At 33.3% G+C, this 57,671-nt stretch carries 57 protein-coding genes (2 of these 57 running past the window's edge); 35 read left to right on the plus strand and 22 right to left on the minus strand.

Features of this window, described 5'->3' with window-relative positions; all coding sequences use genetic code 11:
• A protein-coding gene (locus IR010_RS07385) for an NAD(P)/FAD-dependent oxidoreductase (RefSeq protein ID WP_194567681.1) crosses the window boundary here: on the minus strand, positions 1 to 519 show its start. 732 nt of this gene lie to the left of the window's left edge; only the first 519 of its 1,251 coding nucleotides appear in the window; its start codon is at positions 517 to 519; its stop codon lies off the left edge, out of view.
• Positions 520 to 620: 101 nt separating this feature from the next.
• Here IR010_RS07385 and hutH point away from each other — a divergent pair, with 101 nt between their 5' ends.
• The 35 genes from hutH (at position 621) to dusB (ending at position 35,740) form a co-directional block, all read left to right on the plus strand.
• Positions 621 to 2,141, plus strand: a complete 1,521-nt coding sequence (gene hutH, locus IR010_RS07390) for a histidine ammonia-lyase (RefSeq protein ID WP_029271440.1) — start codon at positions 621 to 623, stop codon at positions 2,139 to 2,141.
• 31 nt (positions 2,142 to 2,172) lie between these two features.
• Positions 2,173 to 3,387: a WG repeat-containing protein gene (locus IR010_RS07395; protein ID WP_194567679.1), complete on the plus strand. Its 1,215-nt coding sequence runs from the start codon at positions 2,173 to 2,175 to the stop codon at positions 3,385 to 3,387.
• 36 nt (positions 3,388 to 3,423) lie between these two features.
• A complete protein-coding gene (gene fabG / locus IR010_RS07400) occupies positions 3,424 to 4,155 on the plus strand; it encodes a 3-oxoacyl-ACP reductase FabG (RefSeq protein WP_029271438.1) in 732 nt (243 codons plus the stop codon).
• Positions 4,156 to 4,339: 184 nt separating this feature from the next.
• Positions 4,340 to 5,575 (plus strand): beta-ketoacyl-[acyl-carrier-protein] synthase family protein, encoded by a 1,236-nt coding sequence (locus IR010_RS07405; RefSeq protein ID WP_029271437.1) that lies wholly within the window; start codon positions 4,340 to 4,342, stop codon positions 5,573 to 5,575.
• Positions 5,568 to 5,822 carry an acyl carrier protein gene (locus IR010_RS07410; RefSeq protein ID WP_029271436.1) on the plus strand — a complete coding sequence of 85 codons (255 nt, stop codon included), beginning with the start codon at positions 5,568 to 5,570 and terminating at the stop codon, positions 5,820 to 5,822. The genes IR010_RS07405 and IR010_RS07410 overlap by 8 nt, the downstream gene beginning before the upstream one ends.
• Positions 5,822 to 6,706, plus strand: coding sequence for a lipid A biosynthesis acyltransferase (locus IR010_RS07415; protein ID WP_194567675.1), 885 nt, complete (start codon positions 5,822 to 5,824; stop codon positions 6,704 to 6,706). Before IR010_RS07410 ends, IR010_RS07415 begins: the two co-directional genes overlap by 1 nt.
• A gap of 54 nt (positions 6,707 to 6,760) precedes the next feature.
• Positions 6,761 to 8,401, plus strand: coding sequence for a phytoene desaturase family protein (locus IR010_RS07420; protein ID WP_194602838.1), 1,641 nt, complete (start codon positions 6,761 to 6,763; stop codon positions 8,399 to 8,401).
• Positions 8,402 to 8,445: 44 nt separating this feature from the next.
• Positions 8,446 to 9,348, plus strand: coding sequence for a dialkylrecorsinol condensing enzyme DarA (locus IR010_RS07425; protein ID WP_194567671.1), 903 nt, complete (start codon positions 8,446 to 8,448; stop codon positions 9,346 to 9,348).
• Positions 9,349 to 9,363: 15 nt separating this feature from the next.
• Positions 9,364 to 10,500 carry a beta-ketoacyl-ACP synthase III gene (locus IR010_RS07430; protein WP_194567668.1) on the plus strand — a complete coding sequence of 379 codons (1,137 nt, stop codon included), beginning with the start codon at positions 9,364 to 9,366 and terminating at the stop codon, positions 10,498 to 10,500.
• Positions 10,500 to 10,934 (plus strand): hypothetical protein, encoded by a 435-nt coding sequence (locus IR010_RS07435; RefSeq protein ID WP_029271431.1) that lies wholly within the window; start codon positions 10,500 to 10,502, stop codon positions 10,932 to 10,934. Before IR010_RS07430 ends, IR010_RS07435 begins: the two co-directional genes overlap by 1 nt.
• 5 nt (positions 10,935 to 10,939) lie before the next feature.
• Positions 10,940 to 11,404 (plus strand): ABC transporter permease, encoded by a 465-nt coding sequence (locus IR010_RS07440; RefSeq protein WP_029271430.1) that lies wholly within the window; start codon positions 10,940 to 10,942, stop codon positions 11,402 to 11,404.
• 23 nt (positions 11,405 to 11,427) lie between these two features.
• Positions 11,428 to 11,832 (plus strand): hypothetical protein, encoded by a 405-nt coding sequence (locus IR010_RS07445; protein WP_194602841.1) that lies wholly within the window; start codon positions 11,428 to 11,430, stop codon positions 11,830 to 11,832.
• Positions 11,832 to 12,830: a BtrH N-terminal domain-containing protein gene (locus IR010_RS07450; RefSeq protein ID WP_029271428.1), complete on the plus strand. Its 999-nt coding sequence runs from the start codon at positions 11,832 to 11,834 to the stop codon at positions 12,828 to 12,830. Before IR010_RS07445 ends, IR010_RS07450 begins: the two co-directional genes overlap by 1 nt.
• 61 nt (positions 12,831 to 12,891) lie before the next feature.
• On the plus strand, positions 12,892 to 13,590 hold the full coding sequence (locus tag IR010_RS07455; RefSeq protein ID WP_194602844.1) for an ABC transporter ATP-binding protein: 699 nt from the start codon (positions 12,892 to 12,894) through the stop codon (positions 13,588 to 13,590).
• The gene (locus IR010_RS07460) at positions 13,580 to 14,863 is read left to right on the plus strand and encodes an ABC transporter permease (RefSeq protein ID WP_029271426.1); all 1,284 of its coding nucleotides are present in this window, start codon (positions 13,580 to 13,582) and stop codon (positions 14,861 to 14,863) included. Before IR010_RS07455 ends, IR010_RS07460 begins: the two co-directional genes overlap by 11 nt.
• On the plus strand, positions 14,838 to 15,287 hold the full coding sequence (locus IR010_RS07465; RefSeq protein ID WP_029271425.1) for an acyl-CoA thioesterase: 450 nt from the start codon (positions 14,838 to 14,840) through the stop codon (positions 15,285 to 15,287). The genes IR010_RS07460 and IR010_RS07465 overlap by 26 nt, the downstream gene beginning before the upstream one ends.
• A gap of 198 nt (positions 15,288 to 15,485) precedes the next feature.
• Positions 15,486 to 16,625, plus strand: a complete 1,140-nt coding sequence (locus IR010_RS07470; protein ID WP_194602847.1) for a beta-ketoacyl synthase N-terminal-like domain-containing protein — start codon at positions 15,486 to 15,488, stop codon at positions 16,623 to 16,625.
• A gap of 1 nt (position 16,626) precedes the next feature.
• The gene (locus IR010_RS07475; protein ID WP_029271423.1) at positions 16,627 to 17,631 is read left to right on the plus strand and encodes a virulence RhuM family protein; all 1,005 of its coding nucleotides are present in this window, start codon (positions 16,627 to 16,629) and stop codon (positions 17,629 to 17,631) included.
• A gap of 26 nt (positions 17,632 to 17,657) precedes the next feature.
• The gene (locus IR010_RS07480; protein WP_194602850.1) at positions 17,658 to 18,275 is read left to right on the plus strand and encodes a 3-oxoacyl-ACP synthase; all 618 of its coding nucleotides are present in this window, start codon (positions 17,658 to 17,660) and stop codon (positions 18,273 to 18,275) included.
• A 2-nt stretch (positions 18,276 to 18,277) separates the two neighbouring features.
• Positions 18,278 to 18,535, plus strand: a complete 258-nt coding sequence (locus IR010_RS07485) for a phosphopantetheine-binding protein (protein WP_017496902.1) — start codon at positions 18,278 to 18,280, stop codon at positions 18,533 to 18,535.
• 137 nt (positions 18,536 to 18,672) lie between these two features.
• Entirely contained in the window at positions 18,673 to 19,869 is a 1,197-nt protein-coding gene (locus tag IR010_RS07490) for a beta-ketoacyl-[acyl-carrier-protein] synthase family protein (RefSeq protein ID WP_029271421.1), read from the plus strand.
• A gap of 83 nt (positions 19,870 to 19,952) precedes the next feature.
• A complete protein-coding gene (locus IR010_RS07495) occupies positions 19,953 to 21,017 on the plus strand; it encodes a beta-ketoacyl synthase N-terminal-like domain-containing protein (RefSeq protein WP_194602853.1) in 1,065 nt (354 codons plus the stop codon).
• Positions 21,014 to 21,790: a polysaccharide deacetylase family protein gene (locus IR010_RS07500; RefSeq protein ID WP_194602856.1), complete on the plus strand. Its 777-nt coding sequence runs from the start codon at positions 21,014 to 21,016 to the stop codon at positions 21,788 to 21,790. Before IR010_RS07495 ends, IR010_RS07500 begins: the two co-directional genes overlap by 4 nt.
• Positions 21,780 to 22,415: an outer membrane lipoprotein carrier protein LolA gene (locus IR010_RS07505; protein WP_029271418.1), complete on the plus strand. Its 636-nt coding sequence runs from the start codon at positions 21,780 to 21,782 to the stop codon at positions 22,413 to 22,415. Before IR010_RS07500 ends, IR010_RS07505 begins: the two co-directional genes overlap by 11 nt.
• Positions 22,381 to 23,016: a hypothetical protein gene (locus IR010_RS07510; protein WP_194567648.1), complete on the plus strand. Its 636-nt coding sequence runs from the start codon at positions 22,381 to 22,383 to the stop codon at positions 23,014 to 23,016. Before IR010_RS07505 ends, IR010_RS07510 begins: the two co-directional genes overlap by 35 nt.
• A gap of 33 nt (positions 23,017 to 23,049) precedes the next feature.
• Positions 23,050 to 23,673 (plus strand): porin family protein, encoded by a 624-nt coding sequence (locus IR010_RS07515; protein ID WP_194567646.1) that lies wholly within the window; start codon positions 23,050 to 23,052, stop codon positions 23,671 to 23,673.
• Positions 23,674 to 23,675: 2 nt separating this feature from the next.
• Positions 23,676 to 24,290 carry an outer membrane beta-barrel protein gene (locus tag IR010_RS07520; protein WP_228515121.1) on the plus strand — a complete coding sequence of 205 codons (615 nt, stop codon included), beginning with the start codon at positions 23,676 to 23,678 and terminating at the stop codon, positions 24,288 to 24,290.
• 3 nt (positions 24,291 to 24,293) lie between these two features.
• Positions 24,294 to 24,665, plus strand: a complete 372-nt coding sequence (locus tag IR010_RS07525) for a 3-hydroxyacyl-ACP dehydratase (protein WP_029271414.1) — start codon at positions 24,294 to 24,296, stop codon at positions 24,663 to 24,665.
• 2 nt (positions 24,666 to 24,667) lie between these two features.
• Positions 24,668 to 25,153, plus strand: a complete 486-nt coding sequence (locus tag IR010_RS07530; protein ID WP_194567644.1) for a hypothetical protein — start codon at positions 24,668 to 24,670, stop codon at positions 25,151 to 25,153.
• Between the two features lie 18 nt (positions 25,154 to 25,171).
• Positions 25,172 to 26,356 (plus strand): DUF2062 domain-containing protein, encoded by a 1,185-nt coding sequence (locus tag IR010_RS07535; RefSeq protein ID WP_194602859.1) that lies wholly within the window; start codon positions 25,172 to 25,174, stop codon positions 26,354 to 26,356.
• Between the two features lie 87 nt (positions 26,357 to 26,443).
• Positions 26,444 to 30,124, plus strand: coding sequence for a 1-acyl-sn-glycerol-3-phosphate acyltransferase (locus IR010_RS07540; protein ID WP_194602862.1), 3,681 nt, complete (start codon positions 26,444 to 26,446; stop codon positions 30,122 to 30,124).
• Position 30,125: 1 nt separating this feature from the next.
• The gene (locus IR010_RS07545) at positions 30,126 to 31,643 is read left to right on the plus strand and encodes a phytoene desaturase family protein (RefSeq protein ID WP_194602865.1); all 1,518 of its coding nucleotides are present in this window, start codon (positions 30,126 to 30,128) and stop codon (positions 31,641 to 31,643) included.
• 9 nt (positions 31,644 to 31,652) lie between these two features.
• Positions 31,653 to 33,320, plus strand: coding sequence for a C45 family autoproteolytic acyltransferase/hydolase (locus IR010_RS07550; RefSeq protein WP_194602869.1), 1,668 nt, complete (start codon positions 31,653 to 31,655; stop codon positions 33,318 to 33,320).
• Positions 33,317 to 34,603: a phenylacetate--CoA ligase family protein gene (locus tag IR010_RS07555; RefSeq protein WP_194602872.1), complete on the plus strand. Its 1,287-nt coding sequence runs from the start codon at positions 33,317 to 33,319 to the stop codon at positions 34,601 to 34,603. The genes IR010_RS07550 and IR010_RS07555 overlap by 4 nt, the downstream gene beginning before the upstream one ends.
• 144 nt (positions 34,604 to 34,747) lie before the next feature.
• Positions 34,748 to 35,740 (plus strand): tRNA dihydrouridine synthase DusB, encoded by a 993-nt coding sequence (gene dusB / locus IR010_RS07560; RefSeq protein ID WP_194602875.1) that lies wholly within the window; start codon positions 34,748 to 34,750, stop codon positions 35,738 to 35,740.
• A gap of 59 nt (positions 35,741 to 35,799) precedes the next feature.
• Here dusB and IR010_RS07565 read toward each other — a convergent pair whose 3' ends face one another.
• The 21 genes from IR010_RS07565 to IR010_RS07665 form a co-directional block, all read right to left on the minus strand.
• Positions 35,800 to 37,227, minus strand: a complete 1,428-nt coding sequence (locus IR010_RS07565; RefSeq protein ID WP_194602877.1) for an MATE family efflux transporter — start codon at positions 37,225 to 37,227, stop codon at positions 35,800 to 35,802.
• A gap of 166 nt (positions 37,228 to 37,393) precedes the next feature.
• Entirely contained in the window at positions 37,394 to 38,593 is a 1,200-nt protein-coding gene (locus tag IR010_RS07570) for an ABC transporter permease (protein ID WP_194602880.1), read from the minus strand.
• A 1-nt stretch (position 38,594) separates the two neighbouring features.
• Complete coding sequence (gene rbfA / locus IR010_RS07575; protein WP_029271403.1) at positions 38,595 to 38,987, minus strand: 30S ribosome-binding factor RbfA; 393 nt, start codon at positions 38,985 to 38,987, stop codon at positions 38,595 to 38,597.
• Positions 38,988 to 39,084: 97 nt separating this feature from the next.
• Positions 39,085 to 40,338: a murein hydrolase activator EnvC family protein gene (locus tag IR010_RS07580; RefSeq protein ID WP_194567625.1), complete on the minus strand. Its 1,254-nt coding sequence runs from the start codon at positions 40,336 to 40,338 to the stop codon at positions 39,085 to 39,087.
• 23 nt (positions 40,339 to 40,361) lie between these two features.
• Complete coding sequence (locus tag IR010_RS07585) at positions 40,362 to 41,141, minus strand: DUF4292 domain-containing protein (RefSeq protein WP_194567623.1); 780 nt, start codon at positions 41,139 to 41,141, stop codon at positions 40,362 to 40,364.
• Positions 41,142 to 41,156: 15 nt separating this feature from the next.
• Positions 41,157 to 42,506 carry a tetratricopeptide repeat protein gene (locus IR010_RS07590; RefSeq protein ID WP_194602882.1) on the minus strand — a complete coding sequence of 450 codons (1,350 nt, stop codon included), beginning with the start codon at positions 42,504 to 42,506 and terminating at the stop codon, positions 41,157 to 41,159.
• Positions 42,507 to 42,556: 50 nt separating this feature from the next.
• Positions 42,557 to 43,573 carry a sugar phosphate nucleotidyltransferase gene (locus IR010_RS07595; RefSeq protein WP_029271399.1) on the minus strand — a complete coding sequence of 339 codons (1,017 nt, stop codon included), beginning with the start codon at positions 43,571 to 43,573 and terminating at the stop codon, positions 42,557 to 42,559.
• 101 nt (positions 43,574 to 43,674) lie between these two features.
• A complete protein-coding gene (dut, locus tag IR010_RS07600; protein ID WP_194567619.1) occupies positions 43,675 to 44,109 on the minus strand; it encodes a dUTP diphosphatase in 435 nt (144 codons plus the stop codon).
• A 28-nt stretch (positions 44,110 to 44,137) separates the two neighbouring features.
• Positions 44,138 to 45,598 (minus strand): lipopolysaccharide biosynthesis protein, encoded by a 1,461-nt coding sequence (locus tag IR010_RS07605; protein ID WP_029271397.1) that lies wholly within the window; start codon positions 45,596 to 45,598, stop codon positions 44,138 to 44,140.
• A 96-nt stretch (positions 45,599 to 45,694) separates the two neighbouring features.
• A complete protein-coding gene (locus IR010_RS07610) occupies positions 45,695 to 46,141 on the minus strand; it encodes a GNAT family N-acetyltransferase (RefSeq protein ID WP_194602884.1) in 447 nt (148 codons plus the stop codon).
• Between the two features lie 581 nt (positions 46,142 to 46,722).
• Positions 46,723 to 47,583 carry an ATP synthase F1 subunit gamma gene (gene atpG / locus IR010_RS07615; protein ID WP_029271395.1) on the minus strand — a complete coding sequence of 287 codons (861 nt, stop codon included), beginning with the start codon at positions 47,581 to 47,583 and terminating at the stop codon, positions 46,723 to 46,725.
• Positions 47,584 to 47,674: 91 nt separating this feature from the next.
• Complete coding sequence (gene atpA / locus IR010_RS07620; RefSeq protein ID WP_029271394.1) at positions 47,675 to 49,252, minus strand: F0F1 ATP synthase subunit alpha; 1,578 nt, start codon at positions 49,250 to 49,252, stop codon at positions 47,675 to 47,677.
• Between the two features lie 38 nt (positions 49,253 to 49,290).
• Positions 49,291 to 49,824, minus strand: a complete 534-nt coding sequence (atpH, locus tag IR010_RS07625; protein ID WP_194602887.1) for an ATP synthase F1 subunit delta — start codon at positions 49,822 to 49,824, stop codon at positions 49,291 to 49,293.
• Between the two features lie 4 nt (positions 49,825 to 49,828).
• Complete coding sequence (locus IR010_RS07630; protein ID WP_029271392.1) at positions 49,829 to 50,329, minus strand: F0F1 ATP synthase subunit B; 501 nt, start codon at positions 50,327 to 50,329, stop codon at positions 49,829 to 49,831.
• Positions 50,330 to 50,418: 89 nt separating this feature from the next.
• Positions 50,419 to 50,616 carry an ATP synthase F0 subunit C gene (atpE, locus tag IR010_RS07635; protein ID WP_008465835.1) on the minus strand — a complete coding sequence of 66 codons (198 nt, stop codon included), beginning with the start codon at positions 50,614 to 50,616 and terminating at the stop codon, positions 50,419 to 50,421.
• A gap of 32 nt (positions 50,617 to 50,648) precedes the next feature.
• Entirely contained in the window at positions 50,649 to 51,824 is a 1,176-nt protein-coding gene (gene atpB, locus IR010_RS07640) for a F0F1 ATP synthase subunit A (protein ID WP_029271391.1), read from the minus strand.
• 571 nt (positions 51,825 to 52,395) lie between these two features.
• Entirely contained in the window at positions 52,396 to 52,620 is a 225-nt protein-coding gene (locus IR010_RS07645; RefSeq protein WP_029271389.1) for an AtpZ/AtpI family protein, read from the minus strand.
• Positions 52,586 to 52,996 (minus strand): polymer-forming cytoskeletal protein, encoded by a 411-nt coding sequence (locus IR010_RS07650; protein WP_029271388.1) that lies wholly within the window; start codon positions 52,994 to 52,996, stop codon positions 52,586 to 52,588. Before IR010_RS07650 ends, IR010_RS07645 begins: the two co-directional genes overlap by 35 nt.
• A gap of 3 nt (positions 52,997 to 52,999) precedes the next feature.
• On the minus strand, positions 53,000 to 55,615 hold the full coding sequence (locus IR010_RS07655; protein ID WP_194602890.1) for a tetratricopeptide repeat protein: 2,616 nt from the start codon (positions 55,613 to 55,615) through the stop codon (positions 53,000 to 53,002).
• 90 nt (positions 55,616 to 55,705) lie between these two features.
• Positions 55,706 to 56,401, minus strand: a complete 696-nt coding sequence (locus IR010_RS07660) for an ABC transporter ATP-binding protein (protein ID WP_029271386.1) — start codon at positions 56,399 to 56,401, stop codon at positions 55,706 to 55,708.
• Positions 56,402 to 56,491: 90 nt separating this feature from the next.
• Positions 56,492 to 57,671 carry the 3' portion of a DUF5687 family protein gene (locus tag IR010_RS07665; protein ID WP_194602893.1) on the minus strand. The gene runs 281 nt beyond the window's last position, so the window shows 1,180 of its 1,461 coding nt (coding positions 282–1,461); the start codon falls outside the window, past its right edge; it ends in the stop codon at positions 56,492 to 56,494.

Genomic DNA, 57,671 nt, shown 5'->3' on the forward strand with positions numbered 1-57,671 from the left:
GTCTAAAAGTCTCGGCAAAACGCGTCCGTATCCGCTAGAATCAATAATAAATTTAGCGTGAATTTCTTTTAAATTTCCGGCTGCATCTTTTACAATGGTTTTAGAATTTTTTCCTTCAAAAGAAACTTCCAAAACTTCTGTTTCAAATTCTAAATCAATTCCTTTTCTAATTACTTCTTCCGCCATCGTGTTATCAAAATCAGCACGCGGTACTTGCCAAGTCCAATCCCAGCCTTCGCCAAATTTCTGACTGAAATCGAAAACACAAATTTCTTCTCCCCTAATAAAACGAGCACCTAATTTTTTCTCGAAATTCATCGCATCGAGGCTTTCAAAAAGTTCAGCTTCGGCAAAATGATCCATCACTCGCGGAATTAGGCTTTCGCCTACCACAAGCCGTGGAAATCTAGCTTTTTCTACTACTTTTATCTTAATGTTATTTTTATGAAGATAAGATGCCGAAACGCATCCCGAAGGTCCTGCACCGATCACCAAAACATCAACAAACTCCTTTGTCATAATAAAAATGTTATCGATTATTAACTTACATTTGCGCTTATCAAAATAACTACATTTATTTTGATAAATAAAATTAAATTAGCACAACCAAAAACAATTTAATGAATACAATTAATGAATATCTAAGTTTAGCAGAATTCGAGTCTATAATTTTTGGCAATAACAAAGTTACCATCAGCGATGTAGTTCTAAATCGAGTAAACGAAAGCTTTAATTTTCTGAAAGAATTTTCAGGAAATAAAATAATATACGGTGTAAATACTGGTTTTGGACCAATGGCTCAATATCGAATTAAAGAGTCAGACCAAATTCAGCTGCAATATAATTTAATTAGAAGCCACTCTTCGGGAACCGGAAAACCTTTAAGTCCGGTTTGTGCAAAAGCGGCCATTTTGGCTCGTTTGAATACGCTTTCATTAGGAAATTCTGGAGTTCATCCTTCTGTAATTCATTTGATGGCAGAATTAATCAACAGAGATATTACGCCTTTAATCTTTGAACATGGCGGTGTTGGTGCCAGCGGTGACTTAGTTCAATTATCTCATTTAGCTTTAGTTTTAATTGGCGAAGGCGAAGTTTTTTATAAAGGCGACAGAAGACCAACTCCTGAAGTTTTTGAAATTGAAGGATTAAAACCAATTCAGGTAGAAATCAGAGAAGGATTGGCTTTAATCAACGGAACTTCTGTAATGACCGGAATTGGCGTTGTAAATGTGCATCACGCTAACAAATTATTAGATTGGTCTCTAAAATGTTCTTGTGCTATAAACGAATTGGTGCAGGCTTATGATGATCATTTTTCTGAAGAATTAAATCAAACCAAAAGACATAAAGGACAACAGGAAGTAGCTTTAAGAATGAGACAAAATCTTTCTGACAGTACTTTGATCCGCAAAAGAGAAGATCATTTATATTCTGGAGAAAATACAGAAGAAATTTTTAAAGAAAAAGTTCAGGAATATTATTCATTAAGATGTGTGCCCCAAATTCTTGGACCGGTTTTAGAAACGATTAATAATGTTGCTTCGATTTTAGAAGACGAATTTAACTCAGCAAACGACAACCCAATTATCGACGTAAAAAACAAACATGTTTACCACGGAGGAAATTTCCACGGTGATTATATTTCACTTGAAATGGATAAACTGAAAATTGTTATTACGAAATTAACGATGCTGGCAGAACGTCAATTGAATTATTTATTGAATTCAAAAATCAACGAAATTCTTCCTCCATTCGTGAATTTAGGAACTTTAGGATTTAATTTCGGAATGCAGGGTGTTCAGTTCACCGCAACCTCAACAACTGCAGAAAGCCAGATGCTCTCGAACCCAATGTATGTTCATTCAATTCCAAATAACAATGACAATCAAGACATTGTAAGTATGGGAACAAATGCCGCAGTGATTACATCAAAAGTTATCGAAAATGCTTTTGAAGTATTAGCAATTGAAATGATTACGATTGTTCAGGCAATTGACTATTTAGCTCAAAAAAATAAAATTTCATCGGTTACTAAAAAATGGTACGGCGATGTTCGAAATATAATTCCAGAATTTAAGGAAGATCAGGTAATGTATCCGTTTGTTCAACAAGTAAAAGATTACCTTATAAATAGTTAAACCGATTATATTAATTTTGAATCTTAAATCCATGAAAAAATCACTACTTTTTTTATTGTTATTACTCATTCAATTCGTTAATAGTCAAGAACTGGCCTTAGTTAAAAAGAATTCAAAATTTGGATATCTTGCTAAAGACGGCTCTTTTAAAATTGAACCTCAATATAAAGCTGCCAGAAGTTTTTCTGAAGGTTTGGCTGCTGTTGAAAATGGCGGAAAATGGGGATTTATAGATGCTAAAGGAACTTGGATAATTCCGGCTGATTTTAAAGATGCCAAAGATTTTAACAGCGGTATTGCAATTGTACAAAAAGACAAAGAGTGGGTTTATATTAATACAAAAGGTGAGATTCAAAAAGCACCGGCTTCTGATAAATTATTTGATTTTAATGATGGTGTTGCTTTCTTTAGACAAAACAATAAAGTAGGATTGATCAACAACAAAATGACCGTTGTTTTAGAGCCAAAATACGATCAGATCAAGTCTTTTGAAAATGGATATGCAAGAGTGGAAAGCAATAAAAAATGGGGAATTATTAATACTGCCGGCAAAGAATTAGTAGAACCTGTTTATGATGAAATTGGAGGCTATTTTAAAAATACAACTTGGGCCAGAAAAGATAAAACTTTCGGACTTGTAAATGCAGGGAAATTTATTCCTGTAGACGGTGCAGAAAAAATCTGGGATTTTGAAACTCAAGATTTGACATTTGCCAAGAAAAACGGAAAAATTGGCTACATTGATATAAAAGGAAATTGGGTAATTCTTCCTATTTACGATAAAGGAAAAGCTTTCTCTAAAAATTTAGCACCAGTACAAGTGGGTTCAAAATGGGGGTATATAAATCCAAAAGCAGAATTTGTTATTCCGCCAACTTATAATGATGCAGAAGTTTTCAGTACAAACGGTTTGGCTCCGATAAAAGAAAGCAATTGGGGATTTATAAATGAATCTGGAAAATTAGTAATCCCTACACAATACGGTATTACTGCAAATGCACTAATTGCTATGTTTACGCAACAAGATAAAGGATTTATTGATGGCGTTGCAAGAGTAAAAAATGAAGGAAAATGGGGGTTTCTTAAACCAGACGGAACCGTATTAAGCAACCAATGGTTTGACAATGCTGAACTATTTTCAAAAACAGAAAAAAGAGAAATAGCTGAAACTCCTGCTGAAAAACCAAAACCAGAAACAAAACCGGCAAAAACAGCAACCAAAACAACAGCTAAAAAGAAGAAATAGCTTTTATTTCCAATAAAAATAAATTCCATATATATAATGAAATGTGTATTAGTAACAGGCGGTTCAAGAGGAATTGGAAGTGCTATTTGTAAAAAATTAGCCGTTGATGCCGACTATCATATTCTGATTAACTACCACTCCAATAAAACTGCTGCTGAAGAAACACTTCTTGAAGTACAGAGATTAGGCGGAAAAGGAGAAATTTTAGGTTTTGATGTTTCTAATTTTGAAGAAGTTCAAACTGTTTTAAATAAATGGCAGGAAGAAAATCCTAGTGCCATTGTAGAAGCAATTGTAAACAATGCCGGAATTACAAAAGATGGTCTTTTTATGTGGATGACTCCCGAAGACTGGAACGGCGTTGTGAACACAAGTTTAAACGGGTTTTTTAATGTAACGCAGTTTTTTATTCAAAAAATGCTTCGAAATAAATATGGCCGAATTGTAAACATGGTTTCGGTTTCTGGAGTAAAAGGAACTGCAGGACAAACCAATTATTCTGCGGCAAAAGGCGCGATTGTTGCTGCTACAAAAGCATTGGCGCAAGAAGTTGCCAAAAGAAATATTACAGTTAATGCCGTTGCACCAGGTTTTATTAGAACGGATATGACGAGCCAATTAGACGAAAAAGAATTATTAAAACTTATTCCGGTAAATCGTTTTGGCGAAGCCGAAGAAGTAGCAGATTTGGTAAGCTTTTTGATTTCTAAAAAATCGAGTTATATTACCGGAGAAATTATTAATATAAACGGAGGAATATATTCTTAAAATTCTAACACATAGAGACCTAGATTTTCTATGGAATAAAGAATACAAAAAAGAAATACATTTCTTTTCACATAGAAAACTATCTTAATTTAAAATAAGTGAAATGCCTTTTTTGAGTTACAAAAGCTGTGTTTCTATGTGTTTAAAAATTACACGTAACGGATAAAAAATTACTTGAAAGACGATGAATAAAAGAGTTGTAATTACTGGAATGGGAATTTATTCTTGTATCGGAACTTCTTTAGATGAAGTAAAGGAATCTTTATACAACGGAAAATCTGGTATTCAGTTTGATTCTGATAGAAAAGAATTTGGTTTTCAATCTGCCTTAACAGGAGTGGTTCCGAAACCAGATCTTAAAAATTTATTGACGCGAAGACAGCGTATGAGCATTGGTGAAGAAACCGAGTATGCTTATATGGCTACAATCGAAGCTTTGAAAAATGCCAATATCGATGATGCCTTTTTTGACAATCGCGAAGTGGGTATTATGTACGGAAATGACAGTGTTTCTAAAGCAATTATTGATGCCACAGATATTGTTCGTGAGAAAAAAGACACCGCTTTAATTGGTTCTGGAGCGATTTTTAAATCGATGAATTCTACCGTTACGATGAATCTTTCAACGATTTTTAAACTTCGAGGCATCAATCTTACGATAAGTGCGGCCTGCGCGAGCGGTTCACATTCTATTGGATTGGCTTATTTCTTAATAAAAAGTGGTTTTCAGGATATTATTATCTGCGGAGGCGCACAAGAAATCAACAAATATGCAATGAGCAGTTTTGATGGTTTGGGTGTTTTTTCTTCTAGAGAAAATGATCCGGAAAAAGCTTCTCGACCTTTTGATGCTGATCGTGACGGATTGATTCCGAGTGGCGGCGGTGCCACTTTAATTCTCGAAAGTTACGAATCTGCCATTGCAAGAGGCGCAAATATTATTGCTGAAGTTGTGGGTTACGGATTCTCATCAAACGGCGGTCATATTTCAACACCAAACGTTGAAGGCCCGTCTATAGCCATGCAACGAGCGCTTGATGATGCTCAATTAAAAGCAAATGACATCGAATATATTAATGCACACGCTACTTCAACTCCGGTTGGAGACGGTAATGAAGCAAAAGCAATTTTTGAAGTTTTTGGAGAAAAAAATCCGTACGTAAGTTCTACAAAATCAATGACTGGCCACGAATGTTGGATGGCTGGAGCCAGCGAAGTGATCTATTCTATCCTCATGATGCAAAACGATTTTATAGCGCCAAACATCAATTTGGAAAATCCAGATGAAGATGCTTCTAAATTAAATTTGGTCAAAACTACTTTAAACAAAAAATTTGACATATTTTTGTCCAATTCCTTCGGATTCGGAGGAACCAACTCTGCGTTGGTTGTTAAAAAGTTTAAACTGAATGATGAATAAAGAAGAGATAATAGCAAAAATTAATGGTTTTTTGGTTGATGAATTTGAAGTTGACAATGATGACATTGAACCGGATGCTAATTTGAAAGACACACTTGGATTAGATAGCTTAGACTATGTAGATTTGGTAGTTTCTATTGAAGCTAACTTTGGTGTAAAGCTGGTTGAAGTTGATTTCGTTGGAATTGCTTCTTTTCAAAACTTTTACGATCTCATTGAAAACAAATTAAAAGCTAAAGCTGCTTAATGAGTCAATGGGATGGCAAATCAAAAGGAACTGTTTTAGGGTATAGAATATTTGTTTTTTTAATACAAAAAGCAGGTATAAGGGCTGCCTATGTTTTACTTTATTTTGTTGCTTCTTATTATTTTTTATTTCTAAAGAAAAGCAACAAAGCCATTTCTTATTATTTTAAAGAAAGACTGCAGTACTCCAATTTCAAAGCTAAAAAAATGGTTTTCAAAAGTTACTTTACTTTTGGGCAAACCATTATTGATAAAATTTCCATTTCTGCAGGAATGCGGAATAAATTCACCTATGAATTTGACGGAATTGATATCCTGAAAAGACTTTTGGCAGAGAAAAAAGGCGGTGTCCTGATTAGTGCCCACATTGGAAATTTTGAAATCGCCGAGCATTTTTTTGGCGAAATTGATCTTGATTTTCAGATCAATTTAGTCACTACAGATTTAGAGCATTCTGCTATTAAAAATTATTTAGAAAGCGTCACCAAAAAATCAAGCGTAAAATTTATTATTATCAGAGACGATTTATCGCATATTTTTGAGATCAACGCCGCTTTGGCAAACAACGAGTTGGTTTGTTTCACTGGCGACCGTTATTTTGAAGGCACAAAATCTCTATCTGATAAAATTCTAGGTCAGGAAGCCCACTTTCCTGCCGGTCCATTTTTAATTGCTTCCAGATTAAAAGTTCCTGTAGTTTTTGTTTATGTAATGAAAGAACCCAACTTACACTATCACTTATACGCACGCGAAGCTGTAGTCAAACACCGTGATGAAAAAGGTTTACTAAAAGCCTATATCGAAAGTTTAGAATCGATGCTGGAAAAATATCCGCTGCAATGGTTTAATTATTTTGATTTTTGGAATCAATTAAAAATAAAGTAAAATAATATCATTTAAAATCGTTCTTTTATACTTTAGCAATTCTTAAAGCAAAGTATGCAGGAGTTTGATACGATTATTATAGGTTCAGGAGTAGGTGGATTGGCAACTGCAATATGTCTGGCAAGAGCAGGACAAAAAGTTTTGGTACTCGAACAACATTATGTTCCTGGAGGCTGGAGTCATAGTTTTACCTTAAAAGGACAACGTTTTAGTCCCGGCGTTCATTATGTAGGACTTCTGGAAGAAGGACAATCAACTAACGAATTGTATCGCGGTTTGGGAATTGCCAATGACATGGTTTTTTTCCGAATGAATAAAAATGCCTATGAGCATTGTCTCATTGGAAACGAAACTTTCGATCTTCCGGCAGGCCTCGATAATCTTAAAAAAATACTTTCTGCTCATTTTCCGCACGAAGAAAAAAACATAAAAGAATATCTTTCACTTGTTCAGAAAGTGAGTTATGAACTGCAGCTTATTCCTAAATTAAAAGGTTTCTGGCAAAATATTACCGTTCCGTTTCGAACGAAGCATTTTGGAAAATTTGCCTTATTCCCTTTAAAAAAAGTAATTGGATGGCATGTTAAAGATCCAATGCTAAAAGCTGTTCTGAATATTCAGTGCGGCGATCACGGACTTTCTCCAAGCCGAGCCTGTTTTCCGGTACATTGTTCCGTAATGAACCATTATTTTGACGGTGGTTTTTACCCAATGGGAGGTGGTGGCGGTATCGTAAAAGCCATGACTAACAGCATAAAGAGAAATGGCGGTGAAATAAGAATCAAACAAAATGTAAGCAAAATCATTGTCGATCATAACAAAGCTATTGGCATAAGGCTTGAAAATGGAGAAGAAATATTGGCCAAAAATATTGTTTCAAATGCAGATCCTTCCATTACTTATTTAAATTTAATAGATAAGAAACATTTAAGTAAATCGCTTCTTAAAAAACTGGACAAAACGAAATATTCTGTTACTTCTCTCATTTTATTTTTGACTCTAGATATAGATGTAACACTCTACGGAATTGATTCCGGAAATATCTGGATGATGAAAGATGAAAACGACGATGCTAATTTTGAACATTTAATGAGCGATACAATTGCCACTGGAGATTCATTCCCTTCTATTTTTATGAGCTGTACCACGCTCAAAGATCCAGCAAGTTTTAACGGACGATATCATAATTTTGAAATTGTAACGTATGTGAATTACGATCATCTAAAAGATTTTAATGGTTTAGAAGATTATCATAATGAAGACTATAAAAAGTTTAAAGAAAAGATTATAGATAAACTGATGAACAATCTCGAAAAGATAATTCCGAATGCCAAACAGCACGTCATTCAAGCCGAATTAGGAACTCCAAAAACCAACGAGTTTTATATAAATTCGACAAAAGGAAATGTCTACGGAACTGAAAAAACACTAAATCAAGTTGGTCCCTTTTCCTATAAAAACAAAACCGAAATTGAAAATCTATTTCTCTGTGGCGCTTGTACGCTGTCTCACGGTGTTGCCGGCGCTACATATTCTGGCGTTGCGGCAGCTGCAATGATTTTAGGATGTACCTCTGACGATTTATTAATTGAAGATAAAAATCAAAAAATCCGAATTTATGATGCTGAAGATGCTTCAACTTGGCCAGATTGGATTCACACAAAACGAACAGACAAATTAAGAAAATTCATTTAAATAAAAATACTTATTTTTGCTAGCAACCAAAGACTTTCAACCAAATGAAAAATGTTCTCGTTATTTATTATTCTCAGTCTGGACAACTAGAATCGATTGCACGAAATATTGCAAAACCGTTTTTAAATTCAGATGAAATAAAAGTAACTTTTCACGAAATTCAATTAGAAAAACCTTTTCCTTTTCCGTGGGACAAAGCTTCTTTTTTTGAGGCTTTTCCAGAATCATTTCTACAGATTCCGACAGCTTTAAAACCTGTTTCTGAAGAAATTTTGAATACAAAATTCGATTTAGTTCTTTTGCATTATCAGGTTTGGTTTTTATCGCCTTCAATTCCGATGAACTCTTTTCTAAAAAGTGCCGAAGCTAAAACTATCTTAAACCACACGCCTGTCGTTACCATAAATGGTTCAAGAAACATGTGGATTATGGCGCAGGAAAAAGTAAAAGTTTTATTGCGTGATGCGAATGCAAAATTGGTGGGAAATGTTGCTTTGGTAGATCGCGTTGGAAATTTAATCAGTGTAATAACAATTGTACATTGGATGTTTTCTGGAGTAAAGAAAAGGTATTTGGGATTTTTTCCACTGCCGGGAGTTTCTGATAAAGACATTCAAGAATCTGATAAATTTGGAGAAGCGATACTTTCGCAATTTGAACAAAATAAATTAGAAGATTTACAACCAAAATTAACAGCATTAGGCGCCGTAAAAATCAGTTCTTATTTGGTTACTGTTGACAAAACAGCTAACAAAATTTTTAATAAGTGGTCTAATATCATCCATAAAAATCAAAAAAACAGAAAAATGCTTCTTAAAGTATTTAATGTTTATTTATTGCTTGCAATATGGCTAATCTCGCCAATAGTGTATATATTGCACCTTATTACCTACCCATTTAAGTTGAAAACCATAAAAAAAGAAACTCGATATTATCAAGGAGTTTAGAAGAAGGATTAAATTATGTTTGACGTATATATTACCAGAGCTGCAAAATATTTGCCAAATGAAGCTGTTTCAAATGATGAAATGGAAGCTTACTTAGGCCTAATAAATGATACTGCCTCAAAAGCAAGACGTATTATTTTGCGAAATAATAAAATTACAAGCCGATACTACGCCGTAGACAAAACAGGAAAAAGCACACATACCAATGCTGAATTAACCCGAAATGCAATTGTACAATTGTTTGATGAAAACTTTACAGATCAAGATGTAGAGGTTCTTTCTTGCGGTACTTCGTCGCCAGACGTTTTGGCACCGTCGCATGCTGCAATGGTTCACGGTTTATTAAAAAACAGATCCGTAGAATTAAATTCGTCTATGGGTATTTGCTGTTCTGGAATGAACGCATTGAAATATGGTTTTCTTTCGATTCGATCAGGAAATTCTAAAAACGCGATCTGCACAGGATCAGAAAAAGTTTCGACTTGGCTTTCATCTCCAAAATATAAGCATGAAATCATCAATTTAAAAAACCTTGAAGAACAGCCCATTATTGCTTTCAAAAAAGATTTTCTGCGTTGGATGTTATCGGACGGCGCTGGTGCTTTTTTATTAGAAAATAAACCAAGCAACAACGGCATTTCTTTAAAAATAGAATGGATGGAAGCATATTCATACGCGTTCGAATTAGAAACGTGTATGTACGCCGGCGGCGATAAATTAGAAAATGGCGAAATCCAGCCTTGGAGCGATTACCATCCAGAACAATGGCTTAAGGAATCTGTGTTTGCCGTAAAACAAGACGTAAAACTGCTTGATGAATTTATTTTGCCAAAAGGCGTAGAAAGTATGAGCGATGCGATGGCAAAGCATAATATTACTGCACAAGATGTTGACTATTTTTTACCACACGTTTCTTCTCACTTTTTTGTTGAAGGACTAAAAAAAGGATTGAACGAAAAAGGAATTGTACTTACCGATGAAAAATGGTTTATGAATCTTTTGAGAGTGGGTAACGTGGGTTCTGCTTCGATTTATATTGCACTTGAAGAATTAATAAACTCAGGAAAATTAAAAAAAGGAGAACGTATTTTATTGTCTGTTCCTGAAAGCGGCAGGTTTTCATTTGCTTATGCTTATTTAACAGTTTGCTAATGGAAACTGAAATTCTCTTAGAAAAAGAAGCTGTCGAAAATCTTCTGCCTCAAAAGTTTCCTTTTGTAATGGTAGATCGCCTATTTTCTTATTCTGAAACTTCATTGGTTGCAGGTTTGAAAATTAAGAACGACAATATTTTTGTAGAGGAAAACACTTTTTTAGAAGCAGGCTTAATCGAACATATGGCGCAGTCTGTTGCGTTGCATACAGGATATCAGTTTTTTTTGAAAAACGAAATTGCTCCTACCGGATATATTGGTTCTATCAAAGAAATTGAAATTAAAAAACTGCCAAAAACCAACGATACAATTCAATCAACTATTACGATTTTACAAGAATTTGCCGGAATTACTTTGGTTAATATTGCAACTTTTTTAAATAATGAAGAAATTGCAAACGGACAGATGAAAACCGTTTTAGCAAAACAATAAAACGTATGAAAGCTGGAGTTGACATACAAAATTATTTACCTCATCGCGCGCCGATGCTTATGGTCGATTTAATTTTAGATATTGATGCCAACTTTGTAGAAACTATATTTTTAATTAAAGAAGACAATATTTTTGTTGATAATGACATTTTTATTGAAGCCGGCTTAATCGAAAATACGGCGCAGACCTGTTCATCAATTGTCGGGAAAAAATATTTTTTTGAAGATGACGGAACCGAAAATGAAAACGTAAATGTTATTGGTTTTATCAGCGCATTAAAAAATGTAAAAATATATTCATTGCCTAAAGTTGGTGATTCTATCACAACAAAAGCAACTTTGGTATCGAAATTTGTTGGCGACGATTATACTTTATGCACAATGAATTGCGAAAGTTTACTCGAAGACGAAAAACTTTTAGAATGCGAAATTAATTTGTTCATTCAAAAGACGATTTCGACAACAACATAATTCTAATCGAAAACTAAACCGTCATGGAAAAAGAAAATGTACCACAGCACGATGGAAATTTGAGCAAAAAAAATCTCAAAGAATTAGTTTATGCTACGGATGAAAACGGTAATTATACAACGGCTCTAAGCACGGGCTGGGAACCAAAAGCAATTGCGCTTTCTAACGCGATCGACGATATAAAAGAACGTGCCGAAGAAGCAAAACTGAAAGTTCAAAACGGAGAATTGAGTCCGATTTGTTATTATATGGAACTCAATAAAATGGATCTTACGATTCTTGCAGGATATGTAGGAATGTGGAAATGGCGCGTAAAAAGACATTTTAAGCCAGCCGTTTTTGCTAAATTGAGTGATAACATTTTACAAAAATATGCCGATGCTTTTGAGATTTCAATAGCCGAATTAAAAAACTTTAAAACAGATTAATGCAAGTTACTTTTACACATCATCAATCTGCTCATTGTGAAAATGGAGTAGCGTCAAACCTCTTAAAAAACAACGGACTGAATATCAGCGAACCGATGATTTTTGGAATTGGTTCTGGACTTTTATTTGTGTATTTGCCTTTTATAAAAGTCAATCACGCGCCGGCAATCAGTTATAGAACTTTGCCTGGACAGATTTTTAATAAGGTTGCAAATCGTTTAAATTTAAAAATTAAAAGACAAAAATTTTCTTCGGTAAGCAATGCTAATAAAGCTTTAGAAGAAAATTTAAAAAACAATATTCCAACCGGATTACAAGTTGGTGTTTATCATTTGAGTTATTTTCCTGATGAATACCGCTTTCACTTCAACGCGCACAATTTAGTTGTTTACGGCAAAACCGAAACCGATTATTTAATAAGCGATCCAGTAATGGAAACCGTTACGACTTTAACACACGATGAATTAGACAAAGTACGTTTTGCAAAAGGTGCATTTGCACCAAAAGGACAAATGTATTATCCAATTCAGATTCCGAAAGAAGTTGATTTTAAAAGTGCGATCATCAAAGGAATCAAAAATACCTGCCGTGATATGCTGGCGCCAATGCCAATTGTAGGCGTGCGCGGGATTAGATTAGTTTCAAGACGAATTAGAAAATGGCCTGTAAAACATGGTGTCAGAAAAGCCAATCATTATTTGGCACAAATGGTGCGCATGCAGGAAGAAATAGGAACTGGAGGTGGCGGTTTTCGTTTTATTTATGCCGCATTTTTGCAGGAAGCCTCGGTTGTTTTAGGTAATGACGAATTGAAAGTACTTTCTAAAGAAATGACTCAAATTGGAGATTCTTGGCGCGATTTTGCCGTAGAAGCTTCGAGAATTTATAAAAATAGAAGTGCCAAAGAAGACGCTTACAATGCCATTGCCGATGATCTTTTAGACATCGCCAATCGAGAAGAAATCTTTTTCAAAAAACTAAAAAAAGCAATCAGCTAGACATATTTTGCAATCCATTATAAAAATAGAATCGCTTTCGAAAAAGTACAAAAGTGCAGAAATGTATTCTTTGAACGATGTTTCGCTGGAAATAAAAGAAGGCCAGATTTTCGGATTATTAGGTCCGAATGGTGCCGGAAAAACAACTTTGATTTCAATGCTCTGCGGTTTAATAAAACCAACTTCAGGACATTTTACAATTGATGATTTGAATTACACTGATCATTCTTCAAAAATCAAAAAAATAATTGGTGTTGTTCCTCAAGAATATGCATTGTATCCAACACTGACAGCTCGTGAAAACTTGCATTATTTTGGAAGCATGTATGGTTTGAAAGGTTCAAATTTAAAAGATAAAGTAATCGAAACTTTAGATCTTCTAGGTTTATTAAAATTTGCCGACAAACGTATCGAAACTTTTTCAGGTGGGATGAAACGACGCGTCAATTTGATTGCTGGAATTCTGCACAATCCTAAAGTTTTGTTTTTAGATGAACCAACCGTTGGTGTTGATGTTCAGTCTAAAAATGCCATTTTAGATTATCTTAAAGTATTGAATCAAAACGGAACTACGATTATTTATACCTCACATCATTTGGCTGAAGCCGAAGATTTCTGCACGAATATTGCCATTTTAGATCAAGGCAAAATTTATGCGCAAGGAACGCCATCAAGTTTGATTGAATCAACTCAGGAAGCGAGAAATCTCGAAGAAGTTTTTATTTCATTAACTGGTAACGACTTGAGAGATGATATATAAAATTTGGATGTCGATAGTAAAAGAATTCTTGTTGCTGAAACGAGATTTAGGCGGCTTGATTATTTTATTTATAATGCCGTTGGTTTTGGTAATTACGGTAACTTTAATTCAGGATAGTACTTTTAAAACCGTAAGCGATACTAAAATTCCAATTTTATTAGTCGATAACGACAAGGGTTCTGTTTCGAAAACAGTTTTTGAAAACCTGGAAAAAAGTCAATTATTTAGCGTTGTCACTCAAATCGACAACAAACCAATTACAGAAGACGTTGCCAGAGAAAATGTCTACAAAGGAAAATTTCAATTGGCAATTGTAATCCCGAAAAACCTAAGCGTTGATTTACAGGCAAAAGTAGATCAGAATGTAGAAAACATTGTCAGTAAAATGGGTTTCACAGACAGCGTTGCCAAACCAGAAAAACCAAAAGTAATTGAGCAAAAAGAAGTAAAACTTTATTTTGACCCGGCGGTTCAATTGAGTTTCAAAAATTCTGTAATGAGTTCTATAGATAAAATGATCTCTCAAATCGAAACAAAATCCATTTACACCACTTTTCAAAATCAATTGGGCGAAGAAAATACCAAATTTGACCAGAAGAGTTTTATTACTTTCAAAGAAATAATTCCAAAAATAAACAACAAAGAAGTGTTGCCAAATTCGGTACAGCACAACGTTCCGGCTTGGACACTTTTTGCGATCTTTTTTATCGTGATTCCGTTGTCTATCAATATTGTTAAAGAAAAATCTCAGGGAACATTTGTTCGATTGCTGACCAATCCGGTCTCTAATTTAATCGTCATCATCGGAAAAACAATCACATATTCTCTCATTTGTATGATTCAGTTTTACATGATGGTTGCTGTTGCGATTTTCTTATTTCCGCATATTGGTTTGCCTTCATTAAATATCGAAGGACATTTATTTTTAATGAGTGTCGTCGCTTTATTTTCAGGTTTTGCTGCCATCGGATTCGGAATTTTATTAGGAACTGTTGCGAACACACAAGAACAATCTGCCCCGTTTGGCGCGACAAGCGTTATTATTTTAGCTGCAATTGGCGGTGTTTGGGTTCCTGTGTTTGTAATGCCAAAAATTATGCAAATTGTGGCCAAATCATCGCCAATGAATTGGGCATTAGAAGCATTTTATGATGTTTTACTGCGCAACGTTTCTTTCGTCGAAATCATTCCAAAAATAAGTTTGTTATTTTTGTTCTTTATAATCACAACTTCCATCGCATTATTTTATGACAAAAAGAAAAGAACAGTATAACGAGGTCGCTTCCCTAAGCGTTACGCACGAAATCAGAATTCGTTTTAACGAAACTGATCCGCTCGGAATCGTTTGGCACGGCAATTATATTACCTATTTTGAAGATGGACGCGAAGCCTTTGGACGTGAACACGGACTTACGTATTTAGATATTGCAGCAACTGGCTACACAACACCAATCGTAAAATCGAAATGCGAACATAAATTGTCTTTGCGCTACGGCGATGTTGTAACAATTGAAACAACAGTTGTCGATACGCCTGCAGCCAAAATGATTTACCGTTTTAAAATTATTGATGCCAAAGGTGAGATTGCCTGTACCGGCGAAACTGTTCAGGTTTTTTTAGATAAAGAAGGGAATTTAATGCTGACAAATCCTCCTTTTTATGAAGAATGGAAACGAAAAGTGGGGTTGTTGAAGTAGAACACGAATTTCACGAATTAGCACTAATTTATTTTCGTTGTCTTTTTCGTTTTTCGTTTTCCTGCAAGGTTTTAAAAACTTGTAGGTATAAAATTAAAATCTGCAAAATCTGCGTGAAACCTTTTTTTTAAGATGAGGCTTTAAAATAAAACACCTACAAGGTTTTGAAAACCTTGCAGAAGAAATCGAGATCATAAAATGTTAAGAGAAATATACATCACAGAAACAAATTGTATCACGCCATTGGGTTTTGATGTTCAATCGAACATTGAGGCGATTTTGCGCAGCGATTCTGGAATTCAATTGCATCAGGATATTTCTTTAATGCCAAATCCGTTTTATGCTTCTATTATTTCAGATGAAAAAATAAACAGTGCTTTTGCAAAAATAAGCACTGAAACCAAATATTCTCGTTTAGAGAAAATGATGATTTTGGCTTTAGAGCGGATGATTAAAAATTCAGGAATTGAATTAAATTCGAAAACCGCTTTTATACTTTCAACCACAAAAGGAAACGTAACTGCATTAAAAGATAACTCTGAAGAAAGTTTTAACACCGCACATTTAGATGTTTTAGCGAAAAACATTGCTGCTTTTTTTGGTTTTACGACACAGCCAATTGTAATTTCAAATGCCTGTGTTTCTGGAATTTTAGCCATTTCTGTAGCGAAAAGAATGATTCAGTCTGAGCTTTATGATAATGTTTTTGTTGTAGCCGGCGATGAAGTTTCAGAATTTGTTTTGTCTGGATTTAATGCTTTTCAGGCGATGAGCGATTTGCCTTGTAAGCCTTATTCTAAAAACAGAACCGGAGTAAGTTTAGGCGAAGCAACCGCAGCGATTTTAATTTCGGCGGAAGCCAAAAAAGCCAAAATAAAAATTATTGGCGACAGTTCTATAAACGATGCGAATCATATTTCTGGTCCGTCAAGAACGGGCGAAGGTTTGTTTAGAAGTATCCAGAATGCTTTGACAGAAGCTCAAATCGAAGCCAATAAATTAGATTATATTTCAGCACACGGAACCGCAACACCATTCAATGATGAAATGGAAGCCATTGCATTCAGCCGTTTGGGTTTACAAAATATTCCAGTAAATAGTTTGAAAGGATTTTACGGGCACACGTTGGGCGCTTCAGGATTGTTGGAAACGGTAATCGCAATAGAATCTGCGAATCAAAATATGCTTTTTGAATCAAAAGGTTTTGATGAAATTGGCGTAAGTGAATCTATAAATGTGATTGAGAAAAATGAAGAGGCTAATATTGAATATTTTTTGAAGACGGCTTCTGGGTTTGGCGGTTGTAATACGGCTGTGGTTTTTGAAAAGATGAAATGAAATGGAAAATAACGAAACTAAATTTCTTATTTACGACAATCCAAATGGAGAAGTCAGAGTTGATGTTTTTGTGCAAGACGAAACAGTTTGGCTTACACAAAAGGCCATGGGTGAATTATTTGGCACAACTCCGCAGAATATCACTTTACATTTAAAGAATATTTTTGAATCAGGAGAATTGCAAGAAAATTCAACTTGTAAGGGAATCTTACAAGTTCAATCTGAAGGTAATCGTCAAGTTTCCAGAAACCAAAAATTTTATAATCTTGATGCTATTATTTCTGTTGGATATCGAGTAAATTCAAGTAAAGCAACTCAATTTAGAATATGGGCAACTCAAACTTTAAAAGAATACATAATCAAAGGTTTTATTTTAGATGATGAACGTCTAAAACAAGGAAAAACGGTTTTTGGTAAAGATTATTTTAAAGAATTATTACGCAGAGTACGTTCTATCCGTGCAAGCGAACGTAGAATCTACCAACAAGTAAGTGATATTTTTGCAGAATGCAGTATCGATTACGATAAAAATTCAGAGGTAACAAAGAATTTCTATGCCATGATTCAAAACAAATTCCATTTTGCTATAACTGGAAATACTGCTGCAGAAATCATTCATAAAAATGCAGATAAAGAAAAAGACAATATGGGACTTAGCAGTTGGAAAAATGCTCCTGACGGAAGAATATTAAAATCCGATGTAATTGTTGCTAAAAATTATTTACAAGAAAAAGAAATAACTCTACTAGAAAGAACTGTTACAGGTTACTTTGATTATATTGAAGGATTGATTGAACGTGAAAACACTTTTACTATGGAACAGTTAGCTATAAGTGTAAATAAGTTTCTTTCCTTCAACGAGTATAAAATTTTAGAAGGAAAAGGTAAAATATCAAAAATTCAAGCAGATAAAAAAGCCATAAAAGAATATGATGAGTTTAATAAAACTCAAAAAATCATTTCAGATTTTGACAAAGAAATCAAACAAATCGGGAAGAAAAAATAATACTGATAATTTTGTTATATCTCACAATGACTCAAAACAAAACTTACATACAATCCTATATCACCATCAAAAACAATGAAATTGTTTTGAACGGAAGTTCTGTTTTCAAAATTGAACCTACAGATTTTGCGGATTTTGCTAAACAAGCTTATCGTAATTTTGAAATGCAATATCCGAAGTTTTTCAAAATGGATGCTTTGAGCAAATTGGCTTTTTTAGGATCAGAATTGCTTTTGAGTCCAATAACTTCAAATGAGGAAGAAAATAATATTGCTTTGGTTTTGGCCAATAAATCTTCAAGTTTAGATACAGATGTAAAATATCAGGAATCGATTTCAGACAAAGAAAATTATTTTCCGAGTCCGGCGGTTTTTGTGTATACGCTTCCAAATATATGTTTGGGCGAAATAAGTATCCGCCATCAGCTTAAAAGTGAAAATTCTTTCTTTATATTTGATGCTTTCAATTCTGAATTTTTGTCGAACTATTCAGAGATTCTGTTAAACACAAATAAAGCCGATATGGTTCTTTGCGGTTGGGTCGAGTATTTTAACGACAATTATAAAGCTTTTCTCTGTCTTATCAGCAAAGAAAAAAATGAAAAATATACAAACGAAAATATCAATACATTATATAATAAATAATCATGGAAGCATTAAAAGAAGAATTAAAAAATAAAATCATTACTACTTTAAATTTAGAAGATATCGCAATCGAAGATATTGCAGATAACGATCCTTTGTTTGGAGACGGTTTAGGTTTAGACTCGATTGATGCGCTTGAACTGATCGTGATTTTAGATAAAGATTACGGAATTAAACTTGTCGACCCAAAAGAAGGAAAAACAATTTTCCAATCGATCGAAACTATGGCGGCTTATATTAGCGCTAACAGAACAAAGTAAGACTTACTTAGACTTGATTAGATTTTTAGACTTCTTAGACAAAAAATAAAAAGCCCAATAATCTAAGAAGTCTGGAATCTAAGCAAGTCTAAAAAAATCTAAGAAGTCTAAAAATCTAACAATCTAAGCAAGTCTAAATGAAAGGTGTCGCAATAACCGGAATGGGAATTATTTCTTCGATTGGAAATTCAGTCGAAGAAAATTATATTTCATTAATTGAAAATAAAATTGGTATTTCTCGTATCACAAATATTTCAACCGTTCATGCTGATATTATTAAAGTTGGTGAAATCAAAAAAACCAACGATGAACTGATCGCGCAATTAAAACTGGGAAAAGAAAACAACTTTTCGAGGTCTGCACTGCTTGGTGCAATTGCTGCGAAAGAAGCTGTTGCTAATGCTGGAATCACTTCTATTAATGAATATAAAACAGGATTAATTTCGGCAACAAGCGTTGGCGGCATGGATATGACGGAAAAATATTATTACGAATATTTCGAAAATCCTGCGGTACAAAAATACATTGTAAGTCATAATTGTGGTGATGTTGCTGAAAAAATTGCAGACGAACTTGGGCTAAAAGGTATGGTTACGACTATAAGTACAGCTTGCTCATCTGCCGCTAATTCGATTATGCTGGGTGCAAGATTAATTAAAACCGGAAAATTAGACCGCGTTATTGTGGGCGGAACTGATGCTTTGGCAAAATTCACCATTAACGGATTTAAGACTTTGATGATTTTGTCAGATGATTATAACAAACCTTTTGATAATGAAAGAAAAGGATTAAATCTTGGCGAAGCAGCTGCTTATCTGGTTTTGGAATCTGACGAAATTGTAAAAAAAGAAAACAAAAAAGTACTGGCTCGAGTTTCAGGCTACGGAAATGCAAATGATGCTTTTCATCAAACTGCTTCTTCTGAAAATGGTGACGGCGCTTATTCGGCCATGAAAAAAGCTTTTGAAATTGCTGCATTAGATCCGAGTGAAATTGATTATATAAATGTTCACGGAACAGCAACTCCTAATAATGATTTATCAGAAGGAAGAGCTATTTTGAGAATTTATAATGAAAACCCAATACCCGATTTTAGTTCAACTAAACCATTTACAGGACATACTTTAGCAGCTGCTGCTGCGATTGAAGCAGTTTACAGCGTACTTGCCATTCAGCACAATGTAGTTTTTCCAAGTTTAAATTTTGAAACTCCAATGCAGGAATTCGACTTAAAACCGCAAACAACATTAAAGCATAAAAATATTGAACATGTCTTATCAAATTCGTTTGGGTTTGGCGGAAATTGTTCGACACTTATATTTTCTAAAAGTTAGTGAAATCGTCATGATTTTAAATAACAATAAAAACTAAAAATGACGATACCATATTCCTTTAAAAAAACAAATATAATTTTCGTATGATAAAAAAAACATATATAAATGGTGTAGGTTGTCTTTCAGCTCAAAAAACATTTGATACTGTTTTTTTAGAAGAAGCCGTGTATAATAAAAATGAAAATATATTCTTTTTAAACAAACCCGTTTATAAAGATTTTATTTCTCCTGTTGCCAGCAGAAGAATGGCAAATGGCATTAAAAACGGAATCGTAGCTTCGGCTTATGCCATGAAAGAAGCAAATGTCGAAAATATAGATGCCATCATTACCGGAACCGGAATGGGCTGCATCGAAGATTCAGAGAAATTTTTGAAGACAATTATTGATAATAATGAAGAATTTTTGACACCAACTTCATTTATTCAATCGACACATAATACTGTTGGAGCACAAATTGCCCTTACATTGCAATGCAAAGGATATAATTTTACATATGTAAATGGAGCAATCTCTTTTGAATCAGCTCTTTTAGATGCCAAAATGCAAATTGAAGCAGATGAAGCAAAATCGATATTAGTCGGCGGCGTTGATGAGAATGGAGATTATACAACGTCTCTTTTTAAACTAGCGGGTTATATTAAAGACGAAAAAAGTGCACCTTATGATTTATTGAACGAGACTACAAAAGGGGCTGTTTATGGAGAAGGAGCCAGTTTTTTTGTTTTAGAAAATGAAAAAAAAGATACCACTTATGCTGAATTTGTTGATGTTGCATTTAAAAACATATTGCAGGAAAATGAAGTAGAAACTGAAATAACTGTATTTCTTAAAGCTAATAATCTTGAAATCTCAGACATCGACGCTGTAATTTTAGGTTTAAATGGCGATGCTGAATTCGATTCATATTATAAAAATTTAACTCAAAATGCTTTCGCAGAGACACCACAAGTTTTTTATAAACATTTGTCTGGAGAGTTTAATACCTCGACAGCTTTTGCTTTTTGGGTTGGTTCAAAAATCATAAAAACACAAACAATTCCAGAGATTATAAAAGTGAATTCGCTAGAGAAACCCGCTTATAATACCATTTTATTATACAATCATTTATGTGGAAAAAATCATAGTTTTACGTTACTGTCAAAATGATAACGCATAAAAAAGTCACCATTTTTTTTATCTCCTTATTACTTTTTTTATTTTTATTAAAAGCTGATAAAGGAATTAACGAATTATGGTTTTTAGTGGCTATTCTAGCTTGGCTTGCCATTAATATTTATGGTACTGCAAGAATTTCATCTAATTATATTGTAAAAGCTTTCTGTAACAATCCATTGGAAACAGAAAAAAAAATCGCTTTAACTTTTGATGACGGACCAAGCATCTATACTTTGGAAGTTTTAGAGCTTTTAAAAAAATACAATGTCAAAGCCACATTTTTCTGCATTGGAAAAAACATTGAAAAACATCCTGAAATTCTTCAAAAAGTAATTGACGACGGTCATTTGGTTGGAAATCATTCGTATTCACATTCTAAGTTTTTTGACTTTTATACCGAAGCAGCTATAATAAAAGAACTTGAAAAAACAGATGCACTTCTGGAAAAATTCACTTCAAAAAAAATAAACTTTTTTCGGCCGCCCTACGGAGTTACAACTCCATCGATTGGAAGAGCTTTAAAAATTACCGGACATAACGTTATCGGATGGAATATTCGTTCGCTTGACGGCGGTACAAAAAATCAGGAATTAATATTCAATCGAATTATAAAACGCGTTTGTCCCGGCGGAATCGTACTTTTGCACGACACGGCTTCACACTCTGTTTTGGTATTGGAACAGTTTTTGCAATTTTTACAGCAAAACAATTATAAAGTGATTTCTGTGGAAGAACTTTTGAATCTTAAAGCTTATGAAAACTAAAATATATATTCTGCTTTTTTTCTTAAACATCTTTGGCGTTCATTTGTCTGCTCAGGAACAAAAAATGACCGATGCCGAAATTGCATCTTTTAAACAAGATGTAAATGTTGTGGCAAAAAAAATAAAAACCTTAAGCACAGATTTTGTGCAGTACAAACATTTGGACTTTTTATCGAAAGACATTGAAACTTCTGGAAAAATGGTTTTTAAAGAACCTGCATTGCTGCAATGGCAATACAAAAAACCATACAACTACAGTATTACTTTTAAAAACGGAAAAATACTGATTAACGATGAAGGAAAGAAAAGTGCAGTTGATATTGGCAACAGTAAAATTTTTGGGCGAATCAATAAATTAATTGTTGGAAGCGTGAGCGGTAATATGTTCGACGAAAAAGAATTTACAATTTCATATTTTAAACTGAAAGGTCAGAATCTTGCGAAATTTGTTCCGAAAGATGCTGCGTTGAAAAAATACATTAAACAAATAGAACTGACTTTCGACAAGGAAGAAGCAACTGTGGTTCAAGTAAAATTACTAGAATCTTCTGAAGATTATACCCGAATTGTTCTTAAAAACAAAGTGATCAATGCAAAAATCGACGATTCAGTTTTTACTAATTAATTGCCTTTTGGCTTTGGTTTTAGTTTCTTGTGGCTCTGTCACAAAAAATTATGCGCCCAAAAAATTAGACAAAACATCATACCAAGTTCCTTATTTTTCTGATTCAAAAAGCGATTATGTTTACAAAACTAATATCACAGTTTATGGTCACGAATTGTCTGGAATTTTCATTGCAAAAAAAATAAACGATACAACACATCGAGTAGTTTTTACAACTGAATTTGGCAACAAATTATTGGATTTTGAAATTTCAGAAAAGACTTTTAAAGTCAATTCGATTGTATCAGAATTAGATCGAAAATTACTAATCAATACTTTGACAGATGATTTTCGACTTCTTCTAAAAAAAGAATATTTGATTCAGGAACAATTTGAAAACGAGTCAGATAATATTTATAAAGCAGCAGATGGTGATCGCGACAATTATCTTTTTATATCCAAAAAAGATCAAAAACTGGAGAAAGTCGTTAATGCATCTAAGACAAAAGAAAAAATAACAATTACTTTTACTTTAGAAAACGATATTTTTGCTAAAAAAGTTGTCATTTTACATCATAATATAAAGTTGAAAATTGAGCTAAACTATTTTAAACCAGAGTAAAAATCAATTAACCTTAACTAAACCAAACCCAATATGAGAAAATTAACCTTAATTGCATTTGTTTTATTTATCGGTCTTTCATCCGCGGAAGCACAGGTAAGAGTTAGTCCGGGAATTCGAGGTGGTTTAAATCTTTCGAGATTAACCAATATCGACGGCAACGACATGAAATCTGATTTTTATGTTGGAGGTTTAGTTGAAATAAAATTCAATAAGTTTTTCACCTTACAGCCAGAACTAACTTATTCAAGACAAGGAAGCAAAGGCTATTATTATGATGGTTCTCCGGAACAAAATTCAATATTAGATCAGAAAACATACGATCTTAACTACTTGACATTTGGAGCAGTAGCTAAATTTAATTTTAACGGAGGCGGTTTTCATCTTTTGGCCGGACCATCATTTGATTTAAAAACAGATGACAATTTTGGACGATATGGTTTTAATCCGATAGATGCTGATATTGCTTTTGTAGGCGGCATTGGATATACATTGCCAAACGGATTAACTTTTGAAGCGAGATTCAAACAAGGATTAATTGATATTTACGGTTACGACGGTCTTGATTATGATAACGGAAACAATTATTATTATGATGATATAATTTTAAATCAAGTTTTCCAGATTGGTATCAGTTATACTTTTAAAGTCAAATAATATTGGACTTTAAAAATATAGCAGCTGCAATACTCTTTTTCGTTGTATTGCTTCAAGCGAAAGCTCAGGTAGTTTTTAAGCCGGGTTTCAGAGGCGGTTTTAGTTTTTCAAATATTTCAGAAATGAATTCTGATTATAAAACTGACTTTTACCTTGGCGGATTTGGAGAGATAAATATTAGAAAACATTATGCATTACAGCCCGAAATAACTTATATCAGGCAAGGAGCAAATAATCTTGCCCGAATTTATTATGCTGATGATGTGAAAAAAGTTGAATATCGTGATCTTCAATTAGGTTATGTATCGTTTGCTATAATGAATAAATTTACATTTGGACCGGGTATTCAATTACAATGTGGACCGTCATTAGATATTTTGGTGAACAACAATTTGGTTCGAAGAAAAACATACAATGATGCCGCAATTTTGGTCGGATTTGCCTATTGTTTTCCTTCTGGCCTAAGCATTGAAGGACGGATTAAAAAAGGGTTATATGATGTTTTAGAAAGCAGCTATTATAATAATGACGACAGTAACAATAGGATTTTTGGCGACTATAATAGAAATGTAAATTTTCAATTCGGTATTGCTTACGCTTTTAGTGAAAAAAAATAAAAAATGGTTTTAAAAGATTTTTATAAAGTTCTTTCAGAAGAAAAAACAGAAGATTCTAAATATAATATTACGATTTTGGTCAATGAAAAACACGAAGTTTTCAAAGGTCATTTTCCAGGAAATCCGATTATGCCAGGAGTTTGCATGATTCAGATTATTAAAGAATTGACGGAAAAAATTACCAATAGTACTTTAATGATTCAGACGCTTGCGAATGTTAAATTCATGGCGCTTATTAATCCGGAAGTTACTCCTGAATTGCGTTTGGAGCTTGATATTGCAAAAACCGAAGATGATTTGGTTAAAGTAAAAAATACAACTTATTTTAACGATACGGTTGCTCTGAAATTGAGCACTGTGTATAAAAAAATGTGATTATGAAACTGTTGTTAACCTTACTTTTATGGGTAAATTTAGCTGGTACGCCAGATTTGGCGACTATCAGAAAATTATATACGGGTGTTACAAAATCTGAAAGTAATGCGAAAGAGTTTTCAGAAAAATTGTCTGACATTTCTAACAGCGATGATAAAACTTTAGTGGCTTACAAAGCGGCTTCGATTTTATTAGATTCGAAGTTTGAGAAAAAGATGAAAAGTAAAATGGATCGTTTTAAAGAAGGTGCAAAATTACTGGAATCGACTATAAAAAGTGAACCTAATAATATCGAAATCCGTTTGATTCGTTTGAGCATTCAAGAGAATGTTCCGCCAATTACGGGTTATAAAAAGAACATAAAGGAAGACAAAAAATACCTTACAGATCATTATAGTGCGCAAAATGCCACATTAAAAGAATACCTAAAAGACTTTATTTTACAATCTAAAAGTTTCTCTGAAAAAGAAAAACAATTCGTGAAGTAAGCGAAAGCAAAACACTAAATGAAACCTACCTTATCACAGCACGACTTACTTAATTCCACTTCTTTTTGTGTTATTGTCCCGACGTACAATAATCATAAAACGCTGCAAAAAGTGCTGGATTCTATTTTAGGTTTCACTTCAAACATTATTATTGTTAATGACGGGTCAACAGATACGACTTTCGAAATTTTACAAAACTATTCTCAGTTAACACAAATTCATCATCCTAATAATTTAGGAAAAGGAAGAGCGCTTAGAAATGGTTTTAGAAAAGCAATCGAAATGAAATTTGAATACGCCATCACGATAGATTCTGACGGACAGCATTTTGCATCAGATATTCCGAGTTTTATTGCTGCAATTCAGAACGAACCCAATTCTTTATTAATTGGAAGCCGAAATATGACACAAGAAAATGTGCCAAAGAAAAGCAGTTTCGGAAATAAATTCTCTAATTTTTGGTTCAAATTTGAAACCGGAATTAAATTAGAAGACACACAATCTGGTTTCAGATTATATCCGCTGCAGCTGATTCCAAAGCAATTTTACACCAATAAATTTGAGTTTGAAATTGAGATAATTGTGCGTTCGGCATGGAAAGGTATTGTAGTTAAAAATATTCCGATTCAGGTTTTGTACGATCCCGCAGAACGCGTTTCACACTTTCGTCCGTTTCGAGATTTTACCCGAATCAGTATTTTAAATACCGTTTTGGTAACCAACGCTTTGTTGTATATCAAGCCTCGAGATTTTTTTAGAAGAGCAAAAAAAAAAGGATTTAAAAAATTCTTTCTTGAAGATATTTTAGAAAGCAACGATTCTAATTTCAAAAAAGCCGCTGCAATTGCTTTGGGTATTTTTATCGGGATCTCACCTTTCTGGGGATTTCAAACTGTGTTGCTTTTTACTTTTGCCGCCTTATTCAGGCTTAATAAAGTCATTGCCTATTTATCTTCAAATGTTAGTTTTCCGCCGTTTATTCCGTTTGTTATCTACGGTTCGTTAAAAATGGGAAGCTATTTTGTATCCAATGATGCCCCTTTGGTTTTAGACAGTTCGATCACACTTAATGATATTCAGCAAAATGCAACACAATATATCGTGGGAAGTCTTATTTTAGCAGCTGTTTCAGCACTTTTAGTTGGTTTTATAAGTTATCTGCTTTTAACTGCTTTTAGTTCTAAAAACAAAAAAAATATTTAAATTCCGTTTTGCCACAGATTAGGATTAAAATGATTTTTTCGTTACTAATTCCTTTAATCTGTGGCAAAAAAACAATACTAAATAATTATGCATCAGTACTTCTACGCCATTCATTTATTTGTAAACCGACGAAAATCTTTATCGGTTTTATTGGCTATTCTGTTGCTTTTTATATTTGGCTTTTTTGCTTCTCAAATTAAATTTGAAGAAGACATAACCAAACTTATTCCCACTAACGACAAAGCCGATGTTACAGCAAAAGTTTTAAAACAACTTAACTTTGCCGATAAAATAACCGTTATTTTCAAACTAGAAAAAAATGGCTCTGACGAAGATTTAAAAGAAATGGCAACCGCTTTTTCTGACAGTGTTGCGAAATCCTGCAAACCTTATATTACCGGAATTCAAGGAAAAATTGATGAAGAAAACATTCAGGAAACTATTGATTTTGTCTACAACAATCTGCCTCTTTTTTTAGAAAATAAAGACTACGCTGCGATTCAAAATAAATTGCAAAAAGACAGTATTGCAGCTACGGTTCAAGGAAATTACAAATCGATTATTTCGCCTTCAGGATTTATTACAAAAGATTTTATTCTTGAGGATCCGCTTGGAATTTCTTTTATCGCTTTAAAAAAATTACAACAGCTTAATATTGTAGACGATTTTACGCTCGACAATGGTTTTGTAATGACCAAGGACAAAAAGAAATTATTGCTTTTTATAACATCAAATCTTCCGTCGAGCGAAACCGAAAAAAACAGCATTTTTGCTGCAAAGCTCCAATCGATTCAAGATCATTTAAATCAGAAATTCAAAGGCAAAACTTCGATCAGTTATTTTGGTTCGGCTTTAATTGCGGTGGCAAATGCCAATCAAATCAAAAGCGATATTATTTTGACGACAACTATCGCGATGATCATGCTGATGCTGATTTTGATTTTGTTTTATAGAAAAATCTTGATTCCGATAATCATTTTTGTTCCAACGATTTTCGGCGCGCTCTTTGCCGTTGCATTTTTATATTTTGTAAAAGAACAAATCTCTGCCATTTCACTCGGAATTGGTTCTATTTTATTAGGAATCACGATCGATTATTCCATACACATTCTCACGCATTACAAACACAACAGCGATGTAAAAACATTATACAAAGATATTACGATGCCCGTAATTATGAGCAGTTCTACAACAGCTGTTGCATTTTTATGTCTGCTTTTTGTAAAATCTGATGCGTTGAATGATTTAGGAATTTTTGCTGCCGTGATCGTAATGGCTTCTGCTTTTTTCTCACTTTTGATTGTTCCTCATTTATACAAACCAAAAGAAAACAATTTTGACCATAAGAAAAATGTGATTGATAAATTGGCGCATTTCTCTTTTCATAACAATAAAATTTTAATTGGTTTTTGCGTTTTAATTACCATTGTATGCTGTTTTACATATAACAATGTCGGTTTCAATAACGATTTGTCGCAATTGAATTTTGTTCCGAAGGAAATAAAAGCCGCCGAAAAACAATTGGAAGAAAGTACAAGCTTAACTTCAAAAACCATTTATGTGGCTTCGTACGGAAAAAGTATGGATGAAGTTTTGCAAAACAATTCTAACCTTTTTGCTGATTTAGCAGCTGAAAAACAGCAAAATAAAATATTAAATTTTAGTTCGGTTGGAGGAATTATGCTTTCGCAGAAAACACAACAAGAAAAAATTGATAAATGGAATTCGTTTTGGAATGCCAATAAAAAACAAGTTTTAAAATCACAATTAATTGCTGAAGGTTCAAAACTTGGGTTTAAGCCAACAACATATGATGCTTTTTTTGATCATTTAGATTCTAATTTCAAACCTATTTCTGCAGCAAATTATTTAAAAATTCAAGCATTGCAGCTAAAAGAATTTGTAACCGAAAAAGATGGTTTTTATACGATTTCGACTTTAGTAAAAGTGACGCCAAAACAACGAGATGCTTTTGTAAAATCGGCTTCAGCCAAAAATAATTTGATTGCGATCGACCGTCAGCAAATGAATGAAACGTTTTTCAGCACTTTAAAAACTGATTTTAATTCGCTTGTTAATTATTCTTTTGTTGCCGTAATTCTGATTTTGTTTTTCTTTTTCAGAAGAATCGAATTGGTTATTGTAAGCTGTATTCCGATTGCTTTAACCGGAATTGTAACTGCAGGAATAATGGGCATTTTTGGCATTCAAATGAACATTTTCAGTATGATTGTATGTACTTTGATTTTTGGCCACGGTGTCGATTTTAGTATTTTCATGACAAGTGCACTTCAAAAAGAATATACAACCGGAAAAAACGAAATTGCGATTTATAGAACTTCAATTATTCTGGCTGTTATTACAACTATTTTAGGAATTGGTGCCATGATTTTTGCACAGCATCCGGCTTTGCGATCTATTTCTTCTGTTTCATTGATTGGAGTTTTTGCTGCGCTGATTATTACGTTTATTTTTTATCCAATTCTATTTAAAATATTTATATCAAATCGCTCGAAAAAAGGAAATCCGCCTTTTATGCTGCGAACTTTTATTCACGGTATTGTTTCATTTACTTATTACGGACTTGGTGGTATTTTGATGTCTCTTTTCAGCATAACGATTATGCCTATTCTTCCTGTAAATGAAAAAACAAAAATGAAAGGCTTTCGATACTTCATTTCAAAATTCATGAAATCGGTTTTGTATTCTAATCCATTTCTTCATAAAAAAGTCATTAATCAGTATAATGAAACCTTCGATAAACCGGCAATTATCATTGCAAACCATTCTTCTTTTATCGATATTTTAGCAATGGGAATGCTTAGTCCAAAAATTATATTTCTGGTAAACGATTGGGTTTACAACTCTCCTATTTTTGGCGGTACTGTTAGAAAAGCAGGTTTCTATCCTGTTTCTGAAGGAATTGAAGGCGGTGTTGAACATTTACGCCAAAAAGTAAATGAAGGATATTCGTTAATGGTTTTTCCAGAAGGAACACGTTCAGAAAGTAATCAGATTAAGCGTTTTCACAAAGGAGCATTTTATCTTGCAGAAGAATTTAATTTAGACATTCTCCCTGTAATTATTCATGGCGCGTCAGAGACAATTCCGAAAGGTGATTTTGTTATTCATGACAGCTATCTTACGGTCTCTATTTTAGAAAGAATCACGCCTGACAATCTTTCTTTCGGGAAAAATTATGCCGAAAGAACAAAACAAATGAGTGTCTTTTTTAAAGAAGAGTATCATAAAATTCGTCAGCGTTTAGAAGGTCCCGAGTATTTCAAAAAAATGGTTATTCATAGTTTTGATTATAAAGAAATCGAAATCGTAAACAGCGTCAAAAGCGATTTAAAAAATAACCTTGAAACTTACTATCATCTCAACAAGCATCTTTCGGCGAAAGCCAAAATATTGCATTTATCAAACGATTACGGTCAGTTAGATGTATTATTAACGTTGCAGGAACCACAGCGAAAAGTAACTTCATACAATTTTGACGAAGAAAAACTGTCGGTTTCAAAAACCAATTATTTCGTTAAAAAAAGAAAAATATCTTATTTAGATGATCTGGAATTTGCGTTGCAAAATCAATACGATGTTGTTTTAATTTCTGATGAAAATTACAAAGATGCTCTTGAAAAAATAATTTCGACCACTTCATCTATAATCTTAATCAATAGTTCGAACTTAAAAAATACTTTGCTTAATTTTGGTTTTGAATCTGTTTTAGAAGAAGATTCTATAATCGTATTAGAGAAAAATTAAGATGAAGGAGCAATACGATATTGTAATTGTTGGCAGCGGATTGGGCGGATTGGTCTCGTCAATAATTTTGGCTAAAGAAGGCTATAGCGTTTGTGTGCTCGAAAAAAACAATCAATATGGTGGCAATCTTCAGACTTTTGTACGCGATAAAACTATTTTTGATACCGGAATTCATTATATCGGAGGTTTAGAAGAAGGGCAAAATTTGTACAAATATTTTACTTATTTGGGCATTATGGATCATCTTAATCTGAAAAAATTAGATGAAAATGGTTTTGACATTATTTCGTTTGAAGACGACGAAAATGAATATCCACATGCACAGGGTTATGAAAATTTTGCCAATCAATTAGTCGATTTTTTTCCTGATGAAAAAGCAAATATTGAGGAATATTGCAAAAGAATAAAAGCAATTTGCGAATCATTTCCGCTCTACAATTTAGAATGGGAAGGCAAATATGATAATGAAATTCTGGAGTTAAATGCAAAAGAAATCATTGACGAATGCACGCAAAACGAAAAATTAAAAGCAGTTTTAGCTGGTTCTAATTTTCTGTATGCCGGAATTCCAGATAAATCGCCTTTTTACGTTCATGCGCTTTCTGTCAACTCTTACATTCAAAGTTCATGGCGATGTATTAATGGCGGAAGCCAGATTACGAAGCAACTTTTAAAACAACTGAAAAAGTACGGAGGCGAATTTTATAAATATAAAGAAGTTACCCGTTTTAAAGTTACAGACAACAAAGTTGATTGTGTAGAATTAAAAGACGGAACAAAAGTTTTTGGCTCTATGTTTATTTCGAATATTGAACCCAAAACAACCCTAAAAATGGCTGGCGAAGAAAACTTCAGAAAAGCATTTTTAAATCGTATTCAAAGTCTTGAAGGCGTCATATCGGCATTTAGTTTATACATTGTTTTTAAACCGGAAACCTTTAAATATATCAACCATAATCATTATCATTTTAAAAAAAGCAGTGAAGTCTGGAGTGCTCATGATTACGACGAAGATTCTTGGCCAAAGGCTTTTATGGCTTCTATGAATGCCTCAAAAAAACAGGAAGAATGGGCAGAAGGAATGACTTTTATAACCTACATGAAATATAAAGATGTTGCGCCATGGGCAGATACGTTTAATACCACTGTTCAAGAAAATGATCGGGGAGAAAGTTACGAAGCATTTAAATCAAGAAAAGCTGCAAAATTTTTAAAAGAAATTGAAATAAAATTTCCAGGAATTACAGACTGTATTCAATCGATACACACTTCTACTCCACTTTCTTATCGGGATTATATTGGAGGCGATGGCGGGAATATGTATGGTTATGTGAAGGACTCTAATAATCCTATGAAAACTCTTATTCCTTCAAAAACCAAATTAGACAATTTATATCTAACTGGCCAAAGTATCAATATGCATGGCGTTTTAGGAGTAACGATTGGTGCGGTGGTAACCTGCTCAGAAATTCTAGGAAAAGAATATTTAGTAACAAAAATCAATAAAGCATTTGAATAAAAGTGGGATATGAAAAACCGGATTAATTTATTTTTTTTCGTTGTTTTTTTGTTGATGTTGGCTTCGTGCGGAACGTCAAAATCTATGCGTCATCAGCCTCAAATTTCAAACCTTAATACTTCAAAACCTACTGTAATAAAAAAATCTGACAGCGTTTTTGTTTCTGGAAAAAATTCGCTTTTAAAAAACAAACAAGGTCTCTGGGAATTGTATGTAGAAGGCGATCCGTTGGAGATTGGTTTAAATACAGGGGCTTTGTCTGACTCTCTTTTAAAGAATCAGGAACACATATTCTTCTCTAAAATAAAAGATATAATTCCGTCCAGATTCGAACAAAAAATATTGCGCCAATTTCTAAAATGGTACAACCGAAAATTATACCTGAATGTTCCTGAAGAATACCAGACAGAAATTTACGGTATTTCGCAATACACGTCACACGATTTTGAGAACATTGCTCCACAATATCAGCGCAGTTTATATTTGCACGCGGCCCACGACATTGGGCACGCGCTGCAGGATTTGGCTTTGGTTGGCTGTTCTTCGTTTGCGGCTTGGGGCGAAAAATCAGAAGATGGCAATTTAATTCTCGGACGAAATTTTGATTTTTATATAAATGACTCTTTCGCGGAAAACAAAATCATCGCGTTTATAAGTCCAGAACAAGGCCACAAATTTATGATGGTAACTTGGCCCGGAATGGTTGGAGCAGTTTCTGGAATGAATCAGGAAGGCTTGACAGTTACAATTAATGCAGGAAAATCAGAAATTCCGCTAAGTGCAAAAACACCCATTTCGATCTTGACTCGCGAAATTTTACAGCACGCACAAAATATTGAAGAAGCTATTATGATCGCCAAAAAGCGATCTGTCTTTGTTTCTGAATCTATTATGGTTGGAAGTGCTCAAGATAATAAAGCCGTTTTGATTGAAGTTTCTCCTAAGAAAATGGATGTTTTTGATGTTCCAAACAGCAATCAATTAATTTGTTCAAATCATTTTCAGAGCAAAGCTTTCGAAAATGACAAGCGAAATGAAATGCAAATAGCAGACAGTCATTCTAAATATCGCTTGGACAGAATGCAGGAACTTTTGTCTGAAAATTCAAAAATCAATCCAAAAATTGCATCAGAAATTTTACGAAATAAAGAAGGCTTAAAAGATATTCCACTAGGTTTAGGAAATGAAAAAGCTTTGAATCAGCTTTTGGCGCATCATGGCATTATTTTTAAACCTAAAGAAAAACTGGTTTGGGTTTCTGCAAATCCGTTTCAAATGGGCGAATTTGTGTGTTACAATCTCGATTCTATTTTTAAAGAAAGAAAATCAAATACTGCTGTTTCATTCGAACAAGAAAATTTAAACATAGCCGAAGATCCGTTTGTAAAATCGACTGCTTATCAAAACTATAAAAAGTTTAAAATACAAAATCATCAGTTCGATTTATATCTAGAAAACAAAGAAACTGTTTCTTCAGAATTCATAGAACATTATCAATCTTTAAACCCGGATTATTGGGTTGTATATTACAAAGCAGGGTTGTACTTTTATCAAAAAAAAGAATTTAAGCTGGCTCAAGCTAATTTCCAAAAAGCGTTGACAAAAGAAATTACTACCGCTCCTGAAAAAGCAACAATTGAAAAATATTTAAAAAAACTCAAAAGAAAATTAAAATGATTCCAGCAATAGAAAAAAATTCTTTAGAAGAAATTAAAATTTTTCAGGAACAAAAACTAACCGAACTTTTAACTTACATAGGCGAAAATTCACCTTTTTATAAACGCCTTTTCGCAGGACAAAATATTGATATTTCTAAAATTAAAACCCTTGAAGATTTACAATATTTGCCTGTAACTAATAAAGAAGATTTACAGCAATACAACGATGATTTTTTGTGCGTACCACAGCATAAAATTATAGATTATGCTTCGACTTCAGGAACTTTGGGCGATCCGGTAACTTTTGGCTTAACCGATTCAGATTTAGATCGATTGGCTTATAATGAAGCGATTTCGTTTGCCTGCGCCGGAATTGCAGAAGGCGATGTTGTGCAGTTGATGACTACAATAGACCGAAAATTCATGGCTGGTTTGGCTTATTTTCTTGGACTTCGAAAATTAAAAGTTGGTGTTATTAGAGTTGGCGCTGGAATTCCAGAATTACAATGGGATTCGATTTTAAAATATAAACCTTCGTATTTAATTACGGTTCCTTCTTTTTTATTGAAGTTAATCGAATATGCTGAAATTCACGGAATAGAGTATAATAATTCGAGTATAAAAGGAGCGATCTGCATTGGAGAATCATTGCGAAATGACGATTTTTCGATGAATACATTATCCCAAAAAATTACAGATAAATGGGATATTAAGTTGTTTTCGACTTATGCTTCGACAGAAATGAGTACCGCTTTTACAGAATGTGAACACGGAGTTGGAGGTCATCATCATCCAGAATTAATTATTTTAGAAGTTTTAGATGAAGATAATATGCCCGTAAAAAATGGAGAAGTTGGCGAATTAACTTTTACCACTTTGGGTATCGAAGCTATGCCTTTATTGCGTTTTAAAACTGGAGATATTGTACAGCTTCATAATGAACCTTGCGCCTGTGGCAGAAATACGTTGCGTGTGGGTCCAGTAATTGGCCGTAAAAAACAAATGATAAAATACAAAGGAACAACACTTTATCCGCCTGCGATGAATGATGTTTTGAGCGGTTTTGACAATATCGAAAATCATATTATTGAGATTTCGACGAACGCTTTAGGCACAGATGAAATCGTAATAAAAATTGCGGTAAAAAACCAGACTCCAGAATTTTTACAAGAAATAAAAGATCACTTTAGAGCCAAATTGAGAGTTACACCAAAGATTGAATTTGCTTCAAAAGAAATACTAAATCCATTGGTTTTTAATCCGATGAGCAGAAAACCAATTCGGTTTTTTGATTATAGATAATTTTTTAGGGACAAAGGTTCAAAGGGACAAAGGTTTCTTAAAAAACTGATAAAAAAACCTTTGAACCTTTGCCACTCTGAACCTTTGAACCTCAATTTGGTACAAATTAAACTAAATGTTGTAATTTTGCACAAAATATTGAAGATGGTCAAGATTGGCAACATAGAATTACCTGAATTTCCTTTATTATTAGCACCGATGGAAGACGTTAGCGATCCGCCGTTTCGCAGATTATGCAAAACGCACGGCGCTGACATGATGTATTCTGAATTTATTTCATCAGAAGGATTGATTCGCGATGCTATCAAAAGCCGAATGAAGTTAGATATTTTTGATTACGAACGTCCGGTTGGAATTCAGATTTTTGGCGGAGATGAAGAAGCAATGGAAATGTCTTCTAAAATTGTTTCTACAGTAAAACCAGATTTAGTTGATATTAATTTTGGATGTCCAGTAAAAAAAGTAGTTTGCAAAGGTGCTGGAGCTGGAGTTTTAAAAGATGTTGATTTGATGGTACGTTTGACACAAGCGGTTATTAAAGGAACTGATTTGCCTGTTACCGTAAAAACGCGTTTAGGCTGGGATGAAAACTCAATTAACATTGATGAAGTTGCTGAAAGACTTCAGGATATTGGCGTTCAGGCTTTAACGATTCACGCCAGAACCCGCGCTCAAATGTATAAAGGTCATTCTGACTGGTCGCATATTGCGCGTGTAAAAAACAACCCAAGAATTACAATGCCTATTTTTGGAAATGGCGATATTGACAGCCCAGAAAAAGCATTACAATATAAAAATGAATACGGCATTGACGGTATCATGATTGGCCGTGCTGCAATTGGTTATCCATGGATTTTTAATGAAATCAAGCATTATTTTAAAACTGGAGAACACTTGCCTGCTCCAACGGTTATTGATCGTGTAGAAGCTGCCAGAAATCATTTAATGTGGTCGATGGAATGGAAAGGCGAACGTTTGGGAATTGTAGAAATGCGCCGTCATTATACAAACTATTTCAAAGGCATTCACTCTTTTAAAGAATACAAACAAAAATTAGTGACAACCGATGAGCCTGAAGTTTTGTTCGCCATTATGAAAGAAATCGAACAGGTTTATGCAGGTTACGAATTTGTATAAATATTCTTAATTCAATAAAAAAAATGCCTTCAAAATTTGAAGGCATTTTTTTTATAAACTTATACTTGAATACGTTTCCATTTTCCTTTTTTGTAAAGCACTATTCCTGCTAAAGTAATCGCAGTCTCTGCAACCGGAATGGCAATAAAAACTCCAGTTGGTCCCATGTTAAAATGCTTCGCCAATATAAACGCAAGCGGAATCTGAAACAGCCAAAATCCGAAAAAATTAATTCCCGTTGGTGTCCAAGTATCTCCTGCTCCATTAAAAGTATTTATCAAAACCATCCCAATTCCGTAGAAAATAAATCCTGCACTCATAATCTGCAAAGCTTCAACGGCAACAGTTTTTACCATTTCGTCATTTGTGAAAAACGAAATAATATATTTTCCAAAACACAATGTAATGACCATAATGGTTGCCATAAAAATAACATTATATCTTGCTGTTGTATAAACTGATTTTTCGGCACGCTCAATTTGCTTGGCCCCTAAATTTTGTCCAACTAAGGTTGCGGCTGCATTACTCAATCCCCAAGCCGGAAGAATAAAAAACATCATAATTCTAAGTGCTGTCTGATAACCCGCCGAACCGTGATCGCCTCCTGTTGTTGCAACTAATTGCGCTAGAAAAATCCAACTGCAGGAAGCAATTACAAATTGTAAAATTCCCGGAGCAGCGATTTTAACTAAAGCTTTTATCTGCTGAAAATCTGGGATAAAATAAGAGATAATAATTTTTAAAGCACCTTTTCCAAAAAACAAATGGTATACTTGGTATAATACACCAATACTTCTTCCGATCGTTGTTGCCAATGCAGCACCAATTAATCCAAAAGCTGGGATTGGTCCTAAACCGTTAATAAAAATAGGACATAAAATAATATTGCAAATATTGGCCAGCCAAAGACTTTTCATAGCAATTGCTGCATTTCCTGCACCACGAAATATTCCGTTTATTAAGAATAAAAGCATGATGCATAAACTTGAGCCAATCATTATTTGTGTAAATCGATAGCCATGTTCGGCCGCTTCCGCAGAAGCTCCCATAATAACCAAAATGTCTTTGGCATACATAACGCCTAAAACACTCATAATGCTGTTTACTGCAAAAGCAATTATAATGGCCTGCATTCCTGCTTTTGCGGCAGCGACTGGGTCTTTTTCGCCAATGCGTCGCGCTACCACGGCCGTTGCCGCCATGCTCATTCCGATTGCTAGTGAATATATAATAGTAAGAACTGATTCGGTTAAACCAACGGTCTGAATCGCAAAACTGCTGTGTTCTAAATGACCAACGAAATATAAATCGACCAATGCAAAAACTGATTCCATCATCATTTCTAAAACCATTGGAATAGCTAATAGAATAACGGCTTTTTTAATACTTCCGACAGTATAATCAAATGATTCGTCGCCTTTTATGGCCTGTTTTAAAGTCGTGAAAATTTTAGAAAATAAACTTTTCTCTATTGTAGTTTCTGTCATAATATTTTAGGATAAATGATAAAATTGATCCAGATTCAATAATCTGAACTCGAGAAAACACGTAAGTATCCTATTCTAAAAAATAAAAGTAGGATTAGGCAGAAACAATCATATGCTGTAGCTATTTAAGACGATAAATATAGGTAATTTTTCTTAGCAAAAAATACTAATCTAACAGCTTTTTGCTCACACGGCTGCAAGCAATTAAAGAAGCCAGAAAACCAAGTGAGATAATGGTTCCTAATACAATAAGTATATTTTCGACTGTAAAAACAACCGGAAAAGCTAAAGTTGGCGTAATCATAATGAGCTCATATCGCTGTTGCAGCAATACCAAAATGACACCCAAAACAAGTCCGATTAAACCTCCAAAAACACTTAACAAAGTGCCTTGAAGCAAAAATATTTTTCGAAGATGACTAATTTCTGTTCCGAGATTAAAAAGGGTTTTCAAGTTTCCTTTTTTCTCTAAAATCATCATAATTAATGCTCCAATCAAATTAAAAAGTGCTACGATAATTACCAAAGTAAAAATCAGATAAACCGCAATATTTTCGGTATTCAGCATTTTGTACAACGACTCATTAAGCTGTGCTCTGTTTTTTGAAGTAATTTTATTTTGAAAGATGGGCTTTAGTTTTGCTACAATTGCACTTTCATCTGCATTTTCTTTCAGGTTAAATTCAATTCCTGAAATCTGATTGGGTTTGTACATTAATAATTCCTGTGCCAAACCTAAATCAGTAAAAACATATTTTGAATCTAAATCTTCGCTGATGGAATAAATTCCAACTGGCAAAACATCTGTTTTATTAAAAGCATCCTCTGGATTTTCGATCGCGCCTTTTCCAGGTTTAGGCGCAAATATTTGCAGCGGATTTTCAAAATCAAGAACACCTAAAGAAAAATCACGAGACATTCCGTATCCTATTACAACCTGATACGTATCTGGTTTTAGCCACTGTCCGGTAAAAAGCCTTTTTTTTATATCGTTAACTACTGCATAATTACGGTCAACACCTTTTAAATACGTTACTTTTTGCTTGTCTTTGAACAAAAACAGAACGCGTTCTTCGATAATTTTAGTATACGAAATAACACCATCAATTTTTTTAATTTGAGCTTCCTGTTCTGGTGTAATCAAAAATGATTTTCCGTATGTACTGGTAATTTTTAGATCAGGATCTATTTCGTTTGCAAACGAAAGACTGAATACTTTTAGTCCGCTAAAAACAGATAAAACTACAAACAAAGCCATCGTACCAACAATGATTCCCATGCTGGCAATGCGATTAATGATATTTATAGCATTGTTTTTACTTCTGCTAAAAATGTAACGTTTGGCTATGTAAAGGGGGAAATTCAATTTATGATTTTCTTCTTTTTTCTAAAAGATCACGGTTTTCAATTGGGTTTTCTCTGTTTGATAAAGCGTTGTCAATTTTCTCGATATAATCAAGAGAGTCATCAATAAAGAATACCAAGTTTGGTACACGACGCAATTGCAAACGAACACGCTGCGATAAATCGTGTTTAATTAAGGTTGTATTTGATTTTATACCTTCTAGTGTTTCCTTCGCTTTATCTTGAGGAAAAATGCTTAAATACACTGTTGCCACAGATAAATCTGAAGTAACACTAACTTTGGATACCGAAATTACCAAATTATTAATTCCGTTTTTTCGCACTTCACCTTGCAAAATATCAACCAAATCTTTTTGGATGACACCGCCTATTTTTTTCTGTCTATTTGTTTCCATAGTGCAAAAATACTATTTTTAAATTCAATCGCTGCAATTTCACATTCAACAATTGCAATTGCAATAAAAAAGGGAGCTAAAATTAGCTCCCTTTTGATTATCTGTTTTGAAGCCATCCTTCAGGATCGCTGTTTGTTGTATTTTGAAGAATCAAGAATTTAATGATTGTTTTTCCAGAATCACCGCTTGTTCTCACTTTTCCGATACTTTGTTTGATGTTTACCTTATCTCCTTTAGTTACAAATACCTGACTTAAATTTTGATATACGGTAAAATAATCTCCATGCTGAATAACGACTGCTCTATTGACAGGAGATAAAACCATAACTGTCGAAACCTCACCTTCAAATACTGCGCGTGCATTTGCTCCTTGCTCTGTCGTAATTTCTACACCAGAATTGTGAACCGTTAAATCTGGATAAAGCGGATGTGGCTGATTTCCATATTTTAACGAAACAAATCCTTTTTCTACCGGCCAAGGCAATTTTCCTCGGTTTGCTTTAAAATCAGCCGCCAAAATTTTACCTTCTGGAGTTAAAGCAATTTTAGATGACGAAACTGCTGTCACCGTTGCTGTTGAACCAGGATTATCTTTTGCTTTTTCTGCAGCTGCTTTTCTATTTGCTTCTGCAATGGCTTCACGAATCAAACGATCGATTTGTCTGTCAATTCTTTTTGCTTCTGCCTGCTTGCTTTTTGTATCAGCAATAATTTTGTTTTTATCCTTTTTGATTGCATTAACCAGTTTTTGCTGTTCCTTCTTTTCAACTTCTAAGCTTTGTTTCTCTTTCTGATTTTCTGCAATGATCTTTTTCTTAACTTGTCTCTGTCCGTCTAATTTTGCATTAAAATCAAGTAATTGTGCTGATTTAGATTGAATTTCTAAACCTTGATTTTTTCTAAAAGTTGTATATTGTTTTAAATATTGTGCTCTTTTATAAGCTTGTAAAAAACTCTCTGATGACAAAATAAACATTGCTCTACTTTGTTCAGAACGGCTTTTGTATGATTTCAAGATCATTTTAGAATAATCTTGTTTTAAAACTGTAAGTTCTTTTTTTAGTTTATTAACCTGAACTTGGTTAATATACATGTCGTTGCTTAAAAGTTTTTCTTGTTTTGCCGTTGTATTAATCAGTTTTTCTTTCAGCTTAATTTTATTCGCCTGAATTAAAAAAACATTTACAGCCGATTTTTCTTTTTTCTTTACAGACTGCAGCATTTTTTCGTTATCTCTAATTTCCTGCTGAATCTGAGCTTTTCGCTGTTCCAGTTTTTCTTGTTGCGAATCTTGTGCCCACATAAAAGTTGTGGCGCATATAAAAATTAGGCTTAGGAGAAATTTTGGCATGTGTGTGTTTTCTTTTTGCAAATTTACTTAATTATAACTTTTTTATAACCACCAGGAACGCTATATGGAAAAGAAAGTTCTTCGTTAAATGAAATATTGTTGTAATTTAAATTAATATCCGTTTTCCCTTTTGGCTGAATTGCATTAATTTCGATGCTTGTAGGAAGTATTCCTTGATCAAAAGTTTTACTGTCTGCATAAGAAATCTTCAACAATCTGTTTTCAGCAGGCTGAGAAATCTCTTCTTTCTGCAACAAATATTTATCTGAATCTAAATAAAATGTCTTTTTTAGTTTATCGTCTTTTTCATCTTCTAAACGAAAAAGATTTTCAACAATAGTCTGTGTATATTTTCCTTTTCTTAAATCATCTAATGCTTCTCCAACTAATAAATTTTGAACTTTACTATAGTCTAATTCTGTTCCAAGCCATTTACTTAAACTAGTAAAATCGCCTTCGTAATAGGTACTGTTTATTTTTTCATAATAACTTACCGCAGTTGGCGTAATCAATGCTTTTGCCATTGTAATTCCAAGGAAACGAACACTAACTAAAATCTGTTTGTCTTTTTCAATTCTAATTTCAGCTGTAACGTTTTGACTTTGTTTTTCATCAACATATTTAGCGCTTGCTTTTATGTATAATGTCTTGAAGTCTAATTTATTATCGTAATGTTTCTCTACCGCTTTTTTATCTTCTTTTGTTGGTGCTTCTGCTTTATTGTTGTTTTGTACAGCGACTGCTTTTGATTTACAAGAAATCATAACCACTGACATTATTAATATAACTATATATTTTTTCATCTGAATGCTCTCCTTTTACTTTTTTTGTTTTAATAACTCATTAGCCTTCAAAAAGTATTCCTCTTTTTTCTTGGCATCTCCTAACCCATTATAAGCCTCTCCTAGTTGAATGTTAAAATTTGCTTCGAGCTTTTTATCATCTACAACATAATCGAGTCCCATTTCTAAAACGGTTTTTGCGTTTTTAAATTGTTTTAACTGATTGCTTCCCAAACCTGCATAATAATAAAATTGAGGCTGGCTCGGATAAACTTCAATCATGTTCATCGCTCTTTTTGTCATTGGTTCAAACTGTTTTGCCTGCGTATAGGCTTCAAGCAAAAGCAAGTTTGTTTCACGATCTGTATCTGAATTTGCTTTTAAATCTTTTTCATAATATTTAATAGCATTTTCAAACTGACCTTTGCTGTGATAAAATTTACCAATTTCTTTTGCAACATCAACTTCTTTATCATTATCAAAATAAGCAATCGCTTTTTCTAAATCTGGCGCATACTGCGGATTTTTATTCACATAAATCAAAAACTCATTTAGTGTGCGGTGTTTAATTTTTGAATCTATTTTTGAACTTGACAAAATCACATTCATCGATTTAATCGCCTTATCAGCTTGATTGGCATCTAAATATCCTTTAAACAAACTTACTTGTCCCCATTCAGAATTCGGAATTTCCTTCGCCAATTGTTTTGCAACATCTAACGCTTTATCTGTTTCTTCTGATTTTGAATATAAAAAAATCAGATTAACATAATTCGATTCTTCTTTTGGATTCTTCTTAATCTGCTCAATTAAATTTGAAGCTTCTGCATTTTGATATTTTCTCTGAGATAAAATTTGTGTTTTATATCTTTCGCGATCTTCTGATTTTCCGAATTTATCATTCATTTCATTAATCGTCAAAAGCGCTTTGTCATATTGATTTGTAATCATATATAACGAAATCAAATCATCTTTATATTCTTCGTCAAACGGAATGATTTTTTGAATCGTTTCTATCGCCAAAGGATAGTTTTTAGTTTCATAACTTACATCATAAATTCCGAGCCAATACCATTTGTTTTTAGGATTTAACTGCGTCGCTTTTTCAAATGCGCTTTGAGCATTTTGATATTCTTTTAATGACAAATAATTTTTCCCTAATTCAAAATAAGCAACGGCGTCATTAGGTTTTAGCTTGATACACTTCTCTAATGATACAATAGCTTTATCGTAATTCTCAATTCCTTTTTGTTTTAAAGATTCATAAAAAGAGTCCTGATATTCATCGGTTGCCATAGCAATATCTTCCGGTTCTGTCTGTGCGAAAACCGAAGCTGAATTGCCAATAAAAGCAAAAAATAAAATTAGTAATACCTTTTTTTTCATTCTTTTATAATTTCATATTTAAACCAAAAAGAATCAGTCGAAACTTATTTTTATTCTACAACTGAATAATCACCAATACTGATGCTCGTACCTTTACCATCATAACTAACGTGATTTCCGATCATAGCATTGTCTAAGTTAGCATTTTTTATTTGAGAATAAGTCTGAACTAAGCTGTTTTTAATTGAACTGTCAATAACATGGCATCCTTTTCCTAGTGAAACATTTGGTCCTACGGTTGCATTTTTCAACACTACATTTTCTCCAATATAACAAGGAGGAATAATTGTTGAGTTCTCTAGCGTTACATCATAGTCTACTAAATGTTCGCCGTCGTTGTGCAAAAAGCCTAACATTCTGGTGTTTGTTTCTACAGTAACATCTTTATTTCCGCAATCCATCCATTCGTCAACGCTTCCAGTTTTAAAGACTTTACCGTTTGCCATCATGGCTTTTATTCCGTCATTAATTTGATATTCTCCTCCATTCTGAATATTATTATCCAAAACACCTTGAAGTTCTTTTTTCAAATCGCCAACTTCTTTGAAATAATAAATTCCAATAACCGCTAAATCACTAACGAACTCTTTTGGTTTTTCAACCAATTCTATGATTTCATTATTCTGATTTAATTTTACAACACCAAAAGCTTCTGGCTGCTCTACTTGTTTTACCCAAATTACGGCATCTGCTGCAGGATCTAATTCAAAATCAGCTCTGATTAGAGTGTCTGCATAAGCAATTACAGCTGGTCCTGACAAAGATTCTTTTGCACACATAATAGCGTGACCTGTTCCTAAAGGCAAATCTTGGCGGTAAATAGATGCTTTTGCACCTAAACTTCCTGCCAATTCTTCTAAACTTTCAACTAGATCATCTCCAAAAAAAGCGGCGTCGCCTAAAATAAAAGCAACTTCTTCTATTGGTTCTTTTAATATTTTGGCAATGTCTTCGACTAAACGATGTACTATAGATTTTCCAGCAACCGGAATTAATGGTTTTGGAACTGTTAAAGTATGTGGACGAAGTCTCGATCCGCGACCCGCCATTGGAACGATTATTTTCATGTAATGTATTTTATATAAGAAGATTTAAAATCTTCAGTTTGGTTAGTTCAACTTTTTAAGTACAATTTTAAATCAGTAAAACTGAAAATTGAGACTGAAAACTATTTTACGCCAGTGCTTCCAAAACCGCCTTCGCCTCTTGAAGTTTCAGAAAGTACTTCTACTTCCATCCATTCTGCTCTTTCGTGTTTAGCGATAATTAATTGTGCGATTCTTTCTCCGTTTTCGATTACAAATTCTTCATTTGATAAATTTACTAAAATTACACCTATTTCACCTCTGTAATCAGCATCTACAGTTCCAGGAGAATTTAAAACGGTAACACCTTTTTTCGCTGCCAATCCGCTTCTTGGCCTTACCTGTGCTTCGTAGCCAATTGGCAATTCAATAAAAAGTCCTGTTTTTACAATGGTTCTTTCTAATGGTTTTAACGTTATAGCTTCAGTCAAATTGGCGCGTAAATCCACTCCTGCCGAAGCAATTGTCTCGTAATTTGGTAAATCGTGTTGTGATTTATTGATAATTTGTATTTTCATTTTTTATTTTAAAGATTAAAAAGTACTATTACTTTCTATTCATAATTCCTTTGATTGTCGCTTTTTCATTATGATAAACAAAATACATAAAGCCTAATAATAACGGTATTCCAACGAAATAATTTTCTCTAAATCCGTAAAAAGAAATAGCCGAAAATGCGATTGAAATTCCTAAGTAAGCTCCAATTTTATTCATATCATACGGTATAGGATAATATTTGTTTCCTAAAGTATATGAGATTAGCATCATACTTCCATAAGCTGAAATAGTTGCAATTGCAGAACCGTAATAACTGTATTTTGGAATTAAAAGATAATTTAAAACCAATGTTACAATGGCGCCGACAATTGAAATGTAAGCTCCAATTTTTGTTTTATCTGTTAATTTATACCAAACCGATAAGTTGTTGTAAATTCCTAAAAAGAAGTTTGCCAAAATAATTAGCGGTACTACTTTCATAGCTTCCCAATAGGCTTTATCATGCAGTAATAAAAATTTCAAAACATCTGCAAAAACGATTACACCTAATAAAATTAAGGAACCAAGAATGACAAAATATTTTGTGATAACAGCATATGTTTGAGGGGCATTTTCATTTTTAGCATGGCTGAAAAAGAACGGTTCTATTCCTAATCTAAAAGCTGTTGCAAACAAAACCATAAAAAGTCCCAGTTTGTAACAAGCAGAATAAGCTCCAACTTCAGATTTTGCAAGATTTTCAGGAAGCAGATATCCTAAAAGAATTTTATCAAAATGTTCATTTACTGCAAATGCAAGTCCGGCAATCAAAATTGGCAGACCGTATTTCATCATTTTTTTCCAAAGTACTGGATCAAATTTTCTTCCGAGTGAAAGGTAATTTGGCGAAAGCACCACAAAAGTCGCTAAACTAGCTAATAGATTTGCTATGAAAATATAGGCAATTTGGAAATTCTCAACATACAAATTATCCCAAACCGAATTAGGATTTGAAGCTGCAAGTTTAGGCAGGTACATTAAGAAAAACACATTTAATAATAGATTGATAATGACATTTCCAATTTTTATGGCTGCATAAACCATGGGTCTCTGATTGGCTCTTAATTTAGAAAAAGGTACCAAAACCAAAGCATCTAAAACTAAAATCCAAACCGAATATGTAATATACTGTACGTCTACCTCGGCAAGACTTGCCAATGTGTTTCTAAAAATTAAAGCAGCAAATAAGAAAATAATAGACGACCAAAATATCGAAATTGTCGAGGTTGCAATTACATTTTTCTTGTCTTCTTCGGCACTGTAAAATCTAAAAAAGGCTGTTTCCATTCCGTACGAAAGCACGACGTTAAAGAAAACCATCCAAGACAAAACAATCGAAACTTCGCCGTACTCTGCGGTTGGCAAGATATCTGTATATAATCTGACCAATAAAAAACTAAGCATTCTTGGTAAAACCGTTGCTAGTCCATAAATCGCAGTCTGTTTGAATAGATTTTTATATAATCCCAAAATAATTTTATAATAAAGTTCGTAAAACAAAAATAACCAATTCTTTGGTTTATTATTGCTTTTGCTGGTTCAATAAAAAAAACTTAGGTCTCTTTTTTATTGTGTCAATTTCTTTTCATCTAAAATTTTCACAAAATGAAAACCTTTTGGGCCATAACCTTGATTGTAATAAAAGCGGTGAGCATCAAAATTTGCCGTAAAAGCATCTAAAACGATACTGCTGCAGTCTAAATCTAAAGCCTTTTGCTCAATATAATCTGTCAGCAATTTTCCAATTCCCTTAGAGCGGTGCTGGGGATTTACAACAAAATTATCAATTTCAAGATATTTGCCTGTCCATAATTTAGTAGAAGACCAACACCCTGTTATACCTAAACATACACCATCTTCAAAAACTCCAATCTGAATATAGTTGCGCGGTACCATGTCTAAGAGAAAGGATTTGTATTTTTCAACAGATAGGTTTGGATAAAGAAATCTCATGGTTTCAATCTGAGAAATCATTTCTTCAATAGTAGTAAGTTCTTGTATTTGCAGTTTCATTGTATTAAAAATAGACATCAAAAATACTTAATTTTTTCATTTGTTATTATAGCAAAAAACTTACACATGTGAAATATATAAATCGAGGCTAAAAATTATATAACATTTCTTTAACAGTCTCTTCTTAAATTTGCTTCATAGGGATTGAGAAAAGCTAAAATACAACCCTTATAAAAAAGCGAAGCATTGGGACTAATAAAGCTAGTTTGTTCCCACAAAAGACAAAGCACAAGGGATTGATTCTGCTGAAATGTAACCCTCAAAAAAACAGAGCATTGGGACTAATAAAGCTAGTTTGTTCCCATAAAAGACAAAGCAAAAGGGATTGATTCTGCTGAAATGTAACCCTCAAAAAAACAGAGCATTGGGACTAATAAAGCTAGTTTGTTCCCATAAAAGACAAAGCATTACAGAGGTGATAAATCTGTTCATTAATTTTATAAAATGGTATTGATTCTCAGTTTTTGGGTAAATTGGGAATCACCATTTTATAAGTTACACTTGAAAAAACTAAACTACTATATATTAAAAAGAGCCGACAATTAATAATTGTCGGCTCTTTTGCTTTTTGTAATAAAGTGTTATCCGTTTAAGGCTTCTGCTCCACCAACGATCTCTAAGATCTCATTAGTAATTGCAGCCTGACGTGCTTTATTGTATGTCAATTTCAATTGGTTTCTTAATTCAGTTGCGTTGTCAGTTGCTTTGTGCATAGCTGTCATACGTGCTCCATGTTCTGAAGCAAATGAATCACGAATACCTTTGTACAATTGTGTTTTTAATGATTTTGGAATCAAAGTCAATACGATTTCTTCTTTTGAAGGCTCAAAAATATAATCTCCAGCAGTAGCTGCTACGTCAGATTTAATTGGAGCTAACGGTAAAAACTGCTCAGTCTGAACAATTTGAGTCGCAGCATTTTTAAACTGATTGTAGATTATTTCGATCTTGTCGTACTCTCCAGCTAAAAATTTCTCAATCAAATTATCAGCAATTCCAGCAACATTTTCAAAAGTCAAATGATCAAAAATTGCATTATGATGACCGTGAACTTTATGAGTTTTGCTTAAAACATCATTTCCTTTTTTACCAATAGCAAAAACGTCAACTTGTTTTCCAGCGTAAAACTCAGTACGGCTTTTAATCTCTTTAATTACATTTGTATTAAATGCACCACATAAACCTCTGTTAGAAGTTATCGCTACAAGCAATACTTTTTTTACTTCACGTTGTGTTGTGTAATCTCCTCCAACTTCACCTTCAAGTGTAGCAGAAAGATTTTGCAGCAACTCCGTTAATTTCTCGGCATAAGGGCGCATTGCAGTGATTGCATCTTGTGCTTTCTTAAGCTTTGCAGCAGAAACCATTTTCATAGCCGATGTAATCTGCATCGTCGATGAAACGGAAGTAATTCTATTACGGATTTCCTTTAAATTTGCCATTTGTTAATTAAAAAATGTGACAATTTGAAAATTAGATAATTAGAAAGTCTCTCAAGAAATTTTCTAATTATCTAATTAACGAATTATCTAATTAGATATATTTTGCTGAAATTTCTTTTGCTGCTTTTTCAATAACATCAGTAATGTTATCATCTAACTTCCCAGCCTTCAACGCATTAAGCGTATCTTTGTGTTTGCTGTTTAAGTAAGCTAAGAAATCTGCTTCAAATTCTTTTACTTTATTTACAGGAACGTTTCTTAATAAGTTTTTAGAACCAGCGTAAATAATAGCAACTTGATTTTCTACTGTATAAGGATCGTTCAAACCTTGTTTCAAGATTTCAACGTTTCTTTTTCCTTTTTCAATTACGTTTAAAGTAACAGAATCAAGATCAGAACCAAATTTAGCGAAAGCTTCTAATTCACGGAATTGAGCTTGGTCTAATTTTAAAGTTCCAGAAACTTTTTTCATTGATTTAATTTGAGCATTACCTCCAACACGAGATACAGAAATACCTACGTTGATCGCAGGACGCACTCCAGAGTTGAACAAATCTCCATCAAGGAAAATCTGACCATCTGTAATCGAAATTACGTTTGTTGGGATATATGCAGAAACGTCACCAGCTTGAGTTTCGATAATTGGCAAAGCAGTTAATGAACCGCCACCTTTAACGATAGGCTTGATAGAATCTGGCAAATCGTTCATGTTTTTAGCAATTCCGTCATCTGCAATTACTTTACAAGCACGCTCTAATAAACGAGAGTGTAAGTAGAAAACGTCTCCAGGATATGCCTCACGTCCCGGTGGTCTTCTTAATAAAAGAGAAACCTCACGGTAAGCAACAGCTTGTTTAGATAAATCATCATAAACGATAAGAGCTGGACGACCAGAATCTCTAAAGTATTCTCCAATTGCAGCACCTGCGAAAGGAGCATAAACTTGCATTGGAGCTGGATCAGAAGCATTAGCTGCAACAATAACTGTATAAGCCATTGCACCTTTTTCTTCTAACATTTTAGCGATTCCTGCTACAGTTGAAGCTTTTTGCCCAATTGCAACATATATACAGAATACAGGTTTTCCTGCATCGTAAAATTCTTTTTGATTTAAGATTGTATCAAGACAAACAGTTGATTTACCTGTTTGACGGTCACCAATTACAAGCTCACGCTGACCACGACCAACTGGGATCATAGCATCAACTGCTTTTACTCCTGTTTGTAATGGCTCAGTTACTGGCTGACGGAAGATAACTCCAGGTGCTTTTCTTTCTAAAGGCATTTCGTATAAGTCTCCACCAATTGGTCCTTTTCCATCAATTGGAAAACCAAGAGTGTTTACTACACGTCCTACCATTTGCTCACCTACTTTAAGAGATGCAATACGTTGTGTTCTTTTTGCTGTTGATCCTTCTTTGATTCCTGTTGATGGTCCTAAAAGTACCACACCAACATTGTCTTCTTCAAGGTTCAATACAATAGCTTCAAGTCCGTTATCAAATTCAACTAACTCACCATATTGTACATTCGATAGCCCGTAAATACGAGCAATACCATCTCCAACTTGAAGTACTGTTCCTACTTCTTCTAGCGTAGCACCAGATTCAAAACCTTCTACTTGCTTTCTTAATATTGCTGAAATTTCAGCAGGTTTGATTTCCGCCATCTTAATTTATAATTTAGACACTTTTATGTGTAATAAAACTAATTACTTAACTCTCTTTTTAATACTTGTAATCTGTTTGCAACAGAAGCGTTGTATTGTTGATCACCTATTCTTAAAATAAATCCTCCAATGATTGATGGATCTACTATATTTTCTATTGTTATTTTTTTATCTGATAATGTTGACACTTTTGCTAAAACTTTAGCTTCTAATGCGACATCCATAGGTATAGCTGTAGTAACTATTGCTACCTCAACGCCATTACTTTCATCAAATAATTTTTTATATTCTAATGCAATTGCTTCTAGAATTTCGAATCTTTTGTTTTCAAATAATAAATGAAATAAACCTTTAGTTACACCATTTACATCTGCAAAAACTTCTAAAAGAGCACTCTCTTTAACTTCAACCTTTGTAGTTGGGTTTTGGATAAAGGTACTCAATTCTAAATTGTTTTCAATTGCCGAAGCAATTGACTTCATATCGTTGTTTACAGCTTCGGCAACACCTTTAGAGTTTGCTAAGTCTAGAATTGCTTTTGCATAACGAATTGCTGCTCTTGTACTTGCCATAATCTTAGTTTAACTTTACGTCACCTAACATTTTCTCTACTAATTTAGTTTGAGATTCTTTGTTAGATAATTCTTCTTTCAACAATTTTTCAGCGATGCTTAATGATAAAGTTGAAACTTGTGATTTCAATTCAGCCATTGCAGCATTTTTTTCACTTTCGATAGCAGCTTTAGCTTGCTCGATCATTTTTTGACCTTGCACTTGTGCTTCGTTTTTAGAATCAGCTATCATTTTCTCTTTCATTTCGCGAGCTTCTTTCAACATCGCGTCACGTTCTGCACGAGCTTCATTCAAAATTCTTTGATTATCAGCTTGTAGGTTTTCCATTTCTCTCTTTGCATTTTCAGCAGAAAGCAATGCGTTTTTAATACCTTCTTCTCTTGCAGTAATAGATTCCATAATTGGTTTCCAAGCGAATTTTACTAAAAGTAAAATCAAAACCAACAAGATTAAAGCTTGCCAAAAGAATAAACCGAATGAAAAATCGTTAATTAACTTATCCATTTTATAACTATATTAAATATTTAATTTCATTTTTTAAAAGTAACAACACCTTTAACCAACCGTTAAAGATGTTGTTATTTCTCTCTTTATTATTTTCCTAAGATTAAAGCAGCGAATGCTAAACCTTCTAATAAAGCCGCGATAATAATCATCGCAGTTTGAATTTTACCAGCAGCTTCTGGTTGACGAGCAATCGCGTCCATAGCAGATCCACCGATTTTACCTAAACCTAAACCTGCACCGATTACTACTAAACCTGCACCTACTAAAGTTGGAATTGTTCCCATAAGTATTTATATATATAAAATTAAACTTCTAATTAAATGATTGCAGTCTCATCTTCGTGATGATGTGCGTGATCATGATCTTGAACAGCCATACCAATAAACAATGATGATAACATTGTAAAAATGAAAGCCTGTAAAAATGCAACTAAAACTTCGATAACCGAAATAAATAATGTTAATCCTAAAGAGATTGGCAAATCTGCAGCTAAATTTTTACCCACAAAAATCATGGCAATTAAACTCATAATTACGACGTGACCTGCAGTAATGTTTGCATACAAACGAATTAGTAATGCAAATGGCTTTGTTAATGTTCCTAAGATTTCTATTGGAGCTAAAATGATTTTCATTGGAACAGGAACTCCTGGCATCCAGAAAATGTGTCCCCAATAATCTTTGTTTGCACTAAATTGCGTAATAATAAAAGTAAAGGCAGCCAAACAAACTGTAATTGCAATATTTCCTGTTACGTTAATTCCTAGCGGAGTCATACCTAATAAGTTTAACAGCCACACAAAGAAAAATACAGTTAATAAGTAACCCATATATTTTCTGTATTTTTTCTCACCTATATTAGGAACAGCAATTTCGTCTCTGATAAAAATAATAAGCGGTTCTAAAACTCTTCCAAATCCAGTTGGAATTGGTCCTTTTTTATATGATCTTGCTAAACCAGTAAACATTATAAATAATAGAACTGAAACAAAAAGCATTGACACTACATTTTTTGTAATCGAAAAATCTAGTGGCTTTTCGTTCTCAGGATGTCCGTGCTCATTAAAGTTAATTGTGCCGGCAGCATCTGTTTTGTAAATTTTACCGTGAACTAATTTGTAGAAGTTTCCGTCAACTTCTGCAACTGCTTCACCGTGGTGTAATTTTGAAGATGAAAAAATTTTCAAACCTCCGTCAATAAGAATAACTGGTAATGGGAAACCATAATGTTTGTTTTCCTTTTCATCTGAAAAGAAAACAAAATCGTGAGAATCCTGTAAGTGATGATCGATAAAAGCATCCACTTTTGCTTTCGGATCAAGAGCTACATGCTCTCCTTCCGCAGGAGTGTTATGCGAAACTACTTTCTCTTCATGAGCTATCTCATTTTGCACATGCGTTGAGTCATTCTCTGAATTTGCAAAACTCATTACTGGAGAACAAGCTACTAAAGCGGCAAGAATAAATTTGAGCGGTTTGTTGGAAATCACCATATCTGTTAAAAATCTTATTTTTTTTACGTTTCTAAAATTTGGTGCAAAGGTACATTTTTTATTAATATTCAAAAGGATATGAAAAATTATTTTTGAACCTTGTTTTACAGAATCGTTATTTTAACGCTTTTCATTTAATAATCGGACAGTTAAAAGCGTTTCAAATAACAAAAATAAAATAAATGTTATAAAAAAATTGATTTTTTCAATCTCGACTTCTTCAGACTTGCTTTCTAAAATTGGTCTCAAAATTAAATATCCTAATAACATTTGCGTGAAGGTTCCAAACAGGAAAGCCATTCCGACAATTTCAAAATTCTTCTTTTTTACTATTAATAATATAAAGTATAACAATGCGGATATTCCGAAAAAAATCAAATACAAAAATTCAAGACTATAATAAAAGTTTAGGGGATTAACTTTTAAAACTAGAAAAGATGCTTTGTGCAAAATGTAGGCTGCTAAAGCGAAAAAGAATAATTGTACAAAAGGTTTATAATTTTTTAAAAGCATTTGAAATAAATTTATGCAAAGATGCAACATTTATTTAAAGCTGTTTTTAAAAAACTTTTTACTTTTTATTGATTTCGTTCACCTGACGGATAACATTATATAAGGCGAGTCCCACGCCAATCATTACAAAAATTGTATTATAATAAACTTTAGGACTAGGATGATTTTCATCTAGCCAGCTGCCAAAATAAGAAAACACGAAAATAATAATTCCCATTTGAACCGGAATATTGATAAGTCCAATCCATTTATTCCACTGGTTTTTGTTCGGCTCTTTTTCCATCTTTTACGGTTACTTCTTTAGTGTTGGTTAGCATGGTACAAGTAGCTGTAAAATCGGCTCCAGGTTCTATGGATAACTTTCCGACAGCAACTTCACCATGAATTTTTGCTGTGGCTTTTATATTAAGGACTTCTAAAACTTTTAATTTTCCTTGAAACTCTCCTTCAATATCTGCATTGTGGCATATGATTTCGCCTTTTACAATTCCAGATGCGCCAATAACAAGTTTGCCTTGTGATGTAAAATTTCCAATCAATTCTCCGTCTAATCTAAAATCGGCCTTAGAGACAATGTCTCCAATAATAGAAGTTCCTTCAACAATTCTGTTGGTTTTTCCTAACTGCTCTGTGCCGTTTTTTTTGACTTTATCAAACATGATTTATGGATTTTTAGGGGCTAAATAAGTTTCCAGATTTTTTTTGATTTGTACTATTGTATAATTATCACTTGAGATAACGATTGCCGGATCTGAAATTTTATATTTTTTGTCATCTCTAAAAACTCCTGAAAGATCTCTGGCATAAGCTTCTGTTTTTATACCATGAATAACTACAAAACTTTCTGTTTTATTATACTTATCAAAAGAAGTTGTTAGTCTCTCGAAATTTTCAACTAATAAGAATACTCGAATTGCTTCCTCAATTTTTTTACGCGTTTTAAGATCATTATTCGCTACTCTATAAATAATTTTCCAACTATGACCGTCAACAGCAGTAAAATCAAGTTTTTCTAGACTCGGAATTTGTTTCTCTAAAATTTCTCTTGCATTTTTTCCTTCCTCGCTATTCGGATAATTATCTGCAACGCCTTCAAGTGCTTTTTTATATGCTGCCAAACCGTTTACTTTTCCTAAAGTATTTGCTTTCAGCAATTCGTATTTAGAAACAATGTCATCTCCAGCATATTGATTAATCAAATTATCGATATTATCTAAAACAACATCAAATTGTTCTTCCTGATAAAGCTTGTACCATTTTTGATATTCTTTTTCAGGTGAAAAATTCGAATCATCTGAATTTTTATTGTTTAAAATTTGCGCATATCTCGAGTTTGGATATTTCGAAGTAATATCCAATTTTACAGATTCGGCCTTTGCTGGATTTGTAATCTGATAAATTTTATACAAATTATACATCGAAGGCAAAATCAATTTTTCCTCTGGATTATTTCGCAGTAACTGCTCCAGTTTATCGCTGGCCAAATTATACTCCTTAAATTTTTCTTTATAAATAAGTCCTAATTGGTAATACGCAAAATTGCGTTCTTTGCCAATGCTGTCCATAACAAGCTGACTTGTTGGAAGCTGTTTTTCATAAAACTCCGTAGTGTACTTTTCTATTACAACTGTATCCTTCAAGGCATTTATAGAATCTTGTTGAATGCTTAAAGAGTCTTTTATCGCAGTATTGATAATTGATTTTGATGAAGCCAATCTCCAGTTGCCAGCTAAAGTTCTATTACCCCACATTTTTTTGAATTGCAGTTTTCCATAAGCAACTGTTGTTGGATTATAAAAATAAAAAGTACTCGCTGTTTCAGTTCCTGACGGCGGATTAAATGCTCCGGCTGTCAAATCATTTTTAGCTTGTGATTGCGGATTTACAGCAGTTGGCATATTGCTGGCGTTCGTATTACGTTCAACATTGGCCAATTTTTCTTTTTCTTGTTCTTCAAAGATGCGTTTTGCTTCATCTTTCTTTTTAAGCTCTGCAATATAATTTTCAAAGTACACCTTTCTATCTGCTACAGGCAAACCTTGAACTTTGATAATGCTGTCATTGCGTTTTGCAATTCCTTCGTATAAAATTACATTATCTAAATTTTTTCTGTTTTTTTCGATAAGAGCAAATTCCCTGGTTTTCGGGTCTAATTTTACTAATGTACTATCGTAATATTTGGCAGCCATTGTGTAGTCTGTATCTTTAAAATACATGTTCCCGATATTTCGATATGCTGATGCTGTCAAGTACGGATCTTTAGATTTTCTGCCTAAAGATTTATTATAGAATTTGAGCGCGCTTTCGTTGTCTTTCTTTTTATCATAAAATACTCCCATTTCATAAAAAAGCACATCATAGTATGGTCGGTTTTCACGATCTGCAACTAACTTATTATACGTTTTTAAAAAAATGGTGTCATTGCCATTTTCATAATCATACATCTGGGCTTTTTTTGCATAAGCATGCATCATGTATTTACGGTCAGCTTTGCGGTTCATGTCTATTACTCCGTCATAAAAATAAGCAGCGCTGTCTTTTTTTCCGGCTTCCTGATACATCTGACCCAAAATAAAACGATACCTCGCGCGGTCTTCATTTACTCTCGAAAATTCTTCTGCAATTTTAAGTTTCGCAACTGCGCTGTCTCTTTCTTCTAAATTTAAAAAAGCTTCTGCCAATAAAGCGTTAGCATCAGAAAAAGTCTGTTTGTCTAGATCTGTGTTTTTTAATAATTTATTGATATTTTTTAAGACAATTGCGTCGTTTCCTAAGCGCATATTTGTTTTTTCACGCCAGATTTTTGCCGTATAAATATTACTGCTGTTTGGGTATTTGTATAAAATATAATTGAATGCCTCAAGTGCTGGAATAAAACGTTGATCGTAATATCTGGCTTTTCCGAGCATTAAATAAGCTTCATCAATTTGGCTGTTTCTTTCTCGTCCTCCAATATTCATGGAGTGTTTTTGAATAGCTTTTGTTGCTTTAGTTTCTGCCAATTCAAAATCAGGGTTTTTTGTCTTCTTTTCTTCAGAAAAATTTTCATCAACCTGCATTTTTTCAATAGGAAGCATTTTCCAGAAATTATCCTGATTGTTGCCTTGAATAGATTTTAAACCTTTATCAAGGCCAATACCTCCGTTGTACAAAATGTTATATTTTGTACTTAACGCATGAGAATTTCGAGACACAAAAGTATTTTTTTTGGTAGAACAAGCTATCAAAAGAAATAAAAACACAACAGGAAAACAATATTTTAGAGTATTCTTTTTCAATAGAAAAGATTTTAAATCATTTAACTTCGAAAATAGCTTTTTAGTATAATGAACTCGTAAAAATACGCTTCTTTTTTGAAACAATAGAAGTTATACTGCAAAAAACAACTCCAGCTCTTGCAAGGTTTCTTTTGATGTTTGAATATCTTTTACTACTTCTCCTTTATTAAGTGCAACTATACGATCGCAAACCTCTACAGTGTGTTGTAAATCATGGCTTGAAACCAAAACAGTAACGTTTGGATTTTCTGCCAAATCCTTAATTATTTTTTTTAATCGGCTAACGGTTGTAGGGTCTAAATTCGCAAAAGGTTCGTCTAAAATAACCACTTCAGGATTACCAATAAGTGTGGCAATTATTCCCACTTTCTTCTGATTTCCTTTGGATAAATCGCGTAAGTATTTTTTGTTTTTCAGAATTTCTCCATTAAAAAATTCTTCATGCTGCGCCAATAAAGCATCAATATCTGCTTTGTTTTGATGACGCAAATCTCCAATAAAATAAAAGTATTCTTCAGGAGTTAAATATCCTATCAAGAAACTTTCATCTAAAAAAGATCCTGTAAAAGATTTCCAGTTTTCGCTTGTATTGACCTGAATATTATTGCTTGTAATGTGACCGGTAGAAGGCTGAATCAGGTCTAAAAGCAAACTGAAAAAAGTAGTTTTTCCTGCTCCGTTATTTCCTACTAAGCCAAAACTTTGTCCTTTTGGAATTTCAAGATTATTAATCTTTAAAACTGTTGTTCCGTTATATATTTTTGAAAGTTGGTTTACTTGTATCATTTTTTATATGTTTAATTATTGATTTGGTTAATAGTTAATTTGTTTCAGTTTTTAGAAATTTTCTAATTTTCTAATTGACAAATTTTCTAATTAGTTTTTTTGTTTGTAAGCGCTTATTGTGCTGTATTTTTCAATTTTGTATCTTCTCTCGATTAAGGAGAAAACCTTATTTCTAAAAATAAATCCTAAAACTCCTGCGCCCGCAACCAGTAATAATCCCAATGTTTTATCTCCCAAATAAAGTCCGATTCCGTATAATCCTAAAGGCAATAATAATTTTGGCAGTGTCAATAACATGGCATTTACATTGAATGCTTTTTTATCTCCAAAGGCACCTCCGGCGTTGCTCAAATCGATTGGCGTTTTGGTAAATGCACCGCCTAAAAGAACCAAATGCGAATTGACTCCAATATTATAAATTGCACCAACTACAATTGTCAGATAAATTTCCCATCCGTAAAAAAGATAGAAGGATGCCAAAATTGTCGAAACGAAAGTAGCAATTACAACCAGCCACCATTTTGAAGTTATGTAGCCGCGATACGGAATGTTTTGTGTCATCATTAATTGATAATAGGAACTGTCCCAGCTTGGTACAAATTGACCAAAAACAAACAAAAATCCTCCTGAAACAAATATTCCTGCAAAAATGTGCATGATTGGAGGCTGGTGCGAATTCCCGAAAAAGATGAGTCCATAAAACAAAAAGAGCACACTCATAAAAATAGTTGTTTTAGATCTTTTGTTTCTCTTAATCAGTTTAATATCATTTTTAAGAAAAGTTCCTAAAGTTCCAAATTGATTTAGCCAAACCAAATTTTCGGTCGTTGCTATATCTTCCTTTTTAGAAAGTCCGGCATCTAAATATAAATTATTCTTGAAGTATTTAAATGTAAACTGATATAAGCCGATAAGCACCAAAACTGGAATTAAAAACAAGCCTTTCTTTGCATAAAGTCCTTGAAAAAATGGTGTTGTAAAAATCGTAATATCAAATAATTTATAATATTGTGCTGCTCCTAAAGCCAGCGCGATTCCGATAAAAACAACAAATAATTTGTCGATATTACTTAAAATGATATTCAAGAAATTGTTGATATATATTAAAGAGAAAATCGCTAAAAGCCAAAAAGTGATTCCTAGAATATCATATCCTTCAAATAGCAGCACAATCGAAAAAGGAACAAAGAAAAGCGCATGAACCCAGTTGAAAAAAGACAATGCTGTTTTGCCTAAAGAAAAATGAACAATTGTGGGCTTCTTGAAAGGC

Origin of the sequence: Flavobacterium sp. MR2016-29 (assembly GCF_015350695.1) — a bacterium.
Taxonomy (GTDB): domain Bacteria; phylum Bacteroidota; class Bacteroidia; order Flavobacteriales; family Flavobacteriaceae; genus Flavobacterium.

Bases quoted from the DNA above. Each gene is read 5' to 3' on its own strand.
- hutH (WP_029271440.1), top strand. From the start codon at position 621: ATGAATACAATTAATGAATATCTAAGTTTAGCAGAATTCGAGTCTATA.
- IR010_RS07395 (WP_194567679.1), top strand. From the start codon at position 2,173: ATGAAAAAATCACTACTTTTTTTATTGTTATTACTCATTCAATTCGTT.
- fabG (WP_029271438.1), top strand. From the start codon at position 3,424: ATGAAATGTGTATTAGTAACAGGCGGTTCAAGAGGAATTGGAAGTGCT.
- IR010_RS07405 (WP_029271437.1), top strand. From the start codon at position 4,340: ATGAATAAAAGAGTTGTAATTACTGGAATGGGAATTTATTCTTGTATC.
- IR010_RS07410 (WP_029271436.1), top strand. From the start codon at position 5,568: ATGAATAAAGAAGAGATAATAGCAAAAATTAATGGTTTTTTGGTTGAT.
- IR010_RS07415 (WP_194567675.1), top strand. From the start codon at position 5,822: ATGAGTCAATGGGATGGCAAATCAAAAGGAACTGTTTTAGGGTATAGA.
- IR010_RS07420 (WP_194602838.1), top strand. From the start codon at position 6,761: ATGCAGGAGTTTGATACGATTATTATAGGTTCAGGAGTAGGTGGATTG.
- IR010_RS07425 (WP_194567671.1), top strand. From the start codon at position 8,446: ATGAAAAATGTTCTCGTTATTTATTATTCTCAGTCTGGACAACTAGAA.
- IR010_RS07430 (WP_194567668.1), top strand. From the start codon at position 9,364: ATGTTTGACGTATATATTACCAGAGCTGCAAAATATTTGCCAAATGAA.
- IR010_RS07435 (WP_029271431.1), top strand. From the start codon at position 10,500: ATGGAAACTGAAATTCTCTTAGAAAAAGAAGCTGTCGAAAATCTTCTG.
- IR010_RS07440 (WP_029271430.1), top strand. From the start codon at position 10,940: ATGAAAGCTGGAGTTGACATACAAAATTATTTACCTCATCGCGCGCCG.
- IR010_RS07445 (WP_194602841.1), top strand. From the start codon at position 11,428: ATGGAAAAAGAAAATGTACCACAGCACGATGGAAATTTGAGCAAAAAA.
- IR010_RS07450 (WP_029271428.1), top strand. From the start codon at position 11,832: ATGCAAGTTACTTTTACACATCATCAATCTGCTCATTGTGAAAATGGA.
- IR010_RS07455 (WP_194602844.1), top strand. From the start codon at position 12,892: ATGTATTCTTTGAACGATGTTTCGCTGGAAATAAAAGAAGGCCAGATT.
- IR010_RS07460 (WP_029271426.1), top strand. From the start codon at position 13,580: ATGATATATAAAATTTGGATGTCGATAGTAAAAGAATTCTTGTTGCTG.
- IR010_RS07465 (WP_029271425.1), top strand. From the start codon at position 14,838: ATGACAAAAAGAAAAGAACAGTATAACGAGGTCGCTTCCCTAAGCGTT.
- IR010_RS07470 (WP_194602847.1), top strand. From the start codon at position 15,486: ATGTTAAGAGAAATATACATCACAGAAACAAATTGTATCACGCCATTG.
- IR010_RS07475 (WP_029271423.1), top strand. From the start codon at position 16,627: ATGGAAAATAACGAAACTAAATTTCTTATTTACGACAATCCAAATGGA.
- IR010_RS07480 (WP_194602850.1), top strand. From the start codon at position 17,658: ATGACTCAAAACAAAACTTACATACAATCCTATATCACCATCAAAAAC.
- IR010_RS07485 (WP_017496902.1), top strand. From the start codon at position 18,278: ATGGAAGCATTAAAAGAAGAATTAAAAAATAAAATCATTACTACTTTA.
- IR010_RS07490 (WP_029271421.1), top strand. From the start codon at position 18,673: ATGAAAGGTGTCGCAATAACCGGAATGGGAATTATTTCTTCGATTGGA.
- IR010_RS07495 (WP_194602853.1), top strand. From the start codon at position 19,953: ATGATAAAAAAAACATATATAAATGGTGTAGGTTGTCTTTCAGCTCAA.
- IR010_RS07500 (WP_194602856.1), top strand. From the start codon at position 21,014: ATGATAACGCATAAAAAAGTCACCATTTTTTTTATCTCCTTATTACTT.
- IR010_RS07505 (WP_029271418.1), top strand. From the start codon at position 21,780: ATGAAAACTAAAATATATATTCTGCTTTTTTTCTTAAACATCTTTGGC.
- IR010_RS07510 (WP_194567648.1), top strand. From the start codon at position 22,381: ATGCAAAAATCGACGATTCAGTTTTTACTAATTAATTGCCTTTTGGCT.
- IR010_RS07515 (WP_194567646.1), top strand. From the start codon at position 23,050: ATGAGAAAATTAACCTTAATTGCATTTGTTTTATTTATCGGTCTTTCA.
- IR010_RS07525 (WP_029271414.1), top strand. From the start codon at position 24,294: ATGGTTTTAAAAGATTTTTATAAAGTTCTTTCAGAAGAAAAAACAGAA.
- IR010_RS07530 (WP_194567644.1), top strand. From the start codon at position 24,668: ATGAAACTGTTGTTAACCTTACTTTTATGGGTAAATTTAGCTGGTACG.
- IR010_RS07535 (WP_194602859.1), top strand. From the start codon at position 25,172: ATGAAACCTACCTTATCACAGCACGACTTACTTAATTCCACTTCTTTT.
- IR010_RS07540 (WP_194602862.1), top strand. From the start codon at position 26,444: ATGCATCAGTACTTCTACGCCATTCATTTATTTGTAAACCGACGAAAA.
- IR010_RS07545 (WP_194602865.1), top strand. From the start codon at position 30,126: ATGAAGGAGCAATACGATATTGTAATTGTTGGCAGCGGATTGGGCGGA.
- IR010_RS07550 (WP_194602869.1), top strand. From the start codon at position 31,653: ATGAAAAACCGGATTAATTTATTTTTTTTCGTTGTTTTTTTGTTGATG.
- IR010_RS07555 (WP_194602872.1), top strand. From the start codon at position 33,317: ATGATTCCAGCAATAGAAAAAAATTCTTTAGAAGAAATTAAAATTTTT.
- dusB (WP_194602875.1), top strand. From the start codon at position 34,748: ATGGTCAAGATTGGCAACATAGAATTACCTGAATTTCCTTTATTATTA.
- IR010_RS07565 (WP_194602877.1), bottom strand. From the start codon at position 37,227: ATGACAGAAACTACAATAGAGAAAAGTTTATTTTCTAAAATTTTCACG.
- rbfA (WP_029271403.1), bottom strand. From the start codon at position 38,987: ATGGAAACAAATAGACAGAAAAAAATAGGCGGTGTCATCCAAAAAGAT.
- IR010_RS07580 (WP_194567625.1), bottom strand. From the start codon at position 40,338: ATGCCAAAATTTCTCCTAAGCCTAATTTTTATATGCGCCACAACTTTT.
- IR010_RS07585 (WP_194567623.1), bottom strand. From the start codon at position 41,141: ATGAAAAAATATATAGTTATATTAATAATGTCAGTGGTTATGATTTCT.
- IR010_RS07590 (WP_194602882.1), bottom strand. From the start codon at position 42,506: ATGAAAAAAAAGGTATTACTAATTTTATTTTTTGCTTTTATTGGCAAT.
- IR010_RS07595 (WP_029271399.1), bottom strand. From the start codon at position 43,573: ATGAAAATAATCGTTCCAATGGCGGGTCGCGGATCGAGACTTCGTCCA.
- dut (WP_194567619.1), bottom strand. From the start codon at position 44,109: ATGAAAATACAAATTATCAATAAATCACAACACGATTTACCAAATTAC.
- IR010_RS07610 (WP_194602884.1), bottom strand. From the start codon at position 46,141: ATGAAACTGCAAATACAAGAACTTACTACTATTGAAGAAATGATTTCT.
- atpG (WP_029271395.1), bottom strand. From the start codon at position 47,583: ATGGCAAATTTAAAGGAAATCCGTAATAGAATTACTTCCGTTTCATCG.
- atpA (WP_029271394.1), bottom strand. From the start codon at position 49,252: ATGGCGGAAATCAAACCTGCTGAAATTTCAGCAATATTAAGAAAGCAA.
- atpH (WP_194602887.1), bottom strand. From the start codon at position 49,824: ATGGCAAGTACAAGAGCAGCAATTCGTTATGCAAAAGCAATTCTAGAC.
- IR010_RS07630 (WP_029271392.1), bottom strand. From the start codon at position 50,329: ATGGATAAGTTAATTAACGATTTTTCATTCGGTTTATTCTTTTGGCAA.
- atpE (WP_008465835.1), bottom strand. From the start codon at position 50,616: ATGGGAACAATTCCAACTTTAGTAGGTGCAGGTTTAGTAGTAATCGGT.
- atpB (WP_029271391.1), bottom strand. From the start codon at position 51,824: ATGGTGATTTCCAACAAACCGCTCAAATTTATTCTTGCCGCTTTAGTA.
- IR010_RS07645 (WP_029271389.1), bottom strand. From the start codon at position 52,620: ATGGAAAAAGAGCCGAACAAAAACCAGTGGAATAAATGGATTGGACTT.
- IR010_RS07650 (WP_029271388.1), bottom strand. From the start codon at position 52,996: ATGTTTGATAAAGTCAAAAAAAACGGCACAGAGCAGTTAGGAAAAACC.
- IR010_RS07660 (WP_029271386.1), bottom strand. From the start codon at position 56,401: ATGATACAAGTAAACCAACTTTCAAAAATATATAACGGAACAACAGTT.